Origin of the sequence: Kitasatospora sp. NPDC058032, assembly GCF_042885845.1 — a bacterium.
Lineage (GTDB): Bacteria > Actinomycetota > Actinomycetes > Streptomycetales > Streptomycetaceae > Kitasatospora.
Genome location: NZ_JBHVRK010000005.1, coordinates 431964 through 489634, shown reverse-complemented (window position 1 = coordinate 489634; position 57671 = coordinate 431964). Strand labels below are relative to the sequence as shown.

The following is a 57671-nucleotide window of genomic DNA, read 5'->3' as shown; positions in this document are numbered from 1 at the left end:
GCCTCCAGCACCCCCGACCGCGCCGGCTGCCGCCGGGCCGTCGACGCCTGGTACGCGCAGGCCGGGAACTACGACTACGGCAACCCCGGCTACTCCGCCGCGACCGGCCTGTTCACCCAGGTGGTGTGGAAGTCCTCCACCCGCCTCGGCTGCGCCCGCGCCTACGGCCGCGGCGACACCTGGTACGAGACCTACGTCGTCTGCGACTACAACCCGCCGGGCAACGTCTCGCCCGAGTACGCCGCCAACGTCCTGCCGCCGCGCGGCTGACCCGGGCCGGCTCCGGCCCGCCGGCGAGCCCGCCCGCGGCCGTCAGCCGGCGGACATGCGGCGGTGGAGTTCGTCCAGCGAGGGGTTCTCCAGGTGGGTCAGGAAGACCCACACATGGCCCGAGGGGTCCCTGAGGATGGCGGTGCGGTCGCCGTGGAACATGTCCGTCGGCGGCTGGAGGACCTCCGCGCCGGCGGCCTCGGCGCGCTCGGCGAGGGCGTCGACGTCGGGGACGAAGACGTGCAGGGCGACGCTGGTTCCGCCGAGCGCGGTCGGGGCGGCGAACGGGGCGCTGTCGCCGGTGTCGCCCAGCATCAGGACGGACTGCCCGATGCTGATCTCCGCGTGCAGGATGCCGCCGCCGGGCGCGTCGAGCCGGAAGTCCTCACGCGCCCCGAAGGCCTTCACGTAGAAGTCGATCGCGGCGGCGGCGTCGCCGACCATGATGTGCGGGACGACCGCGTAGCGGTAGCGGTCGGGAACGACGCTGTCGGTGCCGGTCATGACGGATCCCCTCGATGGACGCCGCCGGCCGATCACCGGCGGTCTGAAGAGGACCGTAGGAGCTGAAGTCGGCTTCAGGTCAAGGGCCGCGGGCCGAAAACGGCGGCGAGCAGGCCCGGGAAGGCCGCGTCCGCCTCCGCCCGCCGCAGGGACATGATCCGGACCTGCCGTTTCGGGAGAATCGAAATGATCAAGGAGTCCCGCGATGCCCGCCCTCCGGACCCCGTGCGAGCCTGGCCCCCGAGCATGGAAAATAGTGTCGATCATGAATAATCTCAGGCGCCGGCATGAACCTATGCAAATTCCCAAGGTGAACTAAGTTACAAACCTTGAAATCGAAGCCGCCTGGTTTGCCCACATGCTGAGATCCGTGCGATAGTCGAGTTGTCCGACGGCGGACGCCAGCGACTGGCGCGCGCCCTGGGCGACGATGACTTCGGCCGGCCCGACCTGGCACGGCCGACACCCATCGCGCGGCACGCACCCCCTTGGCCGGCGCGATGACCTGCAGGGGCCCCCAGCCACCGGACCACGGTGAATTCGGGGGCCCCGCGTGTTTTCCCGGACCATCCCGGCCCCTCCCGGACCGGACGGCTCAGACCGCCCGGTCGCGGACCTTCAGCTCGAACCAGACGCCCTTGCCGCGCGGCAGCAGGTCGGCGCCCCAGCGGTCCGCCAGGTCGTCGACCACCTGGAGCCCGCGCCCGCGCTCGTTGGCCGGCAGCGGCTCCGCCAGGATCATGCACGGCAGCGCCCGCGAGGAGTCCCGCACCTCCACCCGGACCCAGCCCGGCTTGCGCGCCACGTGCAGTCCGATGGTCCGACCGGCGGCATGCCGCAGCGCATTGGCGACGAGCTCGCTGGTGAGTAACTCGCCGACCTCCAGGTGCTGGTGCAGGTCCCAGTTCTCCAGGGCCGCGAGCACCAGCCGCCGCGCCAACGGGCCGGTGCCCGGCCGGGACGGCAACCGCACCTCGCGCGGCGCCTCCCGGTCGCACAGCTTCCCGACGTACAACTGCTCCAGCTCGTCGGAGCTGAGCCGCTCCAGGGCCGCGAGGGCGTCCTGGAACGGTGCCCACGACGCGTCAGCGACCAAGCTGGATCCCGGAAGTGATGACTGATCTGTTTCGCCCCAACCCGCCATGCGCCCCATCATTGCGGAACGCAAGCGGCCGCGTACGGACAATGAGCAAACGATCACGGGTGTTTCGGCATATGCCGCGTGCAACCCGAACCCGCGTTCGGGCAGGTCCGGGTCACGGCGGGCCGCGGGTCGGCGGGCGCTGCGGCTACCAGGCGCTCCAGTCGAGGTTCCAGCCGCTGAGGCCGTTGTCCGGCGCCACCTGGCCGCGGCTGGAGTTCTGCACGGTGACGACGTCCCCGATCAGCGAGCCGTCGTAGAACTTGCCCGCCGAGGTGCCCGAGCCGCCGCCGTTGACGTCCTTCAGGCCCACGCAGCCATGGCTGACGTTGTCCTCGCCGAAGGCGTTGCTCCAGTAGTTGCCGTGCACATAGGTGCCCGAGTCGGTGAGCCGCATGGAGTGCGGGACCTGGAGGTCGTAGGGGTCGCCGGTCATCCCGGGCAGGGTGCTGGACTGCATCCGCACCACACCCTCCTTGGACATGACGACCATGGTGCCGTTCCAGGTCGGGTGCTCCGTCGAGCCGGAGGTGATCTCGACGACCGAGCTCTGACCGCCCTGGACCACCGTCATCCGGTGCGTCTTCGCGTCAACCGTCGAAATCTGGGATCGCCCGATAGTGAAGGGCTCGTCCCGGTCGACTCCCCCGTAGACGCCTGGGGCGATCTCCACGCTCTTCAGCCGGTACTGGACGGTGACCTTTGTCCCCGGGTTCCAGTACTTCTCGGGACGGAAGTCCAGCCGGCGATTGCCGAACCAGTGGCCCTTCACCGCGGTGCCGTCGCTGGTCATGAAGGTGATGCCGCGCGCCACCGCCTCCTTGTTCTTCACGTCCTTGTCGAAGGCGACCGAGACGATCATCCCGACGCCGTAGGTGGCGTCGTCCTCGACGTTGTCGCTCGCCTTCGCCTCGCGCTCGGGCGTGAGCGTGGTGAAGCTGCTGTCCGCCGAGGCGACCAGGCCGCCGGAGTCCGCCGCCAGCGCGCTCACCTGGTAGGCGGTGCCGACCGCCAGCGGACCGGACGGGGTCCAGCTCGACCCGTCGGCGGCGATGCTGCCGGCCACCTCGGTGCCCGCCCTGTCGCTCACCTTGACGGTGGTCAGCCTGCCGCCGGAGACCGCGACCTTGAGCGCGCCGTCCGGGGCGACGTCCACCGCGCCGGTCTTCGGCTCGATGTCCACCACGGCCTGCGACACCTTGGGGGCCGCGCTGGTGGCGGGCGCGCCCGTGGCCGACGCCGACGGGACCCCCGCGGCCCCGCCCAGCTCCGCCTTGGCCGCCCCCGCGTTCCCGCCGCCCCCACTCGCACCGCCGCCACCGCCGCAGGCGCTGGTCAGCACCAGCGCTCCCCCGACCAGACCCGCGGCCACCGCCCTGCGTATCGACCTCACCGTCGGTATCGAGCTCACTGTCGACTCCCTCCCTCGTGTCCGATGTCCGACAGTTACACGCGTTGTCCCTCGGACGAGGTTGCGCCGTCCGGGGCATGTTCCACCCGGAAAATCCGAGCGGCCCGACCCCCACGCGTGGGGATCGGGCCGCTCGTCGCCGTGCGTGACGGACGTTCCCGCCGGCGGGCAGGGGCTACCAGTTGGCCCAGCCGATGTTCCAGCCGCTCAGGCCGTTGTCGGGGGCGACGGTCTTCTCCTTGGAGTTCTTGACGACGACCACGTCACCGATGATCGAGTCGTTGAAGAACTTGCCCGCCACCGAGCTGTCGCTGCCGCCCTTCTCGTCCTGCATCGAGATGCAGCCGTGGCTGGCGTTGGTCTTGCCGAAGGGGCTGGCCCAGTAGTTGCCGTGCACGAAGGTGCCGGAGGTGGTCAGCCGCATCGCGTGCGGCACGTCCGGGATGTCGTACTCGCCGCCGAGACCGACGGTCTGCGAGTTCATCCGGGTGACCTTCTCCTTGCTGGAGATCACCATGGTGCCGTTCCAGGACGGGTTCTTCTCGTCGCCGAGGGACACCGGCACGCTGTGGCTCGCGCCGTCCCTGGTCACCGTCATCTGGTGGGTGGCCGAGTCGGCGACGGAGACCTGCGAGCGGCCGATGGTGAACGGCTCGTCCTTGTCGATGTCGCCGTAGACGCCCGGGGCGACCTCGACGTTCTTCAGCCGGTACTTGATGGTCACCTTGGTGCCCGGCGCCCAGTACTTCTCGGGGCGGAAGTCCAGGCGGCGGGCGCCGAACCAGTGGCCCTTGACCGTCGTGCCGTTGTTGGTCTCGAAGCTGATGCCCTGGACGACCGCGTCCTTGTTCTTGATGTCCTTGTTGAAGACCACCGAGACGATCATGCCGACGCCGTAGGTGGCGTTGTCGGCGATGTTGTCGTTGGTGGAGACCTTCTTCGCGGGCGTCAGCGTGGTGAACGAGGTGGTCGACGCGGCCACCAGGCCGTCGGCGTCGGTGGCCTGGGCGTTCACCTTGTACGCCATGCCGACGGCCAGCGCGGCGTTGGGCTTCCAGCCGCTGCCGTCTCCGGCGAGGGCGCCCTCGACCGGCTTGCCCTCCTTGTCGGTCACCTCGACCGTGGTGAGCTTGCCGTTGGCCACCGAGACCTTGAGCGCGCCGTCCGGGGCGACGTCCTGGGACCCGTCCTTGGGCTCGACGGTCACCACGGCGGCCGAGGTCTTCGGCGCCGCCGAGGACTGGCCCGGTGCCGGGCTGCCGGTACCGGCGTCCCCGCCGGTGGCACCGGCCGTGGCGGCGCTCTCGCCGCCGGCGTCGGTCTTGTCGTCGTTGCCGCTGTTGCAGGCCGCGGTGAGCAGCAGCACCCCGCCCATCGCCAACGCCACCGCGCTCCGACGGACGCGGCGGCGGGTGACGGTGGTGCGTATCGCGGCGTCGGCCGCCCTAACCTGCTTCACGGTTTCTCCCCTCCCGGTGTACATCTTGTAGACGCCCGGTTCGCCGGACGGGTTGCACCGGACCGGCGATCTTTCGCGCCGGGCTTCGGCGCGGCAAGTCAGGATAGCTGGGCCGAACGAGTGAACCCCGGGGAGGCCACCGGTGAACACCGGCGAAGATCATCCGTAGGCGGCGGTCACGGCGCCGGCGTTGACGAGGGCGCCGGGCCCGGGCTCGCGGAAGGGCTCACCGAGGGGCTCGCAGAGGACTGGAGGGCGCTCCCGGCCACCCACTGCGCCCAGGGCAGGTTCCAACCGTTCAGACCGTTGTCCGGCGGCACCACCTCCCCCGCCGCGGCCTTCACCTCGAACACGTCCCCCGGGATCGTGTGCTCGAACAGCCAGCCCGCCGGGGTCTCGGCACTCGCCCCGCCCTTGACGTCGGCCAGCCCGATGCAGCCGTGGCTGGTGTTGTCGCTGCCGAACACCGACGGGTTCGCCCAGTAGTTGCCGTGCACGAAGGTGCCCGAGCCGGTCAGCCGCATCGCGTGCGGCACGTCCTTGATGTCGTACTCGTCGCCCATCCCGACCGTCTGCGAGTTCATCCGGGTCACCCGGTACTTCTCGGAGACCACGAGCACACCCCGGTACGTCGCGTGCTTGGCGTCCCCGCCCGACACCTTGAGCGTGCGCACCGGCCTGCCGCCCTGGCCGGCCCGGACGGTCAGCGTGTGGGCGTCCAGGTCGACGGTGGACACCTGGGCGCGGCCGACGGTGAACCGGACCTCCTTGTTCTGGGTGCCGAACTCGCCCGGTGCGCCCTGCACGTCCTTGAGCCGCAGCGCGACCGTGACCCTGGTGCCCGGCGCCCAGTACGCGCGGGGCCGGAAGTCCAGCCGCCGGCCACCGAACCAGTGCGCGGCCACCTCCACCGGGGGGTCGGTGGTCACCGCGACGGCGCGCTCCACCGCGGCCCGGTCGGTGACCGGGCGGCTGAACCGCAGCGAGACCGGCATGCCGACGCCGACCGTGGAACCGTCCTCGGGGGTGAAGAAGGCGACGAAGGTGTGGGCGCGGGCCGTCGTGGAGAAGTCGGTGTGCTGGACCGCGCGCTGGCCCTGGTCGTCCTCGGCGACGGCGTCCAGGGTGAAGGCGGTGGCCAGCGGCAGCGGACCGTTCGGGGTCCAGCCCGTGCCGTCCGCGGCGAGCGTGCCGGGGACCTCGGTGCCCCGGGTGTCGGCGAGCCTGACGGAGACCAGCCGGCCCTGGGTGACCGACACCCGGACCGGGCCCTCGGCCGGCAGGTTCTGGGTGTCGTCGGCGGGCAGCGCGGTGATCGACGCCCGCGAGGCCTGCGGAGGACCGGCCGGACCGGCCGCCACTGCGTCCCCGCTGTGCTGCGCGCCGCCACCGCCGGAGCACCCGGCCAGCACCGCCAGGCAGCAGCCCAGCGCCGCCAGCCGCCGTACCCACATCCGGGGCCTCCCGCCCTCGCCGTCCGCTATCCCCCACAACGAGACCGCTCCCACCAGGACACGCCGGAGGCACCGCGCGGCCACTCCGGGCGGACCGGCCCGCGGACCCCTCCTCCGGAGCGGAAAGCCGGACCGGCCGACCCCCGGGGTGCGCGCCGGGGCGCCATCTGCCGGTAAGACGGCGTTCAGCCGCTTCCGTCCGGTGCGAACAGGGAATGAGAGACCGCACGGGGTCCGGGACACCCCGCCAGGGAGGGCACCGCCATGGCGTCAGGGCAGGAGCCGGCCACCGCCGTACGCACGCAGCCCGGCGGCGCGGTGCCGTGGCCGGGCAGCCGGCAGCCGCTGGGCGCCCGCTTCCACCCCGGGCCGGACGGCCGCCCCGGCACCAACTTCGCGCTCTGGGCCGCCGGCGCCGAGGCCGTCGACCTCTGCCTCTTCGACGAGGACGGCCGCGAGACCCGGCTGCGCCTCACCGAGCAGGACGCCCGGACCTGGCACGGCTTCGTCCCCGGTGTCCTCCCCGGCACCCGCTACGGCTACCGCGTGCACGGCCGCTGGGACCCGTGGACCGGCGCCCGCTGGAACCCGGCCAAGCTGCTGCTCGACCCCTACGCCCGGGCCGTCGACGGCGGCTACACCTCCCACGGTGCCGCCTGCGCCGCCGTCCGCGGCTGGCCCGAGGCGGAGGTCGCCGACACCGTCCGGGACAACCGCGACTCGGCCCCGTACGTGCCCAGATCCGTCGTCGTCCGGGACGACGACGACTGGTCCGACGACCACCGCCCCAAGACCCCCTGGGCCGAGACCGTCCTCTACGAGCTGCACGTGCGCGGCTTCACCCTGCGCCACCCCGGCGTCCCGCCCGCCCTGCGCGGCACCTACGCCGGCCTGGCCCACCCCGCCGCCCTCGCCCACCTCACCGGTCTCGGCGTCACCGCGGTCGAACTGCTCCCGGTCCACCACCACGTCAGCGAGGACCACCTCCAGGCCCGCGGCCTCGTCAACTACTGGGGCTACAACACCGTCGGCTACTTCGCCCCGCACGCCGGCTACTCCGCCTCCGGCTCGCGCGGCGGCCAGGTCGGCGAGTTCAAGCGGATGGTCCGCGCGCTGCACGCCGCCGGCATCGAGGTGATCCTCGACGTCGTCTACAACCACACCGCCGAGGGCGCCGAGCTCGGCCCCTCGCTGTCCCTGCGCGGCATCGACAACGCCGGCCACTACCGCCTGCCGCCCAACCGCCCGCGCGGCTACGCCGACTACACCGGCTGCGGCAACACCCTGGACACCCGCCGCCCCCAGGTGATCCGGCTGATCACGGACTCGCTGCGGTACTGGGTGCACGAGATGGGCGTGGACGGCTTCCGCTTCGACCTCGCCGCCGCCCTCGCCCGCGGCGACGACGAGGTCACCATGGACCACCCGCTGCTCTCCGCCATCGCCCAGGACCCGCTGCTCAGCCGGGTGAAGCTGATCGCCGAGCCCTGGGACGTCGGCCCCGGCGGCTACCGGGTGGGCGGTTTCCCCCCGCCCTGGGCCGAGTGGAACGACCGCTACCGCGACACCGTGCGCGACTTCTGGCGCGGCGCCCGCCCCGACGTCCGGGAGCTCGGCTACCGCCTCTCCGGTTCCTCCGACCTCTACCAGCACGCCGGGCGGCTCCCGTACGCCTCCGTCAACTACGTGACCGCGCACGACGGCTTCACCCTGCGCGACCTGGTCTCCTACGACCGCAAGCACAACGAGGCCAACGGCGAGGCCAACCGGGACGGCACCGACGACAACCGCTCCTGGAACCACGGCGCCGAGGGCGACAGCGCCGACCCCGATGTCACCGCCCTGCGCCACCGCCAGCTGCGCAACCTCATCGCCACCCTGCTGCTCTCCGCCGGCGTCCCGATGCTCACCGCCGGGGACGAGTTCGGCCGCACCCAGGGCGGCAACAACAACGCCTACTGCCAGGACAACGAGGTCAGTTGGCTGGACTGGTCGCTGCTCGACGACCCGGCCTGGCGCGCCCTGCGCGCCTTCACCGCCGCTCTGGTCCGGCTCCGCCGCCGCCACCCCGTGCTCCGGCAGCGGGCGTTCTTCTCCGGCCGGGCCACCACCGCGGGCGGACGGCCCGATCTGATCTGGTTCACCCCGCTTGGCCGGGACATGACCGAGACCGACTGGTTTGCGCCGTCCGCGACGCTCGGCATGCTCCTGTCGGGAACCGCGATCTCCGAACGCGACGCGTGCGGCCGTCCGCTGCTCGACGACAGCTTCCTTCTGCTCCTCAACGCCGGTGCGCGCCCGCTTCCGTTCGTCCTGCCGGGTGCCCCCTGGACGGCCGACGGCACCCGCTACGAGACCGTCGTCGACACCGCCGCGGAGGTCTACACCAGCCCCACCGGTCTACACCTTCCGAAGGACACGGTGCTGCTCACCGGCCGCTCCCTGCACCTTTTCCGGGTGACGCCCTGATCCGGCCGTGCACTTGGCCGGTAATCGACGGTGCGTTCGATACCTGACTGAGCGATAGAGGGTATCCGGCCTATTCTCGCCACGATGGCCAAGAACCCAGTCCTTGACACAGCCACCGATTCCGTCGCAGTGCCCGGCACCGCGCCTCCCGCGCCGGGCCGTTCGACCGTGCGATCGCTCCTTCGGCTGTGGCCCTACGTCCGTCCCGTCCGCACGCGCCTGGTCGTCTCGGTGGCCGCCGCGCTGCTCGCCTCCCTCAGCACTCTCGTCATACCGGTCGTACTCGGATGGATCGTCGACGGTCCGATCGCCGAGCACGACCTCGAAGCCCTCTGGCCCTACGCGGCCCTCCTGCTCCTGCTCGGCCTCTCCGAGGCCGTCTTCTTCCACGCCCGTCGGGTCGTCCTGGCCCGGCCGCTGGCCGGCGTCGAATCGACGATGCGCGGCGAGCTCTTCGGCAAGCTGCAACGCCTGCCGGTCTCCTTCCACGACCGTTGGGGCTCCGGCCAGTTACTCTCCCGCGCGATGTCCGACCTGTACGTCGTGCGGACTTACCTGGCGTTCCCCCTGATCTTCCTCGTCGTCAACTCGCTGACCTTCCTGGCCGGCATCGCGCTGATGTTCACCCAGGACTGGCGGCTCGCCCTCATCACCCTCGCTCCGACCCTCCCGCTGTTCCTGCTCACCCGCCGGTTCGAGTCCCGCTACTCCCGTGCCACCCGCATGACGCAGGACCGGAACGGCGACCTCGCCACCCTCGTCGAGGAGTCCGTCCTCGGCATCCGGATCCTCAAGGCCTTCGGCCGCCACCGCTCGATGTCGGAGCGGTTCCACGAGCAGTCCACCGTGCTCCGCCGGACCGAGCTGGAGAAGGCGGGCATGCTCGCCAACCTCTGGTCGATCGTCATCGGTCTGCCCGAGCTCGCCCTCGGCTGCTCCCTCGCGGTCGGTGCCTACCTGGTCGCGCACGACGAGATGAGCGCCGGCGCCCTCGTCGCCTTCCTCTCCACCGCGCTGACCATCCGCTGGCCGATCGAGTCGCTCGGCTGGCTGATCGCCTACTCCAACGAGGCCGCCACCGCGGCCGACCGCTTCTTCGAGGTGCTGGACGCGCCCGACGCCGAACCGGCCGAAACCGTGCGTACGACCACGCCCTCGACCACACCCTCCGCCACACCCTCGACCACGACCACTGCCGTGAAGACCGTCACCACCCCCGACGGCATCCGGCTCACCGGCGTCCGCTTCCGCTACCCCGACGCCCCCGCGGACACCCCCGACCTGCTCCGCGGAATCGACCTGCACATCCGCAGCGGCGAGACGATGGCCCTGGTCGGCGCCACCGGCAGCGGCAAGACCACGCTGACCGCCCTCCTCCCCCGCCTCTACGAGGCCACCGCCGGCACCATCACCCTGGACGGCCAGGACATCCGCGAGCTGGACCGCTCGCGGCTGCGCGAACTGGTCGCGGTCGCCTTCGAGGACCCCACCCTCTTCTCCGCCACCATCCGCGAGAACGTGCTGATGGGCGCACCCGGCGCGGGCGAGGACCGGCTGCGCGCCGCCCTCGCCACCGCCCAGGCCGGGTTCGTCGACCAACTGCCCGAGGGCGTCGACACCGAGGTCGGCGAGCAGGGCCTGGGCCTGTCCGGCGGCCAGCGCCAGCGGCTCGCGCTGGCCCGCGCGGTGGTCGGCGACCCGTCCTTCCTGATGCTCGACGACCCGCTCTCCGCGCTGGACGTGCACACCGAGGCGCTGGTCGAGCGCGCCCTGCGAGAGGTCCTCGCCTCCACCACCGCGCTGGTGGTCGCCCACCGTCCGAGCACCGTGATGCTCGCCGACCGGGTCGCCGTCCTCGCCGACGGCCGGATCGAGGCGGTCGGCACCCATCAGGAACTGCTGCAGAGCTCGGCGCGTTACCGCGCACTCATGTCGGGCGAGGCCACCCTCGCCCCCGAGAGGAGCACCGCCCGATGACCACCACCTGCGAGCCCGTCGACACCCGGACGAAGGACGTCCACCCGCACGCCGACCTGCCCGAGGACGAGCTGCCCCCGCCGGACGACGAGGAGGACATCCCCGTCCCGCCCGGCGCACCCAGCACCCTGCTGCGCTCACTGCTCGGCCCGCACCGGCGCCGGATCGCCACCGCGATGACGGTGATCCTGCTCCAGCAGGCCGCCCTGCAGGCCGGACCGCTGATGGTCGCCCTCGCGCTGGACCGCGGCATCCCGGCGCTGCGCGACGACAACGCCGGCCCGCTGATCGCGGTGGTCGCCGCCTACCTGGGCTGCGCGCTGCTCGGCACGCTGCTCCAGTGGTCCTTCATCAAGATCAGCGCCCGGGTCAACCAGGACGTCCTGCTGGACCTGCGCGGCCGGATCTTCCGGCACGCCCAGCGGCTCAGCCTGGACTTCCACGAGCGGTACACCTCGGGCCGGATCATCTCGCGCGCCACCAGCGACGTGGAGGCGCTGCGCGAACTGCTGTCCGAAGGACTCCAGGAGCTGTTGACGGTCACCCTGTCGGTCTGCTCCATCTCGGTGATCCTGCTGGTGCTGGACTGGAAGCTCGGCCTGGCCGCGCTGGTCGCCTTCCTGCCGCTGTGGCTGATCACCCAGTCGTTCCGGCACCGCTCGCAGCCGGTCTACCGGCGCTCGCGCACCGCGGCGGCCTCGCTGATCATCCGCTTCACCGAGACCATGAACGGCATCCGCCCGGTGAAGGCGTTCCGCCGCGAGCGGGCCAACGACATCGCGTTCGGCGCGGTGAACCGGCAGTCGGCCGCCGCCACCGCGGACGGCCTGCTGGAGGTCGCCCGCTACGGGGGCCTGTCCCGGACCACGGCCAACCTCTGGACCACCGCCGTGGTGGTGCTCGGCGCCTACCTGGTCACCGACGGCTCGGTCGAGCTGGGCGTGCTGACCGCCTTCGTGCTCTACCTGCACCGGCTGTTCGAGCCGATCGACCAGCTGGCGATGTTCCTGAACAGCTACCAGTCGGCCGCCGCCGCGCTGGAGAAGATCGCCGGTCTGCTCGCCCACGAGCCCACCGTGGCCGAGCCCGCTGAGCCCAGGGAGCTGCCGGCCTCGACCGTCAAGGGCCGGGAGGTGCACTTCGAGAAGACCCGCTTCGCCTACCGGGCCGGCAAGGAGGTGCTGCCGACGTTCGACCTGCTGCTCCCGGCCGGGCAGACCGTCGCCGTGGTCGGCGCGACCGGGGCCGGGAAGTCGACGGTGGCCAAGCTGCTCGCCCGGTTCTACGACCCGACCGAGGGCCGGATCACCCTGGACGGGGTGGACCTGCGCGACCTGACCGGCCCGGAGCTGCGGCGCGGGGTGGTGATGGTGACCCAGGAGTCCTTCCTGTTCTCCGGCACGGTCGCCGAGAACATCGCCATCGGCCGGCCGGGCGCCGAGCGCGCCGAGATCGAGGCGGCCGCCCGGGCGATCGGCGCGCACGACTTCATCGCCGAGCTGCCGGACGGCTACGACACCGACGTGCGCAAGCGCGGCGGGCGGATCTCGGCCGGCCAGCGGCAGCTGGTCGCCTTCGCCCGCGCGCTGCTCGCCGACCCCGCGGTGCTGATCCTGGACGAGGCCACCAGTTCGCTGGACGTGCCCGGCGAGCGGGCGGTGCAGCAGGCCATGCGCACCGTGCTGGCCGGCCGGACGGCCGTGATCATCGCCCACCGCCTCTCCACCGTGGAGATCGCGGACCGGGTGCTGGTGATGGACCAGGGCCGGATCGTCGAGGACGGCTCCCCCCGCGAGCTGATCAACGGCGCCGGACGCTTCGCCCAGCTGCACCAGGCCTGGCGCAGCAGTCTGGTCTGACGCCGACACAACCGATCGTAAGAACCCCTAGGCCCTTTCATCCATTACCGAAAGGGCCTAGGGTCGTTCCCAGGACTCATCGATGCCGGCTCACGAAGGGGAGCGACCATGGTCGACCGTCACCACTGGGAGCAGTGGCAGCGCAGCTGGGACCGCCAGCAGGAGTGGTACCTGCCCGACCGCGAGGAGCGGTTCCGGGTGATGCTCGACGTCGTCGAGGCGGTGACCGGGCCCGCCCCGCGCGTGCTCGACCTCGCCTGCGGCACCGGCAGCATCACCGAGCGCCTGTTCGCCCGGCTGCCCGGCGCCACCAGCGTCGGTGTGGACCAGGACCCGGCGCTGATGACCATCGCCCGCGGCGTCCTCGGCGAGGACGAGCGGTTCACCCTGGTCACCGCCGACCTCAAGGACCCGCGGTGGGCCGACGCCCTGCCGCCCGGCCCGTTCGACGCGGTGGTGACCGCCACCGCGCTGCACTGGCTGCCCGGGACCGCGCTGGTCCGGCTCTTCGGCGACCTGGCCGGCCTGGTCCGCCCCGGCGGGGTGTTCCTCAACGCCGACCACATGCCCGACCCGGCGGTCCCGCTGCTCAACACCGCCGAGCGGGCCCTGCGGCACGGGCGGCAGGAGCGCGAGAAGGACGCGGGCGTCCTGGACTGGGAGGGCTGGTGGCTCGCCGCCGCGGCCGACCCGCTGCTCGCCGAGCAGGTGGCCGCCCGCCACCGGCTGTACGGCTCGCACGCCGACGGCGAGTCGCACCCGGCCGGCTGGCACCTCGAACGGCTGCGGGAGGCCGGCTTCGCCGAGGCCGGGGTGGCCTGGCGCTCGGTCACCGACGCCCTGGTCGCCGCCGTCCGCTGAGCTGTCACCCGGCGGCTCGGCGCGGACTCGGGGGGCACCGGTCGTACCGGTGCCCCCCGCTCGCGTTCAGCGCAGCAGTCCGGCGTCCATCCCCGCCGTCTCCGGCGGCAGCGCCACCAGGCCGGGCTCGGCGGGCGAGGCCAGCCGGGGATGGGCGGGCAGCACCCGCACGGTGTAGCCGAACGGCCCGGTGCGGCCGAGCTCCAGGGAGCCCTCGTACCTGGTCCGCCCGTCGAGGTCGGGCCCGCCGACCGGCTTGAGGGCGAGCAGCGCGGCGTCGGAGATCCGGTCCGACTCGTCGACCCGGCCGGAGACCACCTGCACCTCGACGTCGGCCGGCTCCAGCGGGCCGAGCGCCACCTGCACCCGCAGGGCCAGCGCGCTGCCCAGCTCCTGCGCCTCGTCCGGACAGTCCGCCTCGACGTGCTCCACCCGGACGGCCGGCCAGGCCTCGCGCACCTTCGCCTTCCAGTCGGCCAGCTCGTGGGCGGCCCGGAACGCGCCGGTCCCGGCCAGCTCGCGCTGGGCCCGGGCGGCCGGGGCGTAGAGCCGTTCGACGTACTCGCGGACCATCCGGCCGGCCAGCACCTTGGGCCCGAGGGTGACCAGGGTGTGCCGGACCATCGCGATCCACCGGTGCGGCAGGCCGTCCGAGCCCCGGTCGTAGAACCGGGCGGCCACCTGCTCCTCGATCAGGTCGTAGAGCGCGGCGGCCTCGATGTCGTCGCGCCGCTCGGCCTCCCGGCTGTCCGGGTCGAGCACGCCCTCGCCGGTGTCGGCGGTGGGGATCGCCCAGCCGTTCTGGCCGTCGAACCACTCGTCCCACCAGCCGTCCAGCACCGACAGGTTCAGGCAGCCGTTGAGGGCCGCCTTCATCCCGGAGGTGCCGCAGGCCTCCAGTGGGCGCAGCGGGTTGTTCAGCCAGACGTCGCAGCCCGGGTAGAGGCGCTGGGCCATCGCCATGTCGTAGTCCGGCAGGAAGACGATCCGGTGCCGGACGGCCGGGTCGTCGGCGAAGGCGACCATCTGCTGGATCAGCCGCTTGCCGCCGTCGTCGGCCGGGTGGGCCTTGCCGGCGACCACGATCTGCACCGGCCGGGTGGGGTGCAGCAGCAGGGCGCGCAGCCGCTGCGGGTCGCGGAGCATCAGGGTGAGCCGCTTGTAGGAGGGCACCCGGCGGGCGAAGCCGATGGTGAGCACGTCCGGGTCGAGCACCGAGGAGACCCAGCCGAGTTCGGCCTCGCCGGCCCCGCGCTGGCGCCAGGAGGCGCGCAGCCGTCGGCGGACCTCGTCGACCAGCTGGGCGCGCAGGGTGCGGCGCAGCTCCCAGACCTCGGTGTTGCCGATCCTCTCCAGGCCCGTCCAGCGCTGGGTCTCGCCGGTGGTCATGGCCTCCTCGGCGCGCTCGGCGCCGATCTCGGCGGCGCCGAGCCGGACGACCGCCGGGTCGATCCAGGTGGCGGCGTGCACGCCGTTGGTGACGGAGGTGATCGGGACCTCGGCGGCGTCGAAGCCCGGCCAGAGGCCGTTGAACATCGAGCGGCTGACCTCGCCGTGCAGGGTGGAGACGCCGTTGGCGCGCTGGGCGAGCCGCAGGCCCATGGCCGCCATGTTGAACAGCTTGGGGTCGCCGCCGCGCCAGGTCTCGGCGCCGAGCGCGAGCACCTGCTCGACCGGGACGCCGGGCAGCGCGGTGTCGCCGCCGAAGTGCCGGGCGACCAGCTCGCGGTCGAACCGGTCGATGCCGGCCGGGACGGGCGTGTGGGTGGTGAACAGGGTGCCGGCCCGGACCGCCTCCAGGGCGGCGGCGAAGTCGAGGCCGGTGTCCGCGACCAGTTCGCGGATCCGTTCGACGCCCAGGAAGCCGGCGTGGCCCTCGTTGGTGTGGAAGACCTCGGGAGCGGGGTGGCCGGTGAGCCGCTGGTAGGCGCGCACCGCCCGGACGCCGCCGATGCCGAGCAGCATCTCCTGGAGCAGCCGGTGCTCGCTGCCGCCGCCGTAGAGGCGGTCGGTGACGTCGCGCTCGGCCGGCGAGTTGGCCTCGATGCCGGAGTCGAGCAGCAGCAGCGGGACCCGCCCGACCTGGGCCTTCCAGATGTGCGCGGCGAGGGTGCGGCCGCCGGGCAGGGCGAGGTCGACCCGGCTGGGGGTGCCGTCGCCCTCGCGGAGCAGGGTGACGGCCAGCTCGTCCGGGTCCAGCAGGGGGTAGCGCTCCTGCTGCCAGCCGTCCCGGTCGAGGGACTGCCGGAAGTAGCCGTGCCGGTAGAAGAGCCCGACGCCGATGACCGGGACGCCGAGGTCGCTGGCGGCCTTGAGGTGGTCACCGGCCAGGATGCCGAGGCCCCCGGAGTACTGGGGCAGTGCGGCGGCGATCCCGTACTCGGGCGAGAAGTAGGCGATGGCGGCGGGCAGCGGGGCGGTGCCCTGTTGCCCGGCGCTCTGGTACCAGCGCGGGCCGGCCAGGTACTCCCGCAGGTCGTCGGCGAGGTCGCCGAGCCTGCGCAGGAAGCGGCGGTCGGCGGCGAGCGCGGCGAGCCGGGCGGCGGGGACCTCCCCGAGCAGCCGCACCGGGTCCTCGCCCGTCGCGGCCCAGACGTCCGGGTCCACGGACCGGAAGAGGTCCCGGGTCTCGGGGTGCCAGGACCAGCGCAGGTTGAGGGCCAGCTCGTGCAACGGCTGGAGTTGTTCGGGCAGGACGGTGCGGACGGTGAATCTGCGGATTGCCTTCACGGCGTGAAGCGTAGCCTCGGCGGGTGGCATGATGGTGCGTCAGTTGGGCTATTCGGCATCCGTTCGGCCTATTGATGAGATCGCATTCGGCGCATTGGTCTGCACGGGGGGCGCGCGAGGCGCACTTTCCACGGCGCCGCGCCACCAATACGTGAACACCGTGGAACAGATCCATTTCCACCGGCGGACCCGCGCCCGATCGTCGTTGGAACTCCTGGCGTACCGCTGCGGAATCGGGGCCACCGGTGCGAGGATGAAGCACGGTCGTTGATGCTGCGGGGTGTGCGGAGACGGGTGGCGTTCCCCCGCGAAGCAGCACGTCCGAATCCTTTTCGCGTTGACCGTTCCTCATCCTGATTGGTCCATTCGGCGCCCATCGCGGACCGCCGCGTGTCCTCGGTCCCGCCCTGATCGTTCACGGGTGGGCTGGGGCACCCGGAGGCGCGCCCCGAGAGGCGTGCGCCGGAACGCGCGCGGGCTCTCGGGCTCTCCGCCACGGGCCGAGCGGGAGCGGGGCAGGTTGCCCGGAACGGCGGCGCGGGCAGGCTTCCGGTCGCACGTCCTCCCCACCCAGCAGTCCTCCCGGTACTCCCCTGGCCGCGCCGGCCCGCGGGAGCTGCCGCCGATCTCGGGCAGGAGTTTGGCATGCACGGCGATACGCGGGACCAGTCCACACCGGTGGCCGACACCCTCGACGCAGCGGTCGCGGAATCCGCCGGACGGATGGATTCTGACACTCGGACAGACGCGGCGATGCCGGGGCCCCGGGGTGCCGGGGCTATCCGTACGGAGCGACCCGACGAACCGGCCCGGCAACCCGGGGCCGACGAGAGCCGGGCCGCACCAGGGCCCGGCCGTGCCGAGGCCCCGCGCAAGCGCACCACCACCCGTCGCAGCGCGAGCACCGCCGACCCCTCCGCCCCCCGGGCCGAGGGCGCCGAACCGGCCCGGACCGCCGCCGCGCGTCCCGCCGCCGGACGCGCCCGCGCGAAGCCCGCCGCCGCCCGCAAGCCAGCCGCCCGCAAGACGACAGAGAGCGACACCGTGATCGGCCGCATCCCCGTCCTGGACGTCAGCCCCCTCGTAGACGCCGGCCGCCGCCCGGCCAAGGCCGTGGCGGGCGAGACCTTCCTGGTCTGCGCGACCGTGTTCCGCGAGGGCCACGACGCGGTCAACGCCAACGTCGTGCTGCGCGACCCGCGCGGGCGCAGCGGCCCGTGGACGCCGATGCGCGAGCTGGCCGAGGGCACCGACCGCTGGGGCGCGTACGTCACGCCGACCGCCCCCGGCCGCTGGTCGTACCTGGTGGAGGCGTGGTCCGACCCGGTGGCCAGCTGGCGCAGGACCGCCTCGGTCAAGCTGCCGGCCGGGATCGACACCGCGCTCGTCCTGGAGGAGGGCGCCCAGCTGCTGGAGCGCGCCGCCGCCGGGGTGCCGAAGAAGGAGGGCCGGGCGGTGGTGCTGGCCGCCGCCGAGGCACTGCGCGACCCGGGCCTGCCGCCGCTGTCCCGGCTGGCCGCCGCGCTCGCCCCGGAGGTGCAGGAGCTGCTCGGCCGCTTCCCGCTGCGCGAACTGGTGAGCGCCTCCCGGCCGGCACCGCTCCAGGTGGACCGGGAGCGGGCGCTGTTCGGCTCCTGGTACGAGTTCTTCCCCCGTTCGGAGGGCGCGGTGGTGGACCCGTCCGGGGTGGAGCCGCCCCGCTCGGGCACCCTGCGGACGGCGGCCGAGCGGCTGCCGGCGGTCGCCGCGATGGGCTTCGACGTGATCTACCTGCCGCCGGTCCACCCGATCGGGCGAGCCTTCCGCAAGGGGCCGGACAACACCCTGACGGCCGGTCCGCACGACGTCGGCTCGCCCTGGGCGATCGGCTCGCCGGAGGGGGGCCACGACGCCGTCCACCCGGACCTCGGCACCATCGAGGACTTCGACCACTTCGTCGCGGAGGCCACCGCGCTGCACCTGGAGGTGGCACTGGACTTCGCGCTCCAGTGCTCGCCCGACCACCCGTGGGTGAACAAGCACCCGGAATGGTTCAGCCACCGCACGGACGGCACCATCGCCTACGCCGAAAATCCGCCGAAAAAATACCAGGATATTTATCCGATCAACTTCGACCAGGACATGGACGGAATCGTCAAGGAGACCGTCCGGATCCTCCGGTTCTGGATGGCGCACGGTGTCCGGATCTTCCGGGTCGACAACCCGCACACCAAACCGGTGGTCTTCTGGGAGCGGGTGCTCGCCGACATCGCCCGCACCGACCCGGACGTCCTCTTCCTCGCCGAGGCCTTCACCCGCCCCGCGATGATGCACACCCTGGGGAAGATCGGATTCCACCAGTCGTACACGTACTTCACCTGGCGCAACAGCAAGGCGGAACTCACCGAGTACCTCACCGAGCTGACCGGCGAGGCGGCCGCCCACATGCGGCCCAACCTCTTCGCCAACACCCCGGACATCCTGCACGCCTTCCTCCAGCACGGCGGACCGGCCGCCTTCGCGATCCGCGCCGTGCTGGCCGCCACCCTCTCCCCCAGCTACGGCGTGTACGCCGGCTTCGAGCTCCACGAGAACGAGCCGGCCCACCCCGGATCCGAGGAGTACCTGCACTCGGAGAAGTACGAACTGCGCCCCCGGGACTGGAGCCGCACCGACACCCTCGCCCCGCTGCTCACCGTCCTGAACCGGCTGCGCCGCCGTCACCCGGCCCTCCAGCAGCTGCGTTCGCTGCGCTTCCACCCCACCGACAACGACCAGGTGCTCGCCTACTCCAAGACCGCCCTGACACCCGACGGCCTCACCGACCACCTCATCACCGTGGTCAACCTGGATCCCCACCACGCCCAGGAGGCCACCGTCACCCTGGACGGGGACGGGCCCTTCGCGGTCCACGACGAGCTCACCGGTGCCGCCTACACGTGGGGCCGGCACAACTACGTCCGGCTCGACCCCTCAGCCGAGCCGGCCCACCTCCTCACGGTTCGGAGGAACCCAGCGTGACAGTGAACGAGCCCGTCCCCGACACCTTCCCCGAGACCTCGAAGAAGAACCTGGACCCGGAGTGGTTCAAGCGTGCGGTCTTCTACGAGGTGCTGGTGCGGTCCTTCCAGGACAGCAACGGCGACGGGGTCGGGGACCTCAAGGGGCTCACGTCCAAGCTCGACTACCTGCAGTGGCTCGGCGTCGACTGCCTCTGGCTGCCGCCGTTCTTCGCCTCGCCGCTGCGGGACGGCGGGTACGACGTGTCCGACTACAAGTCGGTGCTGCCGGAGTTCGGCGACCTCGCCGACTTCATGGAGTTCGTGGACGCGGCGCACGCCCGCGGCATGCGTGTGGTCATCGACTTCGTCATGAACCACACCAGCGACCAGCACCCGTGGTTCCAGGCCTCCCGGGAGGACCCGGACGGCCCGTACGGCGACTTCTACATGTGGGCCGACGACGACAAGCAGTACCCCGACGCCCGGATCATCTTCGTCGACACCGAGACCTCCAACTGGACGTACGACCCGGTGCGCAAGCAGTACTTCTGGCACCGGTTCTTCTCCCACCAGCCGGACCTCAACTACGACAACCCGCGGGTCCAGGACGAGATGATCGCCGGCCTGCGGTTCTGGCTGGACCTCGGCATCGACGGGTTCCGGCTGGACGCGGTGCCGTACCTGTTCGCCCGGGAGGGCACCAACTGCGAGAACCTGCCGGAGACGCACGAGTTCCTCCAGCGGGTCCGCAAGGAGATCGACGCCAACTACCCGGACACCGTGCTGCTCGCCGAGGCCAACCAGTGGCCGGAGGACGTCGTCGACTACTTCGGCGACTTCGCCTCCGGAGGCGACGAGTGCCACATGGCGTTCCACTTCCCGGTGATGCCGCGGATCTTCATGGCGGTCCGCCGGGAGTCCCGCTACCCCGTCTCGGAGATCCTCGCCAAGACGCCCAACATCCCGCACGGCTGCCAGTGGGGGATCTTCCTGCGCAACCACGACGAGCTGACCCTGGAGATGGTCACCGACGAGGAGCGCGACTACATGTACGCCGAGTACGCCAAGGACCCGCGGATGCGCGCCAACGTGGGCATCCGCCGGCGGCTCGCCCCGCTGCTGGAGAACGACCGCAACCAGATCGAGCTCTTCACCGCCCTGCTGCTCTCGCTGCCGGGCTCCCCGGTGCTCTACTACGGCGACGAGATCGGCATGGGGGACAACATCTGGCTGGGCGACCGGGACGGCGTCCGGACCCCGATGCAGTGGACCCCGGACCGCAACGCGGGTTTCTCCCACGCCGACCCGGGCAGGCTCAGTCTGCCGCCCATCATGGATCCGGTGTACGGCTATCAGGTGACCAACGTCGAGGCGCAGCAGAGCAGTTCGAGTTCGCTGCTGCACTGGACGCGTCGCATGATCGAGATCCGCAAGCTCAACCCGGCGTTCGGCCTCGGCAGCTACACCGAACTGCCCTCCAGCAACCCCGCGGTGCTGGCCTTCGTGCGCGAGCACGAGGGGGACCTGGTCATGTGCGTGAACAACTTCTCCCGGTTCGCGCAGCCGACCGAACTGGACCTGAGGCGGTACGGCGGACGGTACCCGGTCGAGCTGATCGGCGGGGTGGGCTTCCCCTCGATCGGCGAGTGGCCGTACCTGCTCACCCTCGCCGGCCACGGCTTCTACTGGTTCCAGCTCCGCCGGCCCCCCCGGCTGAGCGGAACCGGGCGATCGAAGTAACGATCCGGCACCGCCGCAGGCCCCACCGAAGCCTCCGGGGGCGCGAGTTCGCACCCCGCGCCCCCGGTCGTCTCTGCACCACCGCGTACGGAGAACAGCCCAATGGCCACCCACACGAAGGCGTGACACCCGGGCCCACCGCTCGCGTGCCGCCGCCGCCGCGCCGCCGCAATCCGGAAGACTGACGGACCCGGCCAGACCCGTCGGGCGATCCGCCCAGCTCCTCCGGGGAAAGGGAGTCATGTCCGAAACCTCCCGTTCGCAAGCCCCCCTGCACCGTGACGCCCCCGCCGGGCCCGCCACGGCGGCCTCCCCGCGGGGCACCGGGGTCCGGAGGACCGCCCTGGGGGTCAGCGAACTCGTCCAGGCGGCGCTGCCGCTGATCGCCGAGTGGCTCCCCACCCAGCGCTGGTACGCCGGGAAGGGCCGGCCGATCACCGGCCTGGTCCCCCTGGTCGGCACCCCCCTCCAGGTCGGCGACCCCGCCCTGCTGCACCTGCTCCTCCGGGTCGAACACGCCGCCACCGCCGGCGCACCGCACGGCGACCTCTACCAACTGCTGCTCGGCATCCGCTCGCAGGGTCCGGCCGGCATCGAGCCCGCCGCGGTCCTCGGCCGGCTCACCCAGGGCCCGTACGACGGCGCGGCGCTCTACGACGCGGTGCACGACCCCGAGCTCACCGGGCGGCTGCTGGAGCACCTGGCCACCGGCGACCGGTTCGGCTCGCTGTCCTTCCGCCGCACCCCCGGCTCCGGACTCCCCACCAACCTGCCCGGCCGCGCCTCCACCGCCGAGCAGTCCAACAGCTCGGTCATCTACGGCACCTCGTACATCCTCAAGCTGTTCCGCCGCGTCCACCCCGGCACCAACCCCGACCTCGAACTGTCGCTCGCGCTCTCCCGGGCCGGCTCGACCCGCATCCCCCGGGTCGCCGCCTGGTTCGAGAGCCGTCTGGAGCGCGCCGAGCCGGCCACCCTCGGGCTGCTCCAGCGCTACCTCCCCGAGGCCGAGGACGGCTGGGAGCTCGCCCTCGACCAGGTCGGCCGGCTGAAGGGCGACCCGTCGCCGGGCAACTTCGCGATCGAGGCGCACCGGCTCGGCCGGGCCACCGCCGAGGTGCACCGGGTGCTCGCCCGCTCGATGCCGGTCGCCCGGCTGGACCGCACCCAGACCCGGCAGCTGGCCACCGCGATGGCCGACCGGCTGGACAGCGCGGTCGCCGCCGTCCCGGGGCTGATGCGCTACCGGGGCGCGCTGCGCTCTGCCTTCGGGCAGCTGGCCGACGCCCACCCGGACGGCCTGCCGGTCCAGCGGATCCACGGCGACCTGCACCTCGGCCAGGCGATGCGCACCCCGCACGGCTGGGTGCTGCTGGACTTCGAGGGCGAGCCGGCCAAGTCGGTCGCCGAACGGCGCGAGCCGCAGACCGCGCTGCGGGACGTCGCCGCGATGCTCCGCTCCTTCGACTACGCCGCCGCCCACCTGCTGGCCGGCGGGCCGCCCGACCCGGAGCTGGCGCACCTGGCCGCCGCCTGGGCGCAGCGCAACCGCACCGCCTTCTGCGCCGGCTACACCGCGGGCGGCGGCACCGACCCGGCCGCCTCGCCGGAGCTGATGCGCGCCCTGGAGATCGACAAGGCGGTGTACGAGGTGGTGTACGAGGCCCGGCACCGGCCGAGCTGGCTGCCGATCCCGCTGGCCGCGATCAACCGGCTGGCGCTCACCGTCTGACGTCCCTCGTTCCGCCGCCCCGCTCCAAGAGAGGTCCCCGCCGTGACGCCGCTCGACCCGCCAGGCCGCACCACCCGCTCCGTGCCGGCCACCTTCCTGGCCGGCACGGACTCCCCGAAGCGTGAGCCCGCGACCGTCCGGCGGGCCGAGCCGGCCCCCGCCGAGCCACCGTCCGCCGAGCCCCTTCCCGCCGAGCCGCTGCCCGCCGCCGAACCGGTGCCCGTCCCGGGACCGGCGCCCACCGGAGCGCTGCGGCTGCCCGAGGCGCCGCTGCCGCCCGGCGAGGTGGACCGGCTGGTCGGCGGCCAGCACCACGACCCGCACGCCCTGCTCGGCGCCCACCCCGTGCACGGCGGCACCGCGATCCGGGTGCTCCGCCCGTTCGCCGAGCGGGTCGTGGTGGAGACCGGCCAGGGCCCCGTCGAACTCACCCACCAGCAGGGCGGGCTGTTCACCGGCCTGCTCGCCGCCCCGCAGGTGCCCGACTACCAGCTGCTGGTGAGCTACCCCGGCGGTGAGCCGATCCGCCAGCACGACGGCTACCGCACCCCGCCCACCCTCGGTGACCTCGATCTGCACCTCATCTCCGAGGGCCGGCACGAGCAGCTCTGGCGGGCCCTGGGTTCGCACCCGCGCACCGTGGACGGCGTGCCCGGCACCGCGTTCGCGGTCTGGGCGCCGAACGCCGTCGGCGTCCGGCTGATCGGCGACTTCAACCACTGGGACGGCACCGGTCACCCGATGCGCTCGCTCGGTTCCTCCGGCGTCTGGGAGCTGTTCGTCCCCGGCCTCGGCGAGGGCACCCAGTACAAGTACGAGATCCACACCCGGCAGGGCTGGGTCCTGGACAAGGCCGACCCGCTCGCCCGCGCCGCACAGGTCCCGCCCGGCACCGCCTCGGTCGTCACCGCGTCCACCCACCGCTGGCAGGACGGCGAGTGGATGGCCCGCCGGGCGCGCACCGCGCACCACCGCGCCCCGATGTCGGTGTACGAGCTGCACCTGCCGTCCTGGCGCCCCGACCTCACCACCTACCGCGCCATCGCCGCCGAACTCCCCCGGTACCTGAAGGAGTTGAACTTCACCCACGTGGAGTTCATGCCGGTCATGGAGCACCCGTTCGGCGGCTCCTGGGGCTACCAGGTCTCCGGCTACTACGCCCCCACCGCCCGGCTCGGCAGCCCCGACGACTTCCGCTTCCTGGTGGACACCCTGCACCGGCACGGCATCGGCGTCATCGTCGACTGGGTGCCCGCGCACTTCCCCAAGGACGACTTCGCGCTCGCCCGCTTCGACGGCGAGCCGCTGTACGAGCCGGCCGACCCGCAGCGCGCCGAGCACCCGGACTGGGGCACCCTGGAGTTCGACTACGGCCGGGTCGAGGTGCGCAACTTCCTGGTCGCCAACGCGGTGTACTGGTGCGAGGAGTTCCACGTCGACGGCCTGCGGGTGGACGCCGTCGCCTCCATGCTCTACCTCGACTACTCGCGGGACAGCGGCGCCTGGACCCCCAACCGGTTCGGCGGGCGGGAGAACCTCGACGCGGCCGCCTTCCTCCAGGAGATGAACGCCACCGTCTACCGGCGCTGCCCCGGCGTGATCACCGTCGCCGAGGAGTCCACCGCCTGGGACGGCGTCACCCGGCCCACCGACCAGGGCGGCCTCGGCTTCGGCCTCAAGTGGAACATGGGCTGGATGCACGACTCCCTGGTCTACATGAGCAAGGACCCGGTGCACCGCAGGTTCCACCACAACGAGATCACCTTCTCGATGGTGTACGCCTACTCGGAGAACTACATCCTGCCGATCTCGCACGACGAAGTGGTGCACGGCAAGCAGGCGCTGGTCGCCAAGATGCCCGGCGACTGGTGGCAGCAGCGCGCCAACCACCGCGCCTACCTCGGCTTCATGTGGGCCCACCCGGGCAAGCAACTGCTCTTCATGGGACAGGAGTTCGCCCAGGGCGCGGAGTGGCACCACGAGCAGGGCCCGCAGTGGTGGGTGCTCGACGACCAGTGGCCGTCCCACGACGAGCACCGGGGCGTGCGCCGGCTGGTCGGCGACCTCAACCGGTGCTACCTCGACACCCCGGCGCTGTGGGAGCAGGACACCGCCCCGGCCGGCTTCCGCTGGCTCGACGGCGGCGCCGCCGAGGACAACCTGCTCTCCTTCGTCCGCTACGCCGCCGACGGAACCCCGCTGGTCGCCGTCTGCAACTTCTCCCCCGTCGTGCGGCACGCCCACCGGGTGGGCCTGCCGGAGCTGGCCGGGCGCGACCAGTTGTGGGAAGAGGTCCTCAACACCGACGCCACCGAGTACGGTGGCAGCGGAACCGCCAACTCCCTTCCGGTGAAGGCGGATGCGTCCGCGTGGAACGGGCAGCCGCGCAGCGCCGAGCTGGTCCTGCCGCCGCTCGCGACCATCTGGCTCCGCCCGGCGTGACGTTCTAGGCTCCCCGGCTGAGACGTCGACAGCGGGCGGGGGGCCTTCTGTGGGTTTGGTGCTGGGCTGGGGCTACGTTCTGCTGCCACTGGCCTGTTGGGCCGCACTGGCCCGCACCCGGGCGGTCGGGGTGGCGGTCGCCGCCGTCCTGGCCGCCCTCGCGGTGATCCCGGTCGGCCTGGAGCGGGGGTGGTTCCACAGCCGGGCGGTCGCCGAGTCCCAGTCCGGCTACCCGCTCGCCGCCGGGCTGGTGGTCCTGCTCGGCACGCTGGCCGAACGGCGGCTGTGCGGGCCCCGGCCCACCCGGGGGTCCGGACAGCCCGCCGCCGGGGCCACCATCGTGATCGCCGCCCACTCCCTGGTCGGCCTCGTCCTCGGCCTGCTCTACCAGCTCGCCGTCCACGAGCCCTTCTCCCCGGAGCGCTCCGAGCTGTCGCTGCCGCCCGGCCTCACCGTCCGGCACGACAGCGGCCCCGACCGCAGCTGCGGACTGCACGCCTGCCGCCGCGACCTCGCGATCGTGAGCACCGAGGGCCTGCCCGGCGCCGAGGCCGCCCGCCGGCTGCGCGTCCGGCTCGCCGCCGACGGCTGGACCGCGGGCCCGGGCGGCTGCCTGGTCCACCGGCACGGCTGGCTGCTGGACAAGCGGGTCACCCAGCTGTTCCTCATCGAGCGGCCGGACGGCGTGACCGTCCGGCTGGTCGGCCCCGACCGCACGCCGTAGCGGCGTCCGGTGACCTTCGGCCCCTTGCCACGAGCCGTCCCGTTCTGCTCGCGGACGGGCGTTCACGGTGCGAAGGTATGGTCGATATGACCACTTCCTGAGACGACGGGACGGAGAGAGCCACGTGGCGCGCAGCGTGTACGTGACCGGGATCGACCGCGGGGACGGCCGCCAGGCGGTGGAACTCGGCGTCATGGAGCTGCTCACCCGCCGGGTGGACCGGGTCGGGGTGTTCCGCCCCCTGGTGCACGCCCATGCACCGGGCGAGGCCGGCTCGGACCACGTGGTCGAGCTGCTGCGCGCCCGGTACCGGCTGGACCTGCCGGCCACCGAGCTCTACGGCCTCACCTACGAGGAGGCCGCCGCGCTGCAGGCCGCGCACGGCCAGGACGAGCTGGTCTCGGTCCTGGTCGACCGCTTCCACGCGCTGGAGCGACGCTGCCAGGCGGTCCTGGTGCTGGGCACCGACTTCGCGGACACCAACATCCCCGACGAGCTGGCCTTCAACGCCCGGCTGGCCAACGAGTTCGGCGCCGCCGTGCTGCCGGTGATCGGCGGACACGGCGAGGACGCCGACACGGTGATCGCCGAGGTCCGCAACGCCCACCGCGCCTACACCGACCTCGGCTGCGAAACCCTGGCGGTGATCGCCAACCGGGTCGCCCCGGCCGCCGAGCAGCCGGTCCAGCGCAAGCTCACCGAGAAGCTGCCGATCCCCGCCTACGTCATCCCCGAGGAACCGGGGCTGGCCGCGCCGACCGTCGCCCAGCTGGTCGACGCCACCGGCGCCGAGGTGCTGCTCGGCGACGCGGCCGGCCTGGCCCGGGACGTCCGCGGCTTCGTCTTCGGCGGCGCCATGCTGCCGACCTTCCTGGACGCGCTGACCGAGGGCGCCCTGGTGGTGGCCCCCGGCGACCGCGCCGACCTGGTGATCGGCGCGCTGGCCGCGCACGCCGCCGGCGCCCCGCCGATCGCCGGCGTACTGCTCACCCTCGGCCTGCGCCCCGGCCCGAACGTGATGGCGCTGGCCGCCCGGCTCGCCCCCGGCACGCCGGTCGCGGTCGTCCCGGAGGGCAGCTGGCTCACCGCCGCCGCGCTGACCCACCTGGAGGGCAAGCTCTCGACGGCCAGCCCCCGGAAGGCCGAGGTCGCCCTCGGCCTGTTCGAACTGCACGTGGACACCGACGAGTTGACCAAGCTGATCGAGGTCGGCCGGTCCGAGCGGGTGACCCCGATGATGTTCGAGCACGAGCTGCTGGAGCAGGCCAGGGCGACCCGTCGGCACGTCGTGCTGCCGGAGGGCACCGAGGAGCGGGTGCTGCGCGCCGCCGAGATCCTGCTGCGCCGCAACATCTGCGACCTCACCCTGCTCGGCGACGCCGACGCCGTCCGCCGCAAGGCCGCCTCGCTGGGCATCGAGCTGCCGGCCGAGATCCCGGCCGCCGACCGCGCCCAGGTGCGGATCGTCGACCCGGCCACCAGCCCGCTGCGCCGCCAGTTCGCCGAGCTGTACGCGAAGCTGCGCGCGCACAAGGGCATGACCGTCGAGCTGGCCCTGGACGTGGTCACCGACGTCTCCTACTTCGGCACCCTGATGGTCCAGGAGGGCATCGCCGACGGCATGGTCTCCGGCGCGGTGCACTCCACCGCCGCCACCATCCGGCCCGCCTTCGAGGTGATCAAGACCTCTCCGGGCGCGTCCATCGTCTCCAGCGTCTTCTTCATGTGCCTGGCGGACAAGGTGCTGGTGTACGGCGACTGCGCGGTCAACCCCGACCCGGACGCCCAGCAGCTGGCCGACATCGCCATCCAGTCGGCGGCCACCGCCGCCAAGTTCGGCGTCGAGCCGCGGGTCGCGATGCTCTCCTACTCGACCGGCACCTCCGGCTCCGGCGCCGACGTCGACAAGGTCCGCAAGGCCACCGAGCTGGTGCGCGAGCTGCGCCCGGACATCCTGGTCGAGGGGCCGATCCAGTACGACGCGGCGGTGGACGCGCACGTCGCGGCGACCAAGCTGCCGGGCTCGCCGGTGGCCGGGCGGGCGACCGTGCTGATCTTCCCGGACCTCAACACCGGCAACAACACCTACAAGGCGGTCCAGCGCTCGGCCGGGGCGGTCGCGGTCGGGCCGGTGCTCCAGGGGCTGCGCAAGCCGGTCAACGACCTGTCGCGCGGCGCGCTGGTGCAGGACATCGTGAACACGGTGGCGATCACCGCCATCCAGTCGCAGGAGCGCGGGTCCCAGCCGCGCGGTGAAGGGGGCACGGCATGAGTGGCGGCACTCGGGTCCTGGTGCTGAACGCCGGCTCCTCGTCGGTGAAGTACCAGCTGATCGACATGCTGGACGGCGACCGGCTGGCCTCCGGACTGGCCGAGCGGATCGGCGAGGCCGGCGGCCGGCTGGTGCACACCCCGCGGGGCGGCGCGGAGCGGGAGACCGTCCAGGCCTTCCCCGACCACGGCGCGGCGCTCAAGGCGGTCTCCGAGGAGCTGTCCGCCGACGGCCTCGGGCTGGACTCCCCCGAGCTGGCCGCGATCGGCCACCGGGTGGTGCACGGCGGCCTGCGCTTCACCGAGCCGACCGTGGTCACCGACGACGTGCTCCAGGAGATCCGCCGGCTGATCCCGGTGGCACCGCTGCACAATCCGGCCAACATCACCGGCATCGAGGTGGCCCGCGCGCTGCGGCCGGACCTGCCGCAGGTGGCCGTCTTCGACACCGCCTTCCACGCCTCGATGCCCGAGTACGCCGCGCGGTACGCGATCGACAAGGCCGTGGCCGACGAGCACCGGGTGCGCCGCTACGGCTTCCACGGCACCTCGCACCAGTACGTCTCGCGGGCCACCGCGCGGCTGCTCGGCAAGGACCCGGCCGAGGTGAACGTGATCGTGCTGCACCTGGGCAACGGCGCCTCCGCGTCGGCGGTGAGCGGCGGGCGCTGCCTGGACACCTCGATGGGCCTGACCCCGCTGGAGGGCCTGGTGATGGGCACTCGTTCGGGTGACATCGACGCGGGCGTGGTCTTCCACCTGCACCGGGTGGGCGGACTGTCGATCGACGGCATCGACAACCTGCTCAACCGCCGCAGCGGCCTGCTGGGCCTGTGCGGCGACAACGACATGCGCGAGATCATGCGCCGCGCCGACGGGGGCGACGCCGACGCGAAGCTGGCCTTCGACGCCTACATCCACCGGCTGCGCAAGTACATCGGCGGGTACTACGCGGTGCTCGGCCGGGTGGACGCGATCGCCTTCACCGCCGGTGTCGGGGAGAACGCGGCCCCGGTGCGGGCGGCCGCCACGGCCGGGCTGGAGGAGCTCGGCATCGCCGTCGATCCCGAGCTCAACTCGGTACGCTCGCGCGAGCCGAGGATCATCTCCCCGGCGCTGCTGCCCTCCGGCGGCAGCGCACGGGTGGCCGTCGCCGTCGTCCCCACCGACGAGGAGCTGGAGATCGCCCGGCAGGCCTTCGCCCTGGTGCACCGGTCGTCCGAAAACTGACCCCCCGTCGTCTCGCTCCGCGGACTCCTGGGCGCCGTTTCCTCTCCATTCGGGCCGAATGCACCAATAACACGAACGGATAGACTGATCGATATGCGCCGAGCGAAAATTGTCTGCACCCTGGGTCCCGCGACGGACTCCTACGAACAGCTCAAGGCCATCGTCGAAGCGGGCATGAACGTCGCCCGACTGAACATGAGCCACGGCACCCACGCGGAGCACGAGGAGCGGTACCGCAAGGTCCGCCAGGTCTCCGCGGACACCGGCCGGACCATCGGCGTTCTGGCCGACCTGCAGGGCCCCAAGATCCGTCTGGCGACCTTCGCCAACGGCCCGGTGACCGTCGACAACGGCGACGAGTTCACCATCACCACCGAGGACGTCCCCGGTGACCAGCACATCTGCGGAACCACCTACAAGGGTCTGCCGGGCGACGTCAAGCCCGGTGACCCGGTCCTGATCAACGACGGCGTCATCGCCCTGGAGGTCGTCAGCGTCGACGGCCCGCGGGTGAAGACCGTGGTCGTCGAGGGCGGCGTGCTCTCGAACAACAAGGGCATCAACCTCCCCGGCGCGGCCGTCAACGTGCCCGCCCTGTCCGAGAAGGACAAGGAGGACCTGCGCTTCGCCCTGCGTCTGGGCGTCGACATGGTCGCCCTGTCCTTCGTCCGCAACGCCGCGGACATCAAGGACGTCCACGCGGTCATGGACGAGGTCGGCATCCGGGTGCCGGTCATCGCCAAGATCGAGAAGCCGCAGGCCGTCGAGGCGATGGAGGAGATCGTCCTCGCCTTCGACGCGATCATGGTGGCCCGCGGCGACCTGGCCGTCGAGTACCCGCTGGAGCGGGTGCCGCTGGTCCAGAAGCAGCTGATCACCCTGGCCCGCCGCAACGCCAAGCCGGTCATCGTCGCCACCCAGATGATGGAGTCGATGATCCACGCCTCGCGTCCGACCCGCGCCGAGGTCTCCGACGTCGCCAACGCCATCCTGGACGGCACCGACGCGGTCATGCTGTCCGCCGAGTCCAGCGTCGGCAAATACCCGGTCGAGACCGTCCGCACCATGAGCCGGATCTGCGAGAAGGCCGAGGAGGAGCTGGTCTCCCAGGGCCTCCAGCCGCTCAACCCGGGCCGCAAGCCGCGCACCCAGGGCGGTTCCATCGCCCGCGCCGCGTGCGAGCTGGGCGACTTCCTGAACGGCAAGGCGCTGGTCGCGTTCACCAAGTCCGGTGACACCGCGCGCCGGCTCTCCCGCTACCGCTCGCCGATCCCGGTGATCGCCTTCACCCCGGACCACGCCACCCGCAACCAGCTCTCGCTGAGCTGGGGCGTCGAGGCGCACGTGACCGAGCAGGTGGAGACCACCGACGAGATGGTCGCGCAGGTCGACCGCGAGCTGCTGCGGATCGGCGAACTGGGCGAGGGCGACACCGTGATCGTCACCGCCGGCTCCCCGCCCGGCATCCCCGGCAACACCAACATGGTCCAGGTGCACCACCTGGGCACCCGCAAGGCCTGAGGCAGCGCGGAACACGCCCGTGGGGCGGTCCCTCCGGAGGGAGGGGCCGCCCCACGGGCGTCGGGGGGGCCGGGCCTCAGGCGTTCCCGGGGTAGGGCTGGTCGTCGTTGGACAGCCGCATGCCGGGGATCTTCAGGGTGCCGCCGAACTGGCCCGACTGGATCGCGGTCACCCCGGTCAGCTCGATCCACAGCGGCAGCTGGAGCTGGCCGATCAGGTCGTACAGCCACTGCGGCAGCGGGCCGTCGGGGGTGAGGGTGAGCTCGCCCAGGTCGATCGGGATCGGCAGGCCGAGCACCTTGGACAGATGGCCGGAGAGCCGTTCCACGTACATGGTCACCGGGCCCTTGCGCATGGTCGAGACCGAGCCGGGCGCGCCCTTCACGTGGAAGGTCTTGCCGTTGCCCTGCAGCGTCGACATGTGCAGGTTCTCGATGTCGACGCTCTCCACCTCGAACTTCAGCACCCGCTTGGTACCGGTGGGGGTCCGGACGTCGACCACGCCGAGCAGCACGGCGTGGTTCAGGGCGAGCCGGGTGGTCTGCAGGGTCCAGTTCTGGTCCGGGACCAGGATCGGGTTGTCGGCCGGCTTGCCGTTCGGGGCGAGCGCCTTGGTGTCGACCAGGCAGTTCGGGTCCTTGGACGGGGTGGCCGAGGGGCTGCCGGACCCGGTCGGCCTCGCGGCGGGGGTGGCGGAGCCGGAGGCGGTGGCGCCGGCGGACGGCTTCGCCCTGGCGGACGCGGTGGCGGAGGGCGTCGTCGACGCGGCCGGGGTGGTCGGCGTCGCCGGTCCGGCCGACGCGGTCGGCGTGGTCGGCGCGGTCGGCGTGGGCGTTCCCGGGGTGGCCGAGGGCGTGGGCGCCGCGCTGCCGGTCGGCACGGCCGTCGGGTCGGCGGCCGGGGTGCCGGCGGCGGTGGGGCTCGGTGAGCCGCCCGGGGTGACCAGGTGGGTGATGCCGCCGAGGAGGTCGTCGGCGAGGCCGGCCCGGACGACGCCGCCCTCGGGGTTCGCGCTCGCCCCGGCCGTCGGGGTCGCGGTCGCCGTCGCGGTCGCGGTCGCCGTCGCGCCGGCCGTCGGCTCCGGCACGGCCGTCGGGGCGTCCGTCGGCGCGGGCGTCCCGGCGGCCGGGGCCTCGGTGGCCGGGGCCTCGGGCAGCGGCACGGACGGACCGGGGACCGGCGGCGGCAGCTCGCTCTTGGGCACCGGCGTCTCGGCCACCGCGGGCGACTGCGGCACGCTGTCCGGGGCGGTGGCGCACGGCTTGCCGGCGGTGGACTCGGCGATCGCCGGGTTCGGCGTGTAGGCGGCGGCCATCAGCAGCGCGGTCGGCACCGCGGCCATCGCCAGCGCCCGGCCGCGCAGCCGTGCCCGGACCGGCGTGCGGGGCGCCGCGTGCCGCGGCGATCGCTGCGCCGGGGCCTGCGGGAGCTCCTCGCGCGGCTCGCTCACCGGGCCTCCTCGGGCGCCGCGGCCTGCTGTGCCGGGACGGTGCCCTCGGTGGCCGGGGGCTGCTCGACGGGCTCCTCGGCCGCGGTGGCGGTGGCCGTCCCCCCGCCGGACGCGGCGGCGACCGCGGCCCCGGCCGGGTCGGTGGCCTGGAACGGCGCCCAGGCGATCATCAGACCGCCGCCGATCAGACCCGGCAGGATCGACATCCCGAAGCCGCCCAGGTTGGAGACCGGGATCGAGACCAGGGTGAGCAGGGTGGTGGCGATGCCCGCGAAGACCCGGACGACCGGCTGGAACCAGGCGGTCAGCCCGAGCACGATCAGCAGCACCCCGATGATCAGCGAGCCCGCGCCGGCGGTGGTGGCCATGGCGAGCGTCATGCCGTTCAACGACAGGTTGGCGTACGGGAAGTACATGATCGGGACGCCGGCGAGGACGGCCAGCAGCCCGCCGTAGAACGGCCGGGAACGGCGGAAGTCACGGAACGCCCGGCGGACCCACCTCAGGGGGTTCTCGCGTTCGGCGGGCCGCGGCTCGGCAAGGGTGCTGGACACGGAGCAGCTCCTCGATGGTGTGACGAGGTGAAACGGAAAGGGGGAGCCCGGGGACGGCGGCCCGTGCGGCCGCCGTCCCCCGCCCCCGACCCGCCGTCAGGCGGTCAGCCGGTCAGCCGAGGAACCGGCTCAGAAGCACTCGTGGTTGCCGTCGGTGTAGAGGTTGAGCTTCAGGCCCTTGAGCTTGAAGGTGCCCGCCGAGGTGGCCCACGCGGTCTGCTTCACGCCGTACAGGTCGGCGGTCTCCGCGGCCTGGGCGAAACCGGTCTTGCCGCTGGGCAGGCCGGAGCCGAGCGCGGACTTCCAGTTCTTGGTGGCCTCGCCGGTGAGGGTGGAGGCGTCCTGGCCGATGTTGATGTGGCCGAACTCGGCATCGGCCTCCAGGTAGTCGAGGTCGATCAGCAGGTTCCCGGCCTGGACCTGACGCGCTTCGTCCTCGCTGTCACCGGCCTCCAGGCGGAGGGTGACCTTCGGGAGCTTGAAGGGCAGCGGGATCACGTTCGGGTCGGTGACCAGCGACTGGCACATCCCCTTGATCCGGGCGGTGTCGAAGGCCGAGACCGCGACCGGGTGGGTCGTCTTGTCGGTCTGGACGTCGATCGAGCCGAACTGCGCGAAGTTGGTGCCGTGCAGCTCCTTCGCGGAGACCTTGAACTGCTGGCCCGAGATGCTGAACGAGGCGGCGAGCGCGCTGTTCGCCAGTCCGACGCCGACCGCGGCGGTGGCCGCGAGGCTCGGCACCATCACCAGGGCGAAGCGCTTCCAGCGGGTCTTGCCGTAGGTCCTGGACATGCGTGTCCTCCTTCTGGGACGTACATCTCCGGCTCCCCGGTGGCGGATGCCGCACCGATGGGGGCCTGGGATGGGAGAGAGCTACGTCCTCGGTAGCGGAGAGCGCCGTGGCGACACGGGCGGTCCCCCCGAGCGACAACCAGCGACCGCGCGGGCAGCGCGGCCGTACGAAGGACAGGAACCGCCGTGGGAGCGGATACCCCCCTGCCCTCTCGCCGGCGGCGGGACCGCCGGCCGCCCGGTGGGGATCCCCTCCTCCGGGTCCGCCGACCGGCTGCCGGCGGGGGTCGAAGTGTGGGGACCGGGCGTGCCGATGCTGCTCGAATCCCGGGCGAAGCACAAGAGGTTGCATTACTGACGGGTAATCCCACACGAGCGCGAATGATCATGAAATCGGCGCCCTGGGCACGCAGCGTGACGAAATGGAGGATTCGTGAGGGCTAAACCCCTAGGAAACGGCAGCGAAACACCCGTGGACGGTCACATGTCGTGACCATCCACGGGTGTTGTCAAGATTTGGTAAACCTCAGAGACGATGACCGTATTGTCGCCAAATCACCAGGCGGCACCGCAGGTCATCCACCGTGTCACCCGACGCCGCGTCAGAACAGCACCCGGGCCAGCGCCTGGCGCGCCGCGGTGACCCTCGGGTCCTCCGGGCCGATCACCTCGAACAGCTCCAGCAGCCGCAGCCGGGCCGCGTCCCGGTCCTCGCCGAAGGTCCTGCCGACCGTCGTCACCAGCCGGCCGAAGGCGTCCTCGACGTGCCCGCCGACCAGGTCCAGGTCGGCCGCCCGCAGCTGGGCCTCGACGTCCCCGGGGTCCGCCGCGGCGGCGGTCCGGACGGTCTGCAGGTCCAGTCCCTCGATCCGCTGCAGCAGCTCGGCCTGGGCCAGGCCGACCTTGGCCTCGGCGTTGCCCGGCTGGTCGGCCAGCACGTTCCGGTAGGCCTGGATCGCGCCGCTCAGGTCCCCCTGGTCGAGCGCGTCGTGGGCCGCGGACAGCGCCGGGTCCTCCGGGCGGCGCGGGGCGGCGGCCTCCGCGCCCTCGACGGGCGCGCCGCCGCCGGTGCCGACGATGCCGAAGCGCTGCTCGGCGACCAGGATCAGCTGGTCCAGCACCTTGCGGACGTTGGCCTCGTTCTCGGCGCCCTGGAACAGCGGGACCAGCTGGCCGGCCACCACGGCCATCACGGCCGGGATGCCCTGGATGCCGAACTGCTGGGCGATCAGCTGGTTGGAGTCGACGTCGATCTTGGCGAGCACGATCCGGCCGGCGTACTCCTCGGCCAGGCGCTCCAGGATCGGGCTGAGCTGCTTGCAGGGCCCGCACCACTCGGCCCAGAAGTCGACGACCACCGGCACCTCGGTGGACCGCTGGACGACCTCCACCTCGAAGGTGTCCTCGGTGACGTCGACGACGAGCGGGTACCCGGTCCCGGCCGGGGCGTCCCCGGCCGCATCTCCGGCGCCCGCCTGGCGGGCCCGCTCGGCCCTGGCCTGCTCGGCCTTCTGGGCAGCCTCGCCGGCTGCCTTCACCGCGGCGAGGTCGACCGCACCACGCAGGGCGGCACTGTTGAGACGAGAATTCCGTGGCTGCATGGCACCATCCTCCCCCGCCCGCGCCGCTGGTGGGCACCAACCTCCCGGAAAACGCCCCGCGCGGGCTGCGCGGTCCCGATTCCCGGGGTGGCGGAGCCACTGCCCGATAGCCTGAACCGTTCGGCGCGGATCCCCATCCGCGCCCGCGCCGCTCCCGTCCCACGGGGACGCGGCGCCTGGTCGTCGCTTTCGCTACGAGTCGTAGCGTAACTGGACCCGGGGCACCCGCCGCAACCCCCGCCGGGGCCTGCCGGACGTGAGCTGGGCCACTTTCCGGCGCAGCCCGGCTGACCTGGACACGAAGAAGTCGCTACCGTTACCAGCCCCACCCAAGTTACTTACCGGTAAATCGCAGAGGAGGCCCGGTGCCGGCCCCCCAGCCATTCGTCCCGGAGACCCCGGAGACCGCCACCACCCGGGCCAAGGGCCGCCCGCGCAGCGCCGCCGCCGATCGCGCCATCCTGGACGCCACCCGCGAGGCGCTGGCCGAACTCGGCTGGGGCGGTCTCACCATGGGTCATGTCGCGACCCGCGCCGGGGTCGCCAAGACCACCCTGTACCGCCGCTGGCCGTCCAAGAACGAGCTGGTGGTGGATGCCGTCGCCAGCCTCTTCGACGAGCTGGTGATGCCCGACCTGGGCAGTCTGCAGGCCGACATCGAGGCCGTGGTGGCCCAGTTCGCGGATCTGCTGGCCCGCCCGGAGACCCAGGCGGCACTGCTCGCCCTGTTCGCCGAGGGCACCCGCGACGGGCAGCTGCGCCGGCGGATCCGGGAGTCGATCGTCGACCCGCAGAAGCGGTTGGTCCGGCAGGGCCGCGCGGCCGCCCAGGCCCGCGGCGAGCTGGCACCGGACTGCGACGAGGCGACCACCCGCGAGGAGGTCGACATCATCTTCGACACCATCGCCGGGACGGTCGAGCACCGGGTGCTGGTCAGCGGCGAGCCGATCACCCCCGAGTGGACCCGGCGCTTCACCGGTCTGCTGCTCGGCCCCTTCCCGATCCCGCAGTCCGGCTGAGGCCGGGCACGGCGAAGGCCGCCCGGCACCCCGCGAAGGGGCGCCGGGCGGCCTTCACGCCCGTGCGGACCGGCTCAGAACCGGGCGGCCTCCCGGTAGATCCCCCACTCCTCGCGCAGCACGTTGCAGATCTCGCCCAGGGTCGCCTCGGCGCGCACCGCGTCCAGCATCGGCGGGATCATCGACGCGCCGGACCGCGCGGCGGCCAGCATCGCGTCCAGCCCGGCCCGGACCGCGGCCTCGTCCCGGCCCGCCTTGCGCGCGCCGAGCACCCGGACCTGCTCGCGCTCCACCTCGTGGCTGACCCGCAGGATCTCCAGCTCGGGGGTGACGCTGCGCGGGTGGCAGTTGACGCCGACGACCCGCTTCTCGCCCTTCTCCACGCCCCGCTGGTACTGGAAGGCGGCCTCGGCGATCTCGCCGGTGAACCAGCCGTCCTCGATCCCGCGCAGGATGCCGGAGGTGATCGGACCGATCGCGTGGTCCTCACGGCCCTTGTCCAGGATCTTGCGGAAGATCTCCTCGGCCTGCTGCTCGATCCGGTCGGTCAGCGCCTCGACGTACCAGGAGCCGCCCAGCGGGTCGGCCACATTGGTGACACCGGTCTCCTCCATCAGCACCTGCTGGGTGCGCAGGGCGATCTCGGCGGCCTGCTCGGAGGGCAGTGCCAGGGTCTCGTCCAGGGCGTTGGTGTGCAGCGAGTTGGTACCGCCGAGCACCGCCGAGAGCGCCTCGACGGCGGTGCGGACCACGTTGTTGTACGGCTGCTGGGCGGTGAGCGAGACACCGGCGGTCTGGGTGTGGAACCGCAGCCACTGGGCCTTCTCGGTCTTCGCGCCGAACCGCTCGCGCATCCAGCGGGCCCAGATCCGGCGGGCGGCGCGGAACTTGGCGATCTCCTCGAAGAAGTCGAGGTGCGCGTCGAAGAAGAAGGACAGGCCGGGTGCGAAGACGTCCACGTCCAGGCCCCGGGACAGGCCCAGCTCGACGTAGGCGAAGCCGTCGGCCAGGGTGTACGCCAGCTCCTGCGCGGCCGTCGCCCCGGCCTCGCGGATGTGGTAGCCGGAGACCGAGAGCGGCTTGTACGCCGGGATCCCGTTGGCGCAGTACTCCATGAGGTCGCCGATCAGGCGCAGGTGCGGCTCGGGGGCGAAGAGCCACTCCTTCTGGGCGATGTACTCCTTGAAGATGTCGGTCTGGAGGGTGCCGTTGAGCACCGCCGGGTCGACGCCCTGCCGCTCGGCGGCGACCAGGTACATGCAGAAGATCGGCACGGCCGGGCCGCTGATCGTCATCGAGGTGGTGACCTCGCCGAGCGGGATGCCGCGGAACAGCACCTCCATGTCGGCGGCCGAGTCGATCGCGACGCCGCAGTGGCCCACCTCGCCGAGCGAGCGCGCGTCGTCCGAGTCGTAGCCCATCAGGGTGGGCATGTCGAAGGCGACCGAGAGGCCGCCGCCGCCCGCCTCCAGGATCATCCGGTAGCGCTCGTTGGTCTGCTCGGCGTTGCCGAAGCCGGCGAACTGGCGGATGGTCCAGGTCCGGCCGCGGTAGCCGGTCGGGTGCAGGCCCCGGGTGTAGGGGTACTCGCCGGGCCAGCCGATCCGCTCGAAGCCCTCGTAGGCCTGTCCGGGGGCCGGGCCGTAGACCGGCTCGACCTCGTCCCCGGAGAGGGTGGTGAAGTCCGCGTCCCGCTTGCGGGCGCTGTCGTACCGCTGCTGCCAGCGCTGCCGCCCGCGCTCGATCTCCTCGGCGTCCATGACCCCGAACTCCGCTCCGTACGGCCGCCACGCCAGCGGGCGGCACAGCTATTAGGACGTCCTACCAATTTACTCGGACGTCCTAGTACTTGTCGACGGACGTCGCCCACCGACCACGCGGGCATGCGAAAGGGCGCCCTCCCCCGGACGGGGAAGGGCGCCCTTCGGATGTGCCCCGGGGCTTCGCTCAGACGCCGGCGGGCTGGCGGGCGGCGTCACCGGCGGGCAGCTTGGCGGCGGCCTCGGCGACCACCTTGCGCTCGGCGACGAAGGAGGCGAACGGGATGCAGCCGGCGGCCAGGGTGAAGACCATCCGGCCCAGCGGCCACTTGAGCTTCTGGCCGAGCAGGAAGGTCACCACGAAGTACCCGATGTAGAGGTAGCCGTGCAGCATCGCGACGTAGGTGGTCACGTCCTCGGCCGCGTGGAAGCCGTACTTCGCGACCATGAAGCCGCAGAACACCAGCAGCGCCACACCGGTCGCAATGGCCAGGGCGCGGTACCAGCCCAGCAGGGGGGTCGCCTTCATCGTCTTCATCGCCTCGCTCGGCAGCATCGGGGGGTACGTCCGGATCCGCGCACCGCTCACACGAGGGTAGCCGCCCTCACGCCCCCGGCCGCGCAGCCCCCTCGCCGGACGGCTCGGCGAAGTCGCCCGCCGCCACCCGCAGCGGGCGGAGCAGCTCGAAGACCTCCCGGCACTGGTCGGCGTCGTACTCCTCCAGGCCGAACTCCATCGCCATGAGCTCCCGGGTGGCGCCCTCGACGACCTCGCGCCCCCGGCCGGTGATCGCGGCGAGCACCCCGCGGCCGTCCAGCGGGTTGGGGCGGCGGGCGACCAGGCCGGCCCGCTCCAGGCGGTCGACGGTGTTGGTGACGCTGGTCGGGTGCACCATCAGGCGCTCACCGATCTTGGAGAGCGACAGTTCGCCGGTCCGGCTGAAGGTGAGCAGCACGAGCGCCTCGTAGCGGGCGAAGGTCAGCCCGTACGGCTTGAGCACCGCGTCCACACGGGAGAGCAGGATCTGGTGGGCCCGCATGACCGAGGTGATCGCCGCCATCGCGGGGACGGTCCCCCAGCGGCGGGTCCACAGCTCGTCGGCGCGGGCGATCGGGTCGAAGTCGAGTGCGAGGGGCTTGGCCACCTCCTTACCGTACCGGCGGGCACGGGGAGGGCTACCAGGCGTCCTGATGGTGGACAAGCGCGACACGTGGCGGGAACCCGCCAGTCGACCTGTCAGGTACGTACCAGCACGTTGCCGGGGTGTGAACGGGCACCAACCATCCGCGCGGACGGGCCGGTTGACCCCCGCGGCGGCGTCCGCCCCGCCACCGGGCGTCGGTTCGGACGGTAACCCGCCGAACGGCGGGGCGGTTCGTCCCGTTCGTCACGCCGTTCACCTTCCGCCGCGTTGGCGAGACCTGGCCAATTCATGAACGAGACCTGTCATTTCACTTGTTGGATTGTCATGCTTTCCGCCAGCCCCGTTCGGTGGCCACCGCCCCACCCACCGGTGACCACCGTGGACCGCACGGAGCAGCACGTCAGCGCCCGTTCCGCCCCTCAGGTGCCAAGCCCGGCACCCCGGAGCGCGGCGCGACCGCGCACACGCGGTTTCCCGGAAGGACCTGTACGTGAAGCGAAAGCTCGCAGCCGGCGCCGTACTCTCCGCCACCGCCCTCGTCACCGGCGTCATCCAGGTGAGCACCGCCGCCCAGGCCACCCCCACCCCCTCGGTCCAGGCGCAGGCCGCGCAACAGCGCGCCGACCTGATCGCGCTGGCGAACGGTCAGGCCGATCCGCTGACCAAGGCCCTCGGGCTGGGCGGTCAGGAGAAGCTGGTCGCCAAGGACGCCGTGGTGGACGCCAACGGCACCCGCCACCTCCGCTTCGAGCGCACCTACGCCGGCCTGCCGGTGCTCGGCGGCGACCTGGTCGTGCACCAGGCCGCCGACGGAGCCGTCAAGGCGGTCGACAAGGCCGTCACCGCGCAGATCGCGGTGCCCAGCCTGACCCCGGGGATGCCCGCCGACCGGGCCGCCGACCAGGCCACCGGCGCGGTGCAGTCCACCGTCGGCATCGCCGCCGACAAGGACGAGTCGCCGGTCACCCGGGTGCACCGGGCCGGCGCCGCCCAGCTGGTCGTCTGGGCCGCCGACGGCAACCCGCGGCTGGCCTACCGGACCACCGTCGAGGGCGTCCGCGCCGACGGCACCCCCAGCAGCCAACTGCTGGTCACCGACGCCGCCACCGGCCAGGTCCTCTCCAGCCACGAGCAGGTGCAGACCGCCACCGGCACCGGCACCGGCGTCTTCGTCGGCACCGTCCCGCTGACCACCACCCAGAGCGGCTCGACCTACTCGCTCAAGGACGCCTCGCGCGGCGGCCAGTCCACCAGCGACCTCAAGGGCAAGACCTCCGGCTCCGGCACCCTCCTCACCGACACCGACAACGTGTGGGGCGACGGCACCGCCGCCAACCGCCAGTCGGCCGCGGTGGACGCCCAGTTCGGCGCGGCGGCCACCTGGGACTACTACAAGAACACCTTCGGCCGCAACGGCATCAAGAACAACGGCGTCGGCGCCACCAGCCGGGTCCACTACGGCCGGAACTACGTCAACGCGTTCTGGAACGACTCCTGCTTCTGCATGACGTACGGCGACGGCACCAACAACACCAACCCGCTGACCGCGCTGGACGTCGCGGGCCACGAGATGACCCACGGCGTCACCTCGGCCACCGCCGGCCTGAACTACTCGGGCGAGTCCGGCGGCCTCAACGAGGCCACCTCGGACATCTTCGGCACCATGGTCGAGTGGTACGCCAACCTCCCCGCCGACAAGCCGGACTACCTCATCGGCGAGGAGATCGACATCAACGGCGACGGCACCCCACTGCGCTACATGGACAAGCCCTCCAAGGACGGCGCCTCGGCCGACTCCTGGTCCTCCTCGGTGGGCGGCCTGGACGTCCACTACTCCTCGGGCGTGGCCAACCACTTCTTCTACCTGCTGTCCGAGGGCAGCGGCGCCAAGGTGATCAACGGCGTCAGCTACAACAGCCCGACCTCCAACGGCTCCACCGTCACCGGCATCGGCCGGGACAAGGCGGCGGCGATCTGGTACCGCGCGCTGACCGTCTACTTCACCTCGACCACCAACTACAAGGCGGCCCGCACCGGCAGCCTGAGCGCGGCGGCCGACCTCTACGGCGCCGGCAGCGCCGAGTACAACGCGGTGGCGGCCGCGTGGAGCGGGGTCAACGTCAACTGACGCCCGCCGAGGGAGACGTCCGGGGCCCCACTGGGAGGGGAGGCCCCGGACGTCTCCATTCCCTTCGCCCGCGTAGCAACGCCGGACGGGGGCGGCAAGACTCGCCGCTGGCGGGAACCCGCCAGCGGACCAACCGGGACGAACCGGTCAACTGTCGTACCCGAACCCATCCGTGCGGGTCTTGGCGAGACCTGGCCAATCCCCGGCGGCGACCTGTCCTTCCACGCCCTTTGTTGTCATGCTTCTGACCAAAGCCCCGTCCGGACGCCCGTCGCCCCCACCCATCGACGGTGCGTCAGGCCGCACGGGACCAGCACGTCCGCGCCCTACCGCCCCTGGCGCCGACCCCGGCGCCCCGGTACGTGGCGTGACCGCGCACCCGCGGTTTCGTGGAAGGAACCCGTACGTGAAGCGAAAGCTGACAGCCGGCGCCGTACTCTCCGCCTCCGTCCTGCTGGCCGGCGCCATCCAGGTCGCCGCCGCCCCCGCCCACGCCGCCCCCGTCCAGCAGCGCGACTCGCTCATCGCGCTGGCCGGGCAGCAGGCCGCCCCGGTGGCCCAGGCGCTCGCCCTCGGCGGCCAGGAGAAGCTGGTCGTCAAGGACGTGGTGGTCGACGCCAACGGCACGCGCCACCTGCGCTACGACCGCACCTACGCCGGCCTGCCGGTGCTCGGCGGCGACCTGGTCGTCCACCAGAAGGCCAACGGCACGATCGCCTCGGTGGACCGGGCCTTCGACGGCCGCCTCGCACTGGCGAGCCTGACCCCGGCGATCTCCGCCGGCACCGCCTCCGCCCAGGCCGTCGACTCGGTCCGGGCCACCGTCGGCATCGCCCCGACCGACAAGGACGCCTCCCCGGTCACCCGGGTCGACGGCGCCGGCACCCCGGCCCTGGTGGTCTGGGCCGGCGACGGCAGCCCGCGGCTGGCCTACCGGACGGCGGTCCACGGCGAGCGGGCCGACGGCACCCCGAGCCGCCAGCAGCTGGTCACCGACGCCGCCACCGGACAGGTGCTCTCCAGCCACGAGGAGGTGCAGACGGTCAACGGCACCGGCAAGGGCGTGCACGTCGGCACCGTCACCCTCAACACCACCCAGAGCGGCGCCACCTACCAGCTCAAGGACCCGGCCCGCGGCAACCAGTGGACCGGCAACGCCAAGAACAACAACGCGCTGTACACCGACGCGGACAACGTCTGGGGCAACGGCCTCGCCACCGACACCCAGTCCGCCGCGGTCGACGCGCAGTTCGGCACCGGTGCCACCTGGGACTTCTACAAGAACACCTTCGGCCGCAGTGGCATCCGCAACGACGGCGTCGGCGCCAGCAACCGGGTGCACTACGGCAACGCCTACATCAACGCCTTCTGGCAGGACTCCTGCTTCTGCATGACCTACGGCGACGGCCAGAGCAACACCCACCCGCTGACCGCCCTCGACGTGGCCGGCCACGAGATGAGCCACGGCGTCACCTCGGCGACCGCCAACCTCACGTACCTCAACGAGTCCGGCGGCCTCAACGAGGCCACCTCGGACATCTTCGGCACCCTGGTCGAGTGGTACGCCAACATCCCCTCCGACGTGCCGGACTACCTGATCGGCGAGAAGATCGACATCAACGGCAACGGCACGCCGCTGCGCTACCTGGACAAGCCCTCCAGGGACGGCAAGTCCCCCGACGCCTGGTACGCCGGGATCGGCGGCCTTGACGTCCACTACTCCTCGGGCGTGGCCAACCACTTCTTCTACCTGCTGTCCGAGGGCAGCGGCGCCAAGGTGATCAACGGCGTCAGCTACAACAGCCCGACCTCCAACGGCTCCACCGTCGCCGGCATCGGCCGCGACAAGGCCGCCGCCATCTGGTACCGCGCGCTGACCGTCTACTTCACGTCGAGCACCAACTACAAGGCGGCCCGCACCGCCACCCTGAACGCCGCCAGGGACCTCTACGGCGCCCCGGAGGTCAACGCGGTGGCCGCGGCGTGGAGCGCGGTGAACGTCAACTAGCGACGAACGGACCACCCCCGGAAAAGACGGCAGGCTGCCGGGGCCCACTGGGAGAGGGGGCCCCGGCAGCCTGCCGGCGCGTTGCGGGGAGGAGTCAGGCCGCGGCCGGCACCGCGACCTTGCCGCGCTCCTCCTTGGCGAGCATCCGCTCGGCCACGAAGCCGCCGCCGGGCAGCACCGAGAGGATGAACAGCAGGGCGCCGCGCTTGACGTCCCACTTCTGCGTCTGCCAGGCCATGATCCAGAAGACGACGTACAGGATGAACAGGATCCCGTGGATCATGCCCATCACCGGTACGGCGTTGAAGTCGGTGGTGCGCTTGAGCAACGAGCAGAGCAGCAGGAGCAGGAAGGAGACCCCTTCGGGGCCGGAGACCAGGCGCAGGCGGTGGACGGCGCTGCTGTTCACGATGGGTACCTCGATACGCGGGGGGCTCTGGGGATCGCTTGTGAACCGGCTCACAAGCATCCGGTCCATTATCACCGATCACCTGTCCGAACCAATCGGCGGGGGTGGTACCGGAGCCCGGCCGGCCGCTTTGTCGCAGACGCGTACCAGAACACCGCCGCCCCCTCCCCCGCCGTGCCCGCCGACCGCTAGATTGCGGCCGTGGCACAGTTTCGACTCCAGGGGTCAAAGACGCTCGCCGTCGACATGACCGGCGATTCCGTGAAGGCCAAGAACGGTTCGATGGTCGCGTACACCGGCCAGATGAACTTCAAGAAGCTCAGCGGGGGCGGTGACGGCCTGCGCGGCATGGTGACCCGTCGGCTCACCGGTGAGCAGATGACGGTCATGGAGGTGAAGGGACAGGGCACCTGCTACTTCGCCGACCAGGCCACCGAGATCAACCTCGTGCGGCTGAACGGCGAGACGCTGTACGTCGAGTCCGACAACCTGCTCTGCACCGAGGGCACCCTGAAGACCGGCACCACCTTCACCGGTCTGAACGGCCTGTCCGCCGGCAACGGCCTGTTCACCACCAAGGTCGAGGGCCACGGCTGGGCCGCGGTCACCTCCAAGGGGCCGGCGATCATCCTGCGGGTCTCGCAGGGCACACCGCTGCGGGTCGACCCGGGGGCGTACGTCGCCCACACCGGCAACCTCAACCGCTCCATCAAGTCCGGCGCCGGCTGGAGCACCTTCATCGGCGAGGGCGGCGGCGAGGCCGTCCAGGTGGAGTTCACCGGCGAGGGGCTGGTCTACGTGCAGCCCTCCGAGAAGCTGACCATCGGGGGCGACGTCTGATGGCGTTCACGAAGATCAACAGCAAGATGATCGAGGCCCGGGTCGTCCCGGGCCAGCGGCTGTTCAGCCAGCGCGGCGCGATGCTCGCGTACACCGGCGAGGTGAAGTTCACGCCGAACATCACCGGCGGCCAGGGCGGCGTGATGTCGATGATCGGCCGCCGGGTGGCCAACGAGGACACCCCGCTGATGACCGTCGAGGGCCAGGGCAGCGTGATGTTCGGCCACGGCGGCCACCACGTGCACGTGATCGACCTGACCGGCGACACCCTGTACGTCGAGGCGGACCGGCTGCTGGCCTTCGAGGGCTCGCTGCAGCAGTCCACCATGTTCATGGGCTCGCAGGGCGGCGTGATGGGCATGGTCCGCGGCCAGGTGACCGGCCAGGGCCTGTTCACCACCAAGCTCGACGGCAAGGGCTCGGTCGCGGTGATGGCGCACGGCGGCGTCTTCGAGCTGCCGATCACCCCGCACCAGCCGGTGCACGTCGACCCGCAGGCCTACGTCGCGCACCGCGGCCAGGTCCAGAACAAGCTGTCCACCGCGCTCGGGTGGCGCGACATGATCGGCCGCGGCTCCGGCGAGGCGTTCCAGCTGGAGCTGTCCGGGAACGGCACGGTGTACGTGCAGGCGAGCGAGGAGAAGCTCTGATGTCCTACCCTCCGCAGCCCCCGTACGGCCAGGATCCGTACGGCCAGCCGACCCAGCCCGGCTACCCGCCGCCCGGCCAGCCCTACCCACCACAGGGGCAGCCGTATCCGCCGCAGGGGCAGCCCTACCCGCCGCCGCCCGGCCAGCCGTACCCCCAGCAGGGCCAGCCCTACCCGCCGCAGGGCTACCCCCAGCAGGGCGGCTACCCGCCGCCCCCGCCGCCCGCCCAGCCGCCGCAGCAGTACGCCCAGGAGCAGTACGGCGGCGCGCAGGCCCCGCTGCCCACGGCGCAGGACGGCTCCGGCCCGGTGGTGCACGACGCGCACAGCCTGCCGTCCAACGACAACGTCAACCCGTACGCCTTCTCGGTGGACCTCAACGGCCCGTACTTCCTCCAGAAGGGCAAGATGATCGCCTACTACGGCGACATCTCCTTCAAGGGCGTCGGCTCCGGCGCGGCCGACCGGCTGCTCGGGCACTTCAACTCCCCCATGCACGCGGCGGACTGGGTGGTCGCCGAGGGCCGCGGCAAGCTGCTGCTGGCCGACCGGGCCTTCGACCTGAACTCCTACGACCTGGAGAACGGGAACCTGACGGTCCGCTCGGGGAACCTGCTGGCCTACGAGCCCACCCTGAAGCTCAAGCAGTCGATCATCCCCGGGTTCCTGACCCTGATCGGCACCGGCAAGTTCGTCGCCGCCTCGAACGGGCCGGTGCACTTCGTCGAGCCGCCGATCCGGGTGGACCCGCAGGCGCTGGTCGGCTGGGCGGACTGCCCGGCGCCGTGCCACCACTACGACCACGACTACATGCACGGGCTGATCGGCGGCCTGCGCCGGCTCACCGGGCTCGGCGGGGCCTCCGGCGAGGAGCACCAGTTCGAGTTCATCGGCGCCGGCCAGGTGCTGCTGCAGTCGAGCGAGGTCCTGATGGCCGAGCGCTCGGTGGGCGAGGTGCATGCCGAGGCCGGGGTGCCGATGGGCGGAGTGCCGGGCCAGCACGGCTCGGGCAACAGTCAGTTGCCCAACATGAACGTGCCCGGACTCGGTAACCTGGGCAACCTCGGACGGCGCTTCGGGCTCTGACCGCACGGCCACGGCGCGCGGCGGGCACCCCGCACGCGCCGTGGCCGGATCGCGTCGGCCGTCCGGCGGGAGCACCGGGAAAGTCGTACAACATTGAACTAAATGCGGTATCGTGGGGGCCATGGAGACGCACACGATCGACCCCGCCGACATCTCAGCCCCCCCGGCCGAGGGGCCCGAGGAGGAGACCCCGTGGCTCACCGCCCGGGAGCAGCGGTTGTGGCGCGCCCACCTGGAGGTCGCCAAGCTGCTGGACTACCAGCTCAGCCGTGAACTCCAGCCGCACAACCTCGCGATCAACGACTACGAGATCCTGGTGGTGCTCTCCGAGGCCCCCGAGCGGCGGATGCGGATGACCGACCTGGCCACCGCCACCCTCCAGTCGAAGAGCCGGCTCTCGCACCAGATCACCCGCATGGAGAACGCCGGCCTGGTGCTGCGCCAGGAGTGTCCCGGCGACCGCCGCGGCCTCTACGCCCACCTCACCGAGCAGGGCTGGGAGACCATGCAGCGGGTCGCGCCGTGCCATGTGCGCAGCGTCCGGGCGCACTTCATCGACCGCTTCTCCGCCGAGCAGCTCGACGCGATGTACGAGGCGCTGGCGCCCGTCGCCGAGCACCTGCGGGGCCTGCGCGGACGGGCGTAGCGCCACCGCGCGCCCCGGGCGGCCCACGGTGGCGCCGGGCCGCCGACTACTTCGGGCCACCCGCCGCGAGCAGGCCGAAGGCGGCCACCGCGAGCGCGGTGCGCGCGGCGTGCAGGGCGTTCCAGCGTGCCTCGAACCCCTGCCGCAGCGCGTGCCAGTCCGCCTCGGCGACCGGGCTCCCGGCGGCCAGCCGGGCGTTCAGCGGAACGTTGCCGAGCAGGGTGACGGCGATCGCGCCGGCCGCGCAGAGCGCCGCCGCACCCAGCAGCCAGGTGCGCGAACCGCCGCCGAAGCCGCCCGCGAGGACGGCCCACGGCAGCAGCGCCGTCCCGGCCAGCACCACCAGGAACGGCGGGCTGGGGACCGCCTCGTTCAGGTGCCGCATCGCGACGACGTAGGCCCGGTCGTCGAGCCGCGCCAGGGCGCGGACCACGGCGAAGGCGTAGCAGAAGCAGAATCCGGCGAACAGGCCGGTGCAGACCAGGGCGAGCAGCATGACCGGACGTGCCACGGCGGCCGAACCTCTCGGTCGTGGGCGCGACCCCCCGGGCGGTTGCCCGGTGGGTCGCGCCGGTACGGAACGGGTCAGATCTCGATCTCGCTGAGGACGGCACCGCCGGGGCGGCCCACCGCCTCCTTGACCGGCTCGCCGGCCGGTCCGGCCGGCGCCCCTGTGGTCTGCGCCGCCGGACCGCCCTTGATGAACAGCGCGGAGATGCCGCCGAGCAGGACCACCGCGGTGCCGACCCACAGCGCCGGGGCCAGGCCGTCGGTGAAGCTCTGGGCGCTGCCGTAGCCGCCCTCGGCTGTGAAGATCGAGGCCAGCACGGCGATGCCGAAGACGCCGCCGAGCTCGCGGATGGCGTTGTTGGCGCCGGAGGCGATGCCCTCCTCGGCGCGGCCGACCGAGCCGAGCACCAGGTTGGCGACCGGGCCGTAGTAGAGGCCCATGCCGAGGCCGTTGGCGATGAAGCCGGGGATCAGGACGGCGTAGGACGCGGTCGGGGTGACCACCATGGCCAGGTAGAGGATGCCGGCGGCCTGGAGGAAGAGGCCGGCCGCGACGATCGGCTTGCCGCCGATCTTGTCGGACAGGATGCCGCTGGCCGGGGCCGCGAGCAGGGTCATGCCGGTCCAGGTGAGCATCTTGACGCCGGCACCGAGCGGCGAGGCACCCTGCACGGTCTGCAGGTACTGGGTGATCAGGAAGATCACGCCGAACATGCCGAAGTACATGAAGAGCGAGGCCAGGTTGGCCGCCGTGAAGGTGGCGCTGCGGAAGAAGCGCATCGGCAGCATCGGGGCGGGCGTGCGGGCCTCCCACCAGACGAAGGCGGCGAAGAACAGCACGCCGGCGGCCAGGCTGGCGACGATCTGGCCGTCGGTCCAGCCGCGCTCGCCGGCCCGGACCATGCCGAGCACCAGACCGAGCATGCCGAGCCCGGCGAGCAGGGTGCCGACCAGGTCGAGCTTGGCGCTCGGGCCGTGGCTCTCGGTGAGCCAGCCCGGGATGAGCGCCAGCAGGACGATGCCGATCGGCACGTTGATCCAGAAGATCCAGGACCAGGAGAGGTTGTTCAGCACCAGGCCGCCGGCCAGCGGGCCGAGCGCGACGGCCAGGCCGCCGATGCCACCCCAGGCGCCGAGCGCGGCACCGCGCTTCTCGGGCGGGAAGGCGGCGGAGAGCAGCGTCAGGGTGAGCGGCAGCACGATGGCCGCGCCGAGGCCCTGGACGACCCGGGCGGCGATCAGCGTCTCGATGCTGCTGGAGAGCGCGGCGAGCGCGGAGGAACCGGTGAAGATCGCCAGTCCGATCGCGAAGAGCCGCTTGCGGCCGAACCGGTCGGCGACCGCCGAAGCGATCATCAGGAAGACCGCGAAGGTCAATGTGTAGCCATTGACCGTCCATTCCAGGCCTTCGACGCCCGTGTGCAGTTCCTCGCGGATGCTCGGCAGCGCCGTGGTGACGATCAGGTTGTCCAGCGAGGCCATGAACAGGGCGATCCCGACCACGATCGCAGTCCGGACGGGATGCCCGCGGGTCGCCGAATCAGCCGAGAGAGTTACGCGTTCGGACATGACGTCCCCTCAGGAGGTACGCGCCGCGCGCAAGGGGGCGCGTTGAGATTAATTAACCTGGAAACCGTTCCGAGCGGCAATGTATCCATATGATGGTTTCCATGTCAATCAAAAAATCGGCGTCCCTCCCCCTGGGGATCGCCCCGCCGGAGGCCGGCGAGGCCGGCTTCCAGGCCTGGATGACCGTCGTCCACGCGTTCTCGCTGGTCTCCAAGACCCTCGACCGTGAGCTGATGGACGCCCACGGGATCTCGCTGGCCTGGTTCGAAGTGCTGGCCCGGCTGCACCGCCGGCCGGAGGGGCGGCTGCGGATGCAGGAGCTCTCCCAATCGCTGGTGGTGTCCAAGGCCAGCGTCACCAAGCTGATCGACCGGATGGAACTGGCCGGCCTGGTCCACCGGCAGACCGCCACCGACGACCGCCGGGTGACCTACGCCGTGATCACCGACACCGGACGGATCACCCTCACCTCGGCCCTGCCCACCCAGATCGGCAACATCCGCCGGCACTTCGGCCAGTTCCTCTCGACGGAGGAACTGGACACGCTGCGCGGGCTGCTGGAGAAGGTCGTATCCGGCCAGGCCACCCTGGGCGGCCGGGCCGGTTGACACCTCACTTGGGTGGCTGCAGGGCGTCCCGGTCCAGGTCGTGGCCCTCCACCCAGAGCCGGCCGGCCCCGGACAGCAGCGCCCGCCGGTCGTCCTCCGGCGTTCCCGGCCGGGTCGGCAGCAGCGCCGTGACGGCGCTACGCCCGGACCGGACCGCCGGATGCCGGCGGGCCAGGGCGGCGAGCCCCTGCCCGGGGCCGGCCTCGACCAGCAGGTGGTCCCCGTCGGCCAGCAACCTGTTCAGCGCCGGACCGAACAGCACCGGTCCGGCCAACTGCCCCGCCCAGAAGGCGGGATCGGCGACCTGCTCGGCGGTCAGCGGACCGCCTCCGGCCGCCGAATGGACCGGGATCGAGGGCAGGTTGCGACGCACCGCGGCGAACGAGGGTGTGGAGGCCGCCGCGTACGGGGCGAGCGCCGGACTGTGGAACGCCTTGTGGGACCTGGCCGGACGGCAGGTGATGCCGTCGTCCTCCAGCGCCCCGGCCACCTTGGCCAGCTCGGCGTCCGGCCCGGCCAGCAGGCACTGCCGCGAGCTGTTGACCGCGCCCACCACCACGTCGCCGACCAGGTACGGCGCCAGCCGGTCCGCGGCCGCCGCCACCGCCAGCATCCCGCCCGGCGGGGCGTCCGCCACCAGTTCCACCCGCTCGCGGACCAGCCGGACCGCGTCCGGCAGGGTGAACACACCTGCCAGGGTCGCCGCCACCATCTCGCCGATGCTGTGCCCGAGCAGGGCGTTCGGCCGCACTCCCCAGCTCATCACCAGCCGGCCCATCGCGTAGCCGACCGCGAAGAGCAGCGGCTGGGAGTACTCGGTCGCGTCGACCGGTTCGCCGGACAGCCAGACGTCGCGGACCCGTTCGCCGTCCTCCAGCAGGAGCAGCACCGCGTCGACGGCGGCGGTGAACACCGGCTCGTGGCCGTACAGCCCGGCGCCCATCCGCGGATACTGCGAGCCCTGACCGGGGAAGAGCAGCGCGACGCCCCGGCGCTCGGTCACGGTGCCGCGCAGCACCGGGTCACCGGTCCGCAGCGCCGCCACCACCTCCTCCCGCGAGGCGGCCACCAGGCAGCCGCGGACCGGCTCGACCGGCTGCCCGAAGAGCTCCGGCAGCGGTACGGGCCGCTCCCCGGTCGACTCCAGCGCCCTCAGCACCTCGTCGCGCATCCGCTCCTCGGCGTCGGCGTCCTGCGCCGACCAGGCGTGCAGGTACGGCCCGACACCGGGGCTGCGGCTGAGCCGCTCGCCCGGGGGCATCAGCAGCACCGCCCGGCCGTCGGTGGGCTCGGGGCCGGGCCGCAGCACCGCGTCGGCCGGCCACGCCCCCCAGCCGAACAGCGGACGCAGGTCGCTGATGGCGGAGACCGGCTCCCCTTCGGGGACGGCCGGCGGCCAGGAGCAGGCGCGCAGCAGGCCGAGCACCCGCTCACCCTCGGCCAGCGCCTCCACCGAGCGGCGCAGCACCACGGCGGCGACGGCTCCGGGCTGCGGCTCGTGCAGGCCGACCGCGACCACGGTGTCCGCCTCGCCGCGCTCCAGCGCCCGGCAGGCGGCGAACAGCGCGGCCCGGGAGTCGGCGACCGACTCCACCGGGTAGGGCCCCGCCGGGTCCACCGCGTACGGGCCGGCCACCACGAAGCGGGTCCGGACCGGCAGCCGTTCCGGGCCGACGCCGAGCCAGATCAGCAGCAGAGCGGCCCAGCCCGGTGCGGCGAAGGCGTCGGCAGCCCCCTTCAGCCGGACCATGCCCCTGACAATTGCGCAGTCCTGATCGACCATGACGCCGCCCCACCCATCGCTCCACCGGCCGCCCCAACGGCGGTCCGGGTACTCGACCCTGTCGCCCACACCTCCGAGACCGCTGGAACTCCGCTGGAGAGGCCCCGCCACCAGCATCTCTCCAGCCCGGTTCGAGGGCAGATCGAGCCGTCCCGCACAGGGTGGGAGACGGCTGCTGCCCGTCAACCGGCCGGGCGGCCCGGCCGGTTCGAGCAGTGGAGGACGCATGAGGTACGAGGACGTGTACGTAGCGGCGACCGGCAGCGCGCTGCCGCCGGGCATGCCGGTGGAGGAGGCACTGGCCGCCGGCCTGGTCGACCGGCGCATCGCCGTCTCGACCGGCATCCGGTCGATCGCCGTCGCCGGGCCGGGTGACTCCCCGCCGGAGCTGGCCGCGCGCGCCGCCGCCGAGGCGCTGGCCCGCAGCGGCCACACGCCCGCGGAGGTGCAGCTGCTGCTGCACGCCACCGTCTGGTACCAGGGCCACGACCTCTGGCCGCCGGCCTCGTACGTGCAACGGACGGCGATCGGCAACCAGTGCCCGGCCGTCGAGGTCCGGCAGATGTCCAACGGCGGCATGGCCGCGCTGGAGCTCGCCGCCGCGTTCCTCGGCTCCCCCGCCGGCCGGCGCGACACGGCCGCGGTGCTCACCGCCGCCGACCGGTTCGCCGGGCCGCACTTCGACCGCTGGCGCAGCGACCCGGGCACGGTCTACGGGGACGGCGGCTCGGCGCTGGTGCTCAGCCGCCGGGGCGGCTTCGCCCGGCTGCGCAGCCTGGTGACCGTCTCCGACCCGGAGCTGGAGGGCATGCACCGGGGCGACGACCCGTTCGGGACCGGCCTCGGCGCGCTGCGTTCCCCGGTCGACCTGGACCCGCTGAAGCGCCAGTTCCTGGCCACCGCCGGCAAGTCCTTCGTCCTGGCCCGGACCCTGGCCGGCCAGGAGACCGCGCTCAAGCAGGCGCTGGCCGAGGCCGACACCGGCCTCGACGGCATCGCCACCCTGGTGCTGCCGCACTTCGGCCGGCGCCGGCTGCAGGCCGTCTTCCTGGAACGCCTGGACGTCGACATCGCGCGCACCACCTGGGAGTTCGGCAGCGGCGTGGGCCACCTCGGCGCGGCCGACCAGTTCGCCGGACTGGACCACCTGGCCGCCACCGGGCGACTGCGGCCGGGTGAGCGGTGCCTGGTGATGGGCGTGGGGGCGGGCTTCACCTGGTCCTGCGCGGTGCTGGAGATCGAGCAGCGGCCGACCTGGCAGGACTGACGTCCGCGACTCCCACGACGAGGGAGGGTCCGCCCCACCGGGCGGACCCTCCCTCGTCGTGCCGGTTCAGTCCTCGACCGTGGCCACCGCACGGGTCCAGCCGGCGCCGGCCCGGGCGATCTTCACCGGGAAGCAGGTCACGGTGAACCCCGACGGCCGGGGCAGCGCGTCCAACCCGCCCAGTCGCTCGATCTGGCAGTACTCCCGCTCCCGGCCGGCGAAGTGCGCGGGCCAGAGCACGGAGCGGTCACCGGTCTCGCGGTAGCGGCGGATGATGTCCGAGAACGGCGCGTCCAGGCTGAACGCGTCCGTCCCGATCACCTTGACGCCGAAGTCCAGCAGGAAGTTCACCGCGGAGCCGTCCAGCCCGGTGAACTCGGTGAAGTAGCGCTGGGTGCCGACCCACGCGGAGGCTCCGGTGTGGATCAGCGCGATGTCCAGCGGCTGCGGCTGGTAGCCGATCCGGTCCAGCTCCTCGGCCAGCACCCCGGCGTCCACCGCACCGGTGCCGGCGCCGCGCACGTCCAGGACGAAGGCCGGGCGCTGGAACCAGTCGAGCGGCATCTCGTCGATCGTCCGCGGCGGGCCGCCGTGCCCGGTCCGGGTGCCGTAGTGCGAGGGGGCGTCGACGTGGGTGCCGATGTGGGTGCTGACGGTCAGGATGTCCTGGTTGAGGAACTCGCCGTCCGGCAGTACCGCCGGGTCGAGGTCGACCCCGAACTGCTCGCGCATCCCGTCGGTCATGTAGACGGCCGCCTCGGCCGGTGTCATGACCTTGTGCTCCATCGGCTCCGCCTCCCAGAAGTCGGCGTCGATGGGCGAGGACAGGTCGATCAGTCGCATGCTCTCGTCTCCCGCAGCGTTGTCGGTCGGTTCACTCGGTACCGGTGCTCACCGGACGCGCTTGCGCAGCGCGGTCCGGTCCACCTTGGTGTTGGCCAGCCGGGGCAGCTCGTCCAGCACCTCCACGCGGTACAGCCGCTGGTGCGGCTCCACCAGGGCGTTGACCCGCTCGCGCAGCCCCTCCACCAGGGCGGCCAGGGCCTCCGGGCCGGCCGGCCGGTGCGCCGGTCGGAGCACCACGAAGGCCACCGGCACCAGCTCCCCGTCGTGCGGTGCGTCCACCGCCGCGCACTCGGCGACCTCGGGCTCCTCGGCCAGGAAGCACTCGATCTGCCCGGGGGCGACCAGGACGCCGCCGGTGGTGAAGACGTCCCGGACCCGGTCGAGGAAGAACAGGCTGCCTTCCTCGTCCAGGTAGCCGACGTCACCGGTGGAGAGCCAGCCCCGCGCGTCGACGGCCTCCTCGGGTTGCGGCACCAGGTAGCCCTTCATCACGTTCGGGCCCTGCACCTGGATCTCGCCGATCGCGTGCGGGGCCACCGGGAGCCGCGACTCCAGGTCGACGATCCGCAGCCGGCTGCCGGGCAGCGGACGGCCCACCGAGCCGGGCCGGGGCGCCGAGAGCAGGTCCGAGGCGGCCAGCGAGGAGGTCTCGCACATGCCGTAGCCCTGGAGCATCGGGACGCCGAACTGCCGGTCCAGCGCGCGCAGCACGGTGGGGCGCAGCGGGAAGCCGCCGGACGCCACCATCCGTACGGTGGCCAGCTCCAGCTCGCCCAGCCGAGGGTGGCCGGAGAGCTGGATCAGCCGGAACGGCAGGGTGTAGAAGTGCGTCGCCCGGTACTCGTTGGCGTGGCCCACCGCGTCCACCACGTCCCCGCCGGAGAGGACGTGGGTGGCGCCCACGTGGGTCGAGGCGTTCATGTGCATCGGGTGGTAGAGCGGCAGCCCGTTGAGCACCACCGAGCCGGCGTCCTGCTCGTGCGCGGTGGACAGCTGCACGGCGCCGGTCAGCAGGTTGCGGTGGCTGAGCCGCACCGGCTTGGGCTTGCGGGTCGAGCCGCTGGTGAACAGGACGCAGGCGGTGGCCTCGCCCCGGCTCGGTACCGGCGCGGGGCCGGCCGGCCGCTCGGCCAGGAGGTCCAGCACGGACGGGACGCCGTCCTGGGCGGGGCCGATCAGCAGCACGTGCTCCAGGTCGGGCAGCCGGTCGCGCAGCGGCGCCAGCCGCTGGTACACCTCGGGCGTCACCACGGCGGCCCGGGCCCGCGAGAGGCTGAGCGCGTGCTCCAGCATCTCGGCGCTGTACAGGTGGTTGGCCGGGTTGACCACGTTGCCGCTGCGGATGATGCCGTAGTAGAGCGCCGGGAACTCGGGGACCAGCGCCATCGAGAGCAGTACCGGCGCCCCGTCCGAACCGAGCAGCCCGGCCAGGCCGCGGGCGTAGGCGTCGGCCTGGTGGTCCAGTTCGGCGAAGGTGACCTCCCCGGCGCCGGGGACGATCACGGCCGGGCGGTCGCCGAACCGCTCGGCGGCCCGGGTGAGCAGTCCGTCCACACTGCCGCCGGGGACGGGCGGGAGCTCGGCCCCGTGGCTGAGGAACGGCTCGGTGGTCAGGTCGCTCACAGGTTCTCCCCGGGGGTGGCGTGGGCACGGGCGTGGCGGAGCGTGGTGCGGCTGTTGGTGCCGAGCGCGTTGCGGACGGCGGCCCGGGCCCCGGCGTAGTCGGTGTCCGGCCCGAAGGCGGTGGCCAGCGCGGCCGGGTCGAGCACCACCGAGTGGCGCGAGGTGACACGGACGCCGCCGTCCACCGGGGTGAACAGCCACTGCCCGGTGTGCGCCGTCATCACCGGCGGCAGACCGGTCTGCTTGTAGACGATGCGGTCCGGGAAACAGAGCCGGACGGACTTGGTGGTGTGGACGGAGCCGTCGGCGGCGAGGGTGTCCATCTCCATCGTCTGGACGCCGTCCTCGTCCTCGGTGAGGTCCAGCCGGGACACGTGCGGCAGCCGCTGCGGCCACAGGTCGGAGCGGTGCAGGAACTCGTACACCGCGGCCGGGTCGGCGCCCGGCATCTCCTCGGTGTCCTCGAAGCTGAAGGACAGCTCGCCGGCCGTGTCGCCGAGTTCGGCGGCGGCCCGCAGGGCGGCCAGCTCGGCGGTGGAGTTCCGGTCGCAGGCCTGCTCGATCCAGCGGACGGCCTGCTCGTCGTCCTCGTCGACGGCCCGCCAGAAGTGGTCCAGCTCGACCAGGGTGGTGCCGTCGGCCTGCTCGGTGAGCCGCCAGGCGCCGCCCATCGCGGCCACCGGGCTGCTGGAGCGCTCCTGCCGGAAGGACACGCGGAGCCCGGCCGGGTCGAGCTGCCGCAGCGACGTCCAGTTCCGGACCTCACCGTTGGCGAAGGCCCAGAGCCGGATGCGCTCCTGCCCGTCGACCGGTTCGAGCCGCTCGGCGTGCACGGTCGGCCCGAAGACCTGGGGCCAGGCGGTGACGTCGGCGACCAGGTCGTAGACGGCCTTGGCGGGTGCCGCCACGGTGACCGTGTGCGTCACCTCGTGGGTGGCGCCGGCCGCGGGCAGGCCGGTCTCGGCGGTGTTCTCTGCCATGGGTACTTCCCCCTCGTGGATCGTCCGGCCGGTGGCGCGGGCCGGTCAGTAGTTGCCGAGGCCGCCGCAGACGTTGATCGCCTGCGCCGTGATGGAGGCGGCCAGGTCGGTGGTCAGGTAGCCGACCAGGCCGGCCACCTCCTCCGGCGTGGTGTAGCGGCCCAGCGGGATGCGCGCCTCGAAGCGCCGCAGGACGTCCTCGGGGGTGGTGTCCCAGACGGCGGCGTAGCCCTTGCGCACCTCCTCGGCCATCGGCGTCTCGACGAAGCCCGGGCAGACGGCGTTGACGGTGATCCCGGTCTTGGCCAGCTCCAGGCCGAGCGCCTTGGAGAGGCCGACCACGCCGTGCTTGGAGGCGGAGTACGGCGCCGCCAGTACCACGCCCTGCTTGCCGCCGGTGGAGGCGATGTTGATGATCCGGCCGCGGGACAGCTCCTGCATCCGGCCGGTGGTGAGCACCTCGCGGACCATCCGGAAGGTGCCGTTGAGGTTGGTGTCGATCACCGACTCCCAGAGCTCGTCAGCGAGCTCCGCCGTGGTGCCGCCCCCGCCCCGGCCGGCGCTGTTGACCAGCACCTCGACCGGGCCGAACGCGTCCACCGCGGCGGCCGTGAACCCGCCGACGCTCCGTACGTCGCGGACGTCCAGCCGGGCGCCGGCGGCCTGGATCCCTTCGCCCACCAGCTCCTTGACGGTCGCCTCGACCACCGCTTCGTCGCGCGCGCCGACGAACACCCGGTACCCCGCCGCGCCGAGGTGCCGGGCCACCGCCAGGCCGATCCCACTGGTGCCGCCGGTGACCACCGCGCTGCCGCGGTTCCGCTCCCCGCCCATTGCCACTCCGTCCGTTCGGTTCCGTGGCCGACCCCGCGAACGGACCGGCGCGGTCTCGATGCTCACGGGCGCTGCTCAAGGGCCGCTGGAGCCGGACTGGACGCGGCGGACGGGTCCAGTCCGGCTCCAGCGGCCCTCCAGCGACGCCCGACAGGCTCGGCGGACGCCGGAGCGCCCGTGCCGAGGCAGACCCGAGGAGACGTCACATGACCGCACTGTTCGACACCGCGACGGCCGCCGGGGCCGTCGACACCGCGCTCCACCTGGAGATCCAGCACTTCTACGCCCGGCACATGCAGGCCGTGGACCTGGGCGACGTCGCCGCCTGGGCCGCCGGCTTCACCGAGGACGGCGTCTTCTCCACCAACGCCTTCCCGGAGCCGGTGGTCGGCCGGGCCGCGATCGAGGCGGCCACCGCGGCGGGCGAGGAGGCCCGCAAGCCGACCGGGGTGATCCGCCGCCACGTGCTCACCACGCTGGCCCTGGAGCCGGCTGCGGACGGCTCGGTGCGGACCCGTTCGTACGTGATGGTGCTGGAGACCCTGCCGAAGGCGCGCACCGAGATCTACTGCAGCACGCTCTGCGAGGACGTGCTGGTCCGTGGCGAGCACGGCGGCTGGCTGATCCGCAGCCGGCACATCCTGCGCGACGACCTGATCGCGCGCGACTGAACCCGGCACCGCCGTCCGCCCCCACCGGCCGGGTCGGCGGGGGCGGCGGGCTGCCGGCGCACGACAACGGGAGAAGCGGGGGGGCGGCGGGGGGGGGGGGGGGAGGGGGAGGGGGGC

44 protein-coding genes (1 of these 44 only partly in view) are annotated in these 57671 nt (G+C 72.5%); 23 read left to right on the top strand and 21 right to left on the bottom strand.

The window, feature by feature from the left end; genetic code table 11:
• A protein-coding gene (locus ACFVUH_RS12150) for a CAP family protein (RefSeq protein ID WP_355372713.1) crosses the window boundary here: on the top strand, window positions 1-270 show its end. The gene continues 309 nt to the left of window position 1, outside the view; 270 of the gene's 579 nt are visible here — the last part of the coding sequence; its start codon lies beyond the left edge, outside the window; the stop codon is at window positions 268-270.
• A gap of 42 nt (window positions 271-312) precedes the next feature.
• Here the strand turns inward: ACFVUH_RS12150 and ACFVUH_RS12145 are convergent, their stop codons facing one another.
• From ACFVUH_RS12145 to ACFVUH_RS12125, 5 genes are all read right to left on the bottom strand, one after another.
• Window positions 313-774, bottom strand: a complete 462-nt coding sequence (locus ACFVUH_RS12145) for a VOC family protein (protein WP_355372716.1) — start codon at window positions 772-774, stop codon at window positions 313-315.
• A 595-nt stretch (window positions 775-1369) separates the two neighbouring features.
• Window positions 1370-1870 carry an ATP-binding protein gene (locus ACFVUH_RS12140; protein WP_387912764.1) on the bottom strand — a complete coding sequence of 167 codons (501 nt, stop codon included), beginning with the start codon at window positions 1868-1870 and terminating at the stop codon, window positions 1370-1372.
• 193 nt (window positions 1871-2063) lie between these two features.
• Window positions 2064-3326: an Ig-like domain-containing protein gene (locus tag ACFVUH_RS12135; protein ID WP_387912762.1), complete on the bottom strand. Its 1263-nt coding sequence runs from the start codon at window positions 3324-3326 to the stop codon at window positions 2064-2066.
• A gap of 175 nt (window positions 3327-3501) precedes the next feature.
• On the bottom strand, window positions 3502-4701 hold the full coding sequence (locus tag ACFVUH_RS12130) for an Ig-like domain-containing protein (RefSeq protein ID WP_387912793.1): 1200 nt from the start codon (window positions 4699-4701) through the stop codon (window positions 3502-3504).
• 260 nt (window positions 4702-4961) lie between these two features.
• Window positions 4962-6239, bottom strand: a complete 1278-nt coding sequence (locus tag ACFVUH_RS12125) for an Ig-like domain-containing protein (RefSeq protein WP_387912761.1) — start codon at window positions 6237-6239, stop codon at window positions 4962-4964.
• Window positions 6240-6503: 264 nt separating this feature from the next.
• Here ACFVUH_RS12125 and glgX point away from each other — a divergent pair, with 264 nt between their 5' ends.
• From glgX to ACFVUH_RS12105, 4 genes are all read left to right on the top strand, one after another.
• The gene (gene glgX / locus ACFVUH_RS12120; RefSeq protein ID WP_355372731.1) at window positions 6504-8708 is read left to right on the top strand and encodes a glycogen debranching protein GlgX; all 2205 of its coding nucleotides are present in this window, start codon (window positions 6504-6506) and stop codon (window positions 8706-8708) included.
• Window positions 8709-8792: 84 nt separating this feature from the next.
• A complete protein-coding gene (locus tag ACFVUH_RS12115) occupies window positions 8793-10685 on the top strand; it encodes an ABC transporter ATP-binding protein (protein WP_387912758.1) in 1893 nt (630 codons plus the stop codon).
• Window positions 10682-12544, top strand: coding sequence for an ABC transporter ATP-binding protein (locus tag ACFVUH_RS12110; protein WP_387912756.1), 1863 nt, complete (start codon window positions 10682-10684; stop codon window positions 12542-12544). The genes ACFVUH_RS12115 and ACFVUH_RS12110 overlap by 4 nt, the downstream gene beginning before the upstream one ends.
• A 108-nt stretch (window positions 12545-12652) precedes the next feature.
• Complete coding sequence (locus ACFVUH_RS12105) at window positions 12653-13405, top strand: class I SAM-dependent methyltransferase (protein WP_355372740.1); 753 nt, start codon at window positions 12653-12655, stop codon at window positions 13403-13405.
• A 66-nt stretch (window positions 13406-13471) separates the two neighbouring features.
• Here the strand turns inward: ACFVUH_RS12105 and glgP are convergent, their stop codons facing one another.
• Window positions 13472-16135 carry an alpha-glucan family phosphorylase gene (gene glgP / locus ACFVUH_RS12100; RefSeq protein WP_355372743.1) on the bottom strand — a complete coding sequence of 888 codons (2664 nt, stop codon included), beginning with the start codon at window positions 16133-16135 and terminating at the stop codon, window positions 13472-13474.
• A gap of 1044 nt (window positions 16136-17179) precedes the next feature.
• On the opposite strand from glgP, the gene ACFVUH_RS12095 reads away from it, so the two are divergent.
• The 8 genes from ACFVUH_RS12095 (at window position 17180) to pyk (ending at window position 30776) form a co-directional block, all read left to right on the top strand.
• Window positions 17180-19135: an alpha-1,4-glucan--maltose-1-phosphate maltosyltransferase gene (locus ACFVUH_RS12095; protein ID WP_387912791.1), complete on the top strand. Its 1956-nt coding sequence runs from the start codon at window positions 17180-17182 to the stop codon at window positions 19133-19135.
• Window positions 19132-20856, top strand: a complete 1725-nt coding sequence (gene treS, locus ACFVUH_RS12090) for a maltose alpha-D-glucosyltransferase (protein ID WP_355372746.1) — start codon at window positions 19132-19134, stop codon at window positions 20854-20856. Before ACFVUH_RS12095 ends, treS begins: the two co-directional genes overlap by 4 nt.
• A gap of 241 nt (window positions 20857-21097) precedes the next feature.
• On the top strand, window positions 21098-22588 hold the full coding sequence (locus ACFVUH_RS12085) for a phosphotransferase (protein WP_355372749.1): 1491 nt from the start codon (window positions 21098-21100) through the stop codon (window positions 22586-22588).
• 42 nt (window positions 22589-22630) lie between these two features.
• Window positions 22631-25030: a 1,4-alpha-glucan branching protein GlgB gene (gene glgB / locus ACFVUH_RS12080; protein ID WP_387912753.1), complete on the top strand. Its 2400-nt coding sequence runs from the start codon at window positions 22631-22633 to the stop codon at window positions 25028-25030.
• Window positions 25031-25079: 49 nt separating this feature from the next.
• Window positions 25080-25754 (top strand): hypothetical protein, encoded by a 675-nt coding sequence (locus ACFVUH_RS12075; RefSeq protein ID WP_355372754.1) that lies wholly within the window; start codon window positions 25080-25082, stop codon window positions 25752-25754.
• A gap of 124 nt (window positions 25755-25878) precedes the next feature.
• Window positions 25879-28026 (top strand): phosphate acetyltransferase, encoded by a 2148-nt coding sequence (gene pta, locus ACFVUH_RS12070; protein ID WP_387912750.1) that lies wholly within the window; start codon window positions 25879-25881, stop codon window positions 28024-28026.
• Entirely contained in the window at window positions 28023-29255 is a 1233-nt protein-coding gene (locus tag ACFVUH_RS12065; protein WP_355372758.1) for an acetate kinase, read from the top strand. The genes pta and ACFVUH_RS12065 overlap by 4 nt, the downstream gene beginning before the upstream one ends.
• Window positions 29256-29348: 93 nt before the next feature.
• A complete protein-coding gene (gene pyk / locus ACFVUH_RS12060; RefSeq protein ID WP_355372761.1) occupies window positions 29349-30776 on the top strand; it encodes a pyruvate kinase in 1428 nt (475 codons plus the stop codon).
• 76 nt (window positions 30777-30852) lie between these two features.
• On the opposite strand, the gene ACFVUH_RS12055 is transcribed toward pyk, so the two are convergent.
• From ACFVUH_RS12055 to ACFVUH_RS12040, 4 genes are all read right to left on the bottom strand, one after another.
• Entirely contained in the window at window positions 30853-32226 is a 1374-nt protein-coding gene (locus ACFVUH_RS12055; RefSeq protein WP_387912748.1) for a hypothetical protein, read from the bottom strand.
• Window positions 32223-32780: a DUF6114 domain-containing protein gene (locus ACFVUH_RS12050; protein WP_387912746.1), complete on the bottom strand. Its 558-nt coding sequence runs from the start codon at window positions 32778-32780 to the stop codon at window positions 32223-32225. Before ACFVUH_RS12050 ends, ACFVUH_RS12055 begins: the two co-directional genes overlap by 4 nt.
• 129 nt (window positions 32781-32909) lie before the next feature.
• Entirely contained in the window at window positions 32910-33572 is a 663-nt protein-coding gene (locus tag ACFVUH_RS12045) for a DUF6230 family protein (RefSeq protein ID WP_355372768.1), read from the bottom strand.
• 602 nt (window positions 33573-34174) lie between these two features.
• Window positions 34175-35173 carry a tetratricopeptide repeat protein gene (locus ACFVUH_RS12040; RefSeq protein WP_387912744.1) on the bottom strand — a complete coding sequence of 333 codons (999 nt, stop codon included), beginning with the start codon at window positions 35171-35173 and terminating at the stop codon, window positions 34175-34177.
• 365 nt (window positions 35174-35538) lie between these two features.
• Between ACFVUH_RS12040 and ACFVUH_RS12035 the strand changes: the two genes are divergently transcribed.
• Complete coding sequence (locus ACFVUH_RS12035) at window positions 35539-36192, top strand: TetR/AcrR family transcriptional regulator (RefSeq protein ID WP_355372774.1); 654 nt, start codon at window positions 35539-35541, stop codon at window positions 36190-36192.
• 74 nt (window positions 36193-36266) lie between these two features.
• On the opposite strand, the gene ACFVUH_RS12030 is transcribed toward ACFVUH_RS12035, so the two are convergent.
• The 3 genes from ACFVUH_RS12030 to ACFVUH_RS12020 form a co-directional block, all read right to left on the bottom strand.
• Window positions 36267-37952, bottom strand: a complete 1686-nt coding sequence (locus tag ACFVUH_RS12030) for a methylmalonyl-CoA mutase family protein (RefSeq protein ID WP_355372776.1) — start codon at window positions 37950-37952, stop codon at window positions 36267-36269.
• A gap of 187 nt (window positions 37953-38139) precedes the next feature.
• Window positions 38140-38508: a DUF3817 domain-containing protein gene (locus ACFVUH_RS12025; protein WP_355372778.1), complete on the bottom strand. Its 369-nt coding sequence runs from the start codon at window positions 38506-38508 to the stop codon at window positions 38140-38142.
• A gap of 49 nt (window positions 38509-38557) precedes the next feature.
• Window positions 38558-39097, bottom strand: a complete 540-nt coding sequence (locus ACFVUH_RS12020) for a MarR family transcriptional regulator (RefSeq protein ID WP_355372781.1) — start codon at window positions 39095-39097, stop codon at window positions 38558-38560.
• A 490-nt stretch (window positions 39098-39587) separates the two neighbouring features.
• On the opposite strand from ACFVUH_RS12020, the gene ACFVUH_RS12015 reads away from it, so the two are divergent.
• A complete protein-coding gene (locus ACFVUH_RS12015; protein ID WP_387912742.1) occupies window positions 39588-41225 on the top strand; it encodes a M4 family metallopeptidase in 1638 nt (545 codons plus the stop codon).
• 406 nt (window positions 41226-41631) lie between these two features.
• Window positions 41632-43233: a M4 family metallopeptidase gene (locus ACFVUH_RS12010; RefSeq protein ID WP_387912740.1), complete on the top strand. Its 1602-nt coding sequence runs from the start codon at window positions 41632-41634 to the stop codon at window positions 43231-43233.
• Window positions 43234-43327: 94 nt separating this feature from the next.
• Here ACFVUH_RS12010 and ACFVUH_RS12005 read toward each other — a convergent pair whose 3' ends face one another.
• Window positions 43328-43702: a DUF3817 domain-containing protein gene (locus ACFVUH_RS12005; protein WP_387912738.1), complete on the bottom strand. Its 375-nt coding sequence runs from the start codon at window positions 43700-43702 to the stop codon at window positions 43328-43330.
• Between the two features lie 141 nt (window positions 43703-43843).
• Here ACFVUH_RS12005 and ACFVUH_RS12000 point away from each other — a divergent pair, with 141 nt between their 5' ends.
• The 4 genes from ACFVUH_RS12000 (at window position 43844) to ACFVUH_RS11985 (ending at window position 46863) form a co-directional block, all read left to right on the top strand.
• A complete protein-coding gene (locus ACFVUH_RS12000; RefSeq protein ID WP_355372792.1) occupies window positions 43844-44482 on the top strand; it encodes an AIM24 family protein in 639 nt (212 codons plus the stop codon).
• Window positions 44482-45132, top strand: coding sequence for an AIM24 family protein (locus ACFVUH_RS11995; protein ID WP_355372795.1), 651 nt, complete (start codon window positions 44482-44484; stop codon window positions 45130-45132). Before ACFVUH_RS12000 ends, ACFVUH_RS11995 begins: the two co-directional genes overlap by 1 nt.
• A gap of 278 nt (window positions 45133-45410) precedes the next feature.
• Window positions 45411-46217 carry an AIM24 family protein gene (locus ACFVUH_RS11990; RefSeq protein WP_355372830.1) on the top strand — a complete coding sequence of 269 codons (807 nt, stop codon included), beginning with the start codon at window positions 45411-45413 and terminating at the stop codon, window positions 46215-46217.
• Between the two features lie 121 nt (window positions 46218-46338).
• A complete protein-coding gene (locus ACFVUH_RS11985; protein WP_355372797.1) occupies window positions 46339-46863 on the top strand; it encodes a MarR family transcriptional regulator in 525 nt (174 codons plus the stop codon).
• 46 nt (window positions 46864-46909) lie between these two features.
• Here the strand turns inward: ACFVUH_RS11985 and ACFVUH_RS11980 are convergent, their stop codons facing one another.
• Window positions 46910-47374 (bottom strand): anthrone oxygenase family protein, encoded by a 465-nt coding sequence (locus ACFVUH_RS11980; RefSeq protein ID WP_387912735.1) that lies wholly within the window; start codon window positions 47372-47374, stop codon window positions 46910-46912.
• 74 nt (window positions 47375-47448) lie between these two features.
• Complete coding sequence (locus tag ACFVUH_RS11975; RefSeq protein ID WP_387912733.1) at window positions 47449-48942, bottom strand: MFS transporter; 1494 nt, start codon at window positions 48940-48942, stop codon at window positions 47449-47451.
• A 101-nt stretch (window positions 48943-49043) separates the two neighbouring features.
• On the opposite strand from ACFVUH_RS11975, the gene ACFVUH_RS11970 reads away from it, so the two are divergent.
• A complete protein-coding gene (locus tag ACFVUH_RS11970; protein ID WP_355372805.1) occupies window positions 49044-49550 on the top strand; it encodes a MarR family transcriptional regulator in 507 nt (168 codons plus the stop codon).
• A gap of 4 nt (window positions 49551-49554) precedes the next feature.
• Here the strand turns inward: ACFVUH_RS11970 and ACFVUH_RS11965 are convergent, their stop codons facing one another.
• Entirely contained in the window at window positions 49555-51300 is a 1746-nt protein-coding gene (locus ACFVUH_RS11965; RefSeq protein WP_355372807.1) for an acyltransferase domain-containing protein, read from the bottom strand.
• Between the two features lie 259 nt (window positions 51301-51559).
• Between ACFVUH_RS11965 and ACFVUH_RS11960 the strand changes: the two genes are divergently transcribed.
• A complete protein-coding gene (locus ACFVUH_RS11960; protein WP_387912730.1) occupies window positions 51560-52600 on the top strand; it encodes a ketoacyl-ACP synthase III family protein in 1041 nt (346 codons plus the stop codon).
• A 66-nt stretch (window positions 52601-52666) separates the two neighbouring features.
• On the opposite strand, the gene ACFVUH_RS11955 is transcribed toward ACFVUH_RS11960, so the two are convergent.
• Genes ACFVUH_RS11955 through ACFVUH_RS11940 form a run of 4 tightly spaced genes read right to left on the bottom strand, consistent with a single transcriptional unit; the run spans window position 52667 to window position 56883 of the window.
• A complete protein-coding gene (locus tag ACFVUH_RS11955; protein WP_355372812.1) occupies window positions 52667-53443 on the bottom strand; it encodes a cyclase family protein in 777 nt (258 codons plus the stop codon).
• A gap of 48 nt (window positions 53444-53491) precedes the next feature.
• Window positions 53492-55069, bottom strand: a complete 1578-nt coding sequence (locus tag ACFVUH_RS11950; protein ID WP_387912728.1) for an AMP-binding protein — start codon at window positions 55067-55069, stop codon at window positions 53492-53494.
• Complete coding sequence (locus ACFVUH_RS11945) at window positions 55066-56049, bottom strand: aromatase/cyclase (RefSeq protein ID WP_387912726.1); 984 nt, start codon at window positions 56047-56049, stop codon at window positions 55066-55068. Before ACFVUH_RS11945 ends, ACFVUH_RS11950 begins: the two co-directional genes overlap by 4 nt.
• A gap of 45 nt (window positions 56050-56094) precedes the next feature.
• Window positions 56095-56883 carry an SDR family NAD(P)-dependent oxidoreductase gene (locus ACFVUH_RS11940; protein ID WP_355372819.1) on the bottom strand — a complete coding sequence of 263 codons (789 nt, stop codon included), beginning with the start codon at window positions 56881-56883 and terminating at the stop codon, window positions 56095-56097.
• A gap of 206 nt (window positions 56884-57089) precedes the next feature.
• On the opposite strand from ACFVUH_RS11940, the gene ACFVUH_RS11935 reads away from it, so the two are divergent.
• Window positions 57090-57554, top strand: a complete 465-nt coding sequence (locus ACFVUH_RS11935; RefSeq protein ID WP_387912724.1) for a nuclear transport factor 2 family protein — start codon at window positions 57090-57092, stop codon at window positions 57552-57554.
• Window positions 57555-57671 lie beyond the last annotated feature (117 nt).

Bases quoted from the DNA above. Each gene is read 5' to 3' on its own strand.
- ACFVUH_RS12125 (WP_387912761.1), bottom strand. From the start codon at position 6,239: ATGTGGGTACGGCGGCTGGCGGCGCTGGGCTGCTGCCTGGCGGTGCTG.
- ACFVUH_RS12045 (WP_355372768.1), bottom strand. From the start codon at position 33,572: ATGTCCAGGACCTACGGCAAGACCCGCTGGAAGCGCTTCGCCCTGGTG.
- ACFVUH_RS11955 (WP_355372812.1), bottom strand. From the start codon at position 53,443: ATGCGACTGATCGACCTGTCCTCGCCCATCGACGCCGACTTCTGGGAG.
- ACFVUH_RS12040 (WP_387912744.1), bottom strand. From the start codon at position 35,173: ATGCAGCCACGGAATTCTCGTCTCAACAGTGCCGCCCTGCGTGGTGCG.
- pyk (WP_355372761.1), top strand. From the start codon at position 29,349: ATGCGCCGAGCGAAAATTGTCTGCACCCTGGGTCCCGCGACGGACTCC.
- ACFVUH_RS12130 (WP_387912793.1), bottom strand. From the start codon at position 4,701: ATGGGCGGGGTGCTGCTGCTCACCGCGGCCTGCAACAGCGGCAACGAC.
- ACFVUH_RS11985 (WP_355372797.1), top strand. From the start codon at position 46,339: ATGGAGACGCACACGATCGACCCCGCCGACATCTCAGCCCCCCCGGCC.
- ACFVUH_RS12030 (WP_355372776.1), bottom strand. From the start codon at position 37,952: ATGGACGCCGAGGAGATCGAGCGCGGGCGGCAGCGCTGGCAGCAGCGG.
- ACFVUH_RS12025 (WP_355372778.1), bottom strand. From the start codon at position 38,508: ATGCTGCCGAGCGAGGCGATGAAGACGATGAAGGCGACCCCCCTGCTG.
- ACFVUH_RS11940 (WP_355372819.1), bottom strand. From the start codon at position 56,883: ATGGGCGGGGAGCGGAACCGCGGCAGCGCGGTGGTCACCGGCGGCACC.
- ACFVUH_RS12085 (WP_355372749.1), top strand. From the start codon at position 21,098: ATGTCCGAAACCTCCCGTTCGCAAGCCCCCCTGCACCGTGACGCCCCC.
- ACFVUH_RS11965 (WP_355372807.1), bottom strand. From the start codon at position 51,300: ATGGTCCGGCTGAAGGGGGCTGCCGACGCCTTCGCCGCACCGGGCTGG.
- ACFVUH_RS11935 (WP_387912724.1), top strand. From the start codon at position 57,090: ATGACCGCACTGTTCGACACCGCGACGGCCGCCGGGGCCGTCGACACC.
- ACFVUH_RS12005 (WP_387912738.1), bottom strand. From the start codon at position 43,702: ATGCTTGTGAGCCGGTTCACAAGCGATCCCCAGAGCCCCCCGCGTATC.
- ACFVUH_RS12105 (WP_355372740.1), top strand. From the start codon at position 12,653: ATGGTCGACCGTCACCACTGGGAGCAGTGGCAGCGCAGCTGGGACCGC.
- ACFVUH_RS12065 (WP_355372758.1), top strand. From the start codon at position 28,023: ATGAGTGGCGGCACTCGGGTCCTGGTGCTGAACGCCGGCTCCTCGTCG.
- ACFVUH_RS11995 (WP_355372795.1), top strand. From the start codon at position 44,482: ATGGCGTTCACGAAGATCAACAGCAAGATGATCGAGGCCCGGGTCGTC.
- ACFVUH_RS12115 (WP_387912758.1), top strand. From the start codon at position 8,793: ATGGCCAAGAACCCAGTCCTTGACACAGCCACCGATTCCGTCGCAGTG.
- ACFVUH_RS12110 (WP_387912756.1), top strand. From the start codon at position 10,682: ATGACCACCACCTGCGAGCCCGTCGACACCCGGACGAAGGACGTCCAC.
- ACFVUH_RS11970 (WP_355372805.1), top strand. From the start codon at position 49,044: ATGTCAATCAAAAAATCGGCGTCCCTCCCCCTGGGGATCGCCCCGCCG.
- glgX (WP_355372731.1), top strand. From the start codon at position 6,504: ATGGCGTCAGGGCAGGAGCCGGCCACCGCCGTACGCACGCAGCCCGGC.
- ACFVUH_RS12145 (WP_355372716.1), bottom strand. From the start codon at position 774: ATGACCGGCACCGACAGCGTCGTTCCCGACCGCTACCGCTACGCGGTC.
- ACFVUH_RS11960 (WP_387912730.1), top strand. From the start codon at position 51,560: ATGAGGTACGAGGACGTGTACGTAGCGGCGACCGGCAGCGCGCTGCCG.
- ACFVUH_RS11945 (WP_387912726.1), bottom strand. From the start codon at position 56,049: ATGGCAGAGAACACCGCCGAGACCGGCCTGCCCGCGGCCGGCGCCACC.
- ACFVUH_RS11975 (WP_387912733.1), bottom strand. From the start codon at position 48,942: ATGTCCGAACGCGTAACTCTCTCGGCTGATTCGGCGACCCGCGGGCAT.